Source organism: Croceitalea vernalis (assembly GCF_031846405.1).
Lineage (GTDB): Bacteria > Bacteroidota > Bacteroidia > Flavobacteriales > Flavobacteriaceae > Croceitalea > Croceitalea vernalis.
On sequence record NZ_JAVRHU010000003.1, the window covers coordinates 30,001 to 87,671 of the forward strand.

Here is a 57,671-nt window from a genome sequence, read left to right on the forward strand (position 1 = left end):
GAATATCGTGGTCCTACAACCCCAAAATTGCCGAAACAACTTTGGTTTGGGCTAATCCGCGTTCGCTCGCCACTACTAACGGAATCACTTTTGTTTTCTCTTCCTCCGCCTACTTAGATGTTTCAGTTCAGCGGGTTTGCCTCCTTGCGGATACTATGCCTTCAACATAGTGGGTTGCCCCATTCGGATATCTACGGATCAACACTCGTGTGCAGTTCCCCGTAGCTTTTCGCAGCTTATCACGTCCTTCTTCGCCTCTGAGAGCCTAGGCATTCCCCATACGCCCTTAATTTGCTTGTCGCACTATATATCACTTGATATATGCGCCCTCTCGTAATCCTTATAATTACTTCTAACTTATTGTATTCTATTCTACTACTTAAGTTTCTTCTTTTGACTTATTATAAATGACTCGTGTCTTTATAATACGTCCCAATATGTCAATGAACGTTGTGCAAGATTATCAGAATATCAAAGTAGCTACGCTGCTCCTCAAACTTTAATCTTGAGAATGCATTAAAAAAATCTTATCTCAGAAACAACTAAAAGCAAGCTTCTTTTGTTTCCTTCAATCTCGATTCTACTTTTTAAAGCATCCATCGTGGAGAATATCGGAGTCGAACCGATGACCTCCTGCGTGCAAGGCAGGCGCTCTAGCCAGCTGAGCTAATCCCCCAATTACTAGTCGTTAGTAATTAGTATTTAGCAGTTAGTACTTAACTACTACCCAACTTCTAGAATTTCCTATTCAGTATTTCAATTATATGAACGTTGTAGTCTCAGGCAGACTCGAACTGCCGACCTCTACATTATCAGTGTAGCGCTCTAACCAGCTGAGCTATGAGACTGTCTTGGCCTGTTTACAACAGTACACAATATTTTAAATAACATATTGATAGACAACATAAAAGAGTAAGAACCACTCCTTAGTCAAAAAACGGGGCCAATTAGGCGCATCGTCTCTAGAAAGGAGGTGTTCCAGCCGCACCTTCCGGTACGGCTACCTTGTTACGACTTAGCCCTAGTTACCGATTTTGCCCTAGGCCGCTCCTTACGGTGACGGACTTCAGGCACTCCCAGCTTCCATGGCTTGACGGGCGGTGTGTACAAGGCCCGGGAACGTATTCACCGGATCATGGCTGATATCCGATTACTAGCGATTCCAGCTTCACGGGGTCGAGTTGCAGACCCCGATCCGAACTGTGACCGGTTTTATAGATCCGCGCCCACTTACGTGGTGGCTTCCCTCTGTACCGGCCATTGTAGCACGTGTGTGGCCCAGGACGTAAGGGCCGTGATGATTTGACGTCGTCCCCACCTTCCTCACGGTTTGCACCGGCAGTCCCGTTAGAGTCCCCATCATTACATGCTGGCAACTAACGGTAGGGGTTGCGCTCGTTATAGGACTTAACCTGACACCTCACGGCACGAGCTGACGACAACCATGCAGCACCTTGTACATAGTCCGAAGAAAAGCATATCTCTACGCTATGCAATGTACATTTAAGCCCTGGTAAGGTTCCTCGCGTATCATCGAATTAAACCACATGCTCCACCGCTTGTGCGGGCCCCCGTCAATTCCTTTGAGTTTCATTCTTGCGAACGTACTCCCCAGGTGGGATACTTATCACTTTCGCTTGGCCGCCGAGACCGAAGTCCCGACAGCTAGTATCCATCGTTTACGGCGTGGACTACCGGGGTATCTAATCCCGTTCGCTCCCCACGCTTTCGTCCATCAGCGTCAGTATATAGTTAGTCACCTGCCTTCGCAATTGGTGTTCTATGTGATATCTATGCATTTCACCGCTACACCACATGTTCCGGCAACTTCACTATAACTCAAGACCTACAGTATCAAGGGCAATTTTATGGTTGAGCCACAAACTTTCACCCCTGACTTATAGGCCCGCCTACGGACCCTTTAAACCCAATGATTCCGGATAACGCTCGGACCCTCCGTATTACCGCGGCTGCTGGCACGGAGTTAGCCGGTCCTTATTCTTACAGTACCGTCAGCTTTCCACACGTGGAAAGGTTTCTTCCTGTATAAAAGCAGTTTACAACCCATAGGGCCGTCATCCTGCACGCGGCATGGCTGGATCAGAGTCTCCTCCATTGTCCAATATTCCTCACTGCTGCCTCCCGTAGGAGTCTGGTCCGTGTCTCAGTACCAGTGTGGGGGATCCCCCTCTCAGGGCCCCTAACCATCGCTGCCTTGGTAAGCCGTTACCTTACCAACTAACTAATGGTACGCATGGCCATCTTTATCCGATAAATCTTTAACTATTTAATCATGCAATCAAACAGTACTATGGGGCATTAATCCAAATTTCTCTGGGCTATTCCCCTGATAAAGGTAGGTTCCATACGCGTTCCGCACCCGTGCGCCGGTCGTCAGCAAGTGCAAGCACCTCTGTTACCCCTCGACTTGCATGTGTTAGGCCTGCCGCTAGCGTTCATCCTGAGCCAGGATCAAACTCTTCATTGTTGATCGTTAAATATCTCGCGATACCTACATCAACCCCTCTAAGTTCTTTGACTTCAAAATGGTTTTATTTATTCTCTTCTACGCTGTCTATTCCAATATGTATATGAACTTCTTTATTCCTTCTCAAAAAAAATAAAAACCCCTACGGTTTTTATCTCATTTAACACTCACCTCATCGGCAAAGCGGGTGCAAATATAAAAACCTTTTTTTAACCAGACAAAACCTTTTTCAATAAAAATTCAAAAAACTTTCAACTGTCTTACTATCAGTAGATTACAATGAAAATAAATTGTAATTACCTAAAAGACTTTATTATTGCTTTTGCCTCGTTCACCATACAACCCTAAGTATGTGTTCTTTATCCAAAATTTAATGTAAACGAAACAGGTTAATATAATTGCCACATCGGCACAAGATATTATCTTTGCTGCTACTTTAATTTGAAAATAGGATGATAAAGATTACGCTACCTGACGGAGCAGTGAAAGAGGTTGAAAAAGGTTATTCACCTTTTGATGTAGCCAAAAGCATAAGTGAAGGTTTAGCAAGAAATGTGATTTCGGCTAAATTTAATGATACAGTCGTTGAAGCAACTACACCTTTAATGACTGATGGCAGTCTTACTCTTTATACCTGGAAAAATGATGAAGGAAAAAAAGCATTTTGGCATTCTTCAGCACACATTCTAGCACAAGCCTTAGAAGAGTTATATCCAAATATTAAACTTTGGGTAGGTCCGGCGATTGAAAATGGGTTTTACTATGATGTAGATTTAGGTGAAGCAACTCTTTCTGAAAAAGATTTTAAATCAATAGAAGATAAAATGCTTGAAATCGCTCGTGGAAAACATGATTTCAATATGCGTGCTGTAAGTAAAGCTGATGCATTATCTTATTATCAAGACAAGAATGAATATAAGGTTGACTTAATAAGTAATCTCGAAGATGGTGAAATTACCTTTTGTGATCACGCCACATTTACAGATTTATGTAGAGGAGGTCACATACCAAATACAGGCATAGTTAAGGCGGTTAAAATTTTAAGCGTCGCAGGAGCTTATTATAAAGGGGATGAGAACAACAAACAACTAACACGAGTGTATGGCATTTCATTTCCTAAACAAAAAGAACTGACCCAATATTTAGAATTACTCGAAGAAGCTAAAAAAAGAGATCACAGAAAACTTGGTAAGGAATTAGAATTATTCACTTTTTCACAAAAAGTAGGACAAGGACTTCCGTTATGGTTACCAAAAGGTGCCGCCCTACGAGAGCGTTTAGAAGATTTTCTAAAAAAAGCTCAGAAAAAGGCCGGATATGAAATGGTAGTAACACCGCATATAGGGCAAAAAGAACTGTATGTCACCTCCGGGCATTACGCTAAGTACGGTGAAGATAGTTTTCAACCTATACGAACACCAAAAGATGACGAGGAATTTTTGCTAAAACCAATGAATTGCCCTCACCACTGTGAAATTTATAATACAAGTCCTTTCAGCTATAAAGATTTACCTAAACGCTATGCCGAGTTTGGAACAGTATATAGGTATGAACAAAGTGGTGAACTACATGGTTTGACTAGAGTTAGAGGATTTACCCAAGATGACGCTCACATTTTCTGTACACCTGATCAATTAAGTGATGAGTTCAAGAATGTTATTGATTTAACTTTATATGTTCTAGGGTCTTTAGGTTTCGAAAACTTTACCGCTCAAGTCTCGGTAAGGGACATAGAAAAACCTGAAAAATATATTGGAGAGGCTGAAAATTGGGAAAAGGCGGAAAAAGCAATTATCGAAGCTGCCGAAGAAAAAGGCCTGGATTATGTAATTGAAAGTGGTGAAGCAGCATTTTATGGTCCGAAACTTGATTTTATGGTTAAGGACGCCCTTGGTCGCAATTGGCAATTAGGAACTATTCAAGTGGACTACAACCTACCTGAACGCTTTGACCTCACTTATAAAGGTAGTGATAACGAGTCACATAGACCTGTTATGATTCATCGTGCGCCATTCGGTAGCATGGAAAGATTTGTGGCATTATTATTGGAACATACTGGTGGAAACTTCCCGTTGTGGTTAATTCCAAAGCAAGCTATAGTTTTGCCTGTTAGCGAGAAACATGAAAAATATGCTGAAAAAGTTTTGAATTCGTTGGAAAATCACGAAATTCGCGCGCTCATTGATAATAGGAACGAAACTGTAGGGAAAAAAATCAGAGAGGCAGAGCTAAAGAAAATACCTTTTATGCTGATAGTAGGTGAGAGCGAAGAAAACGCCGACACTATTGCCGTTAGAAAGCATGGAGGAGAAGATTTAGGTAGCATAAGCATTATCGAATTTTCAGACTTGGTTTCAAAAGAAATAAATAGTACCTTAAAGTCGTTCTAAAAAATAAGTTTAATTAAAAATAATAAGTCATAGCAATACGAAGAAGATTTAGGCCTCAGCCAAGAAGGGAAAATAAAAACCCTCATAATATCAATGAAAAAATACTCTCACCCGAGGTGAGGTTGGTTGGAGACAATATTGAAGTTGGTGTATACCCCATAAGAAAGGCTTTAGATAAAGCCGAGGAATTAGAACTTGATTTGGTGGAGATATCTCCAAAAGCTAATCCTCCTGTTTGTAAGATTATTGATTACAAAAAGTTTTTGTACGAACAGAAAAAACGCGAAAAGGTCATGAAGGCCAAAGCGACCAAAGTTATTGTAAAAGAAATTAGATTTGGCCCACAGACGGACGACCATGATTATGAGTTTAAAAAGCGACATGCTGAAAAATTCTTGAAAGAAGGGGCTAAATTAAAGGCATATGTATTTTTCAAAGGGCGCTCTATAGTGTATAAGGACCAAGGAGAAATATTGTTATTAAGACTAGCTTCTGAATTAGAAGAAGTTGGTAAGGTAGAACAGATGCCAAAATTAGAAGGTAAGCGAATGACAATGTTCATCGCTCCTAAAGCAAGTAAGAAATAAGCGGAGATAAATCATAAAAAGGAAAAATGCCTAAAATGAAAACAAAATCCAGTGCTAAAAAGCGGTTCAAGCTTACAGGCTCTGGTAAAATCAAAAGAAAGCACGCTTTCAAGAGTCATATTTTGACTAAGAAATCAAAAAAGCGGAAGCTTAAATTGACACATTCTACATTAGTACATGAGTCTGATGTCAATAGTATTAAAGAGCAATTACGATTGAAGTAATTGTAAATCGGTAAAATTATTAACCCTGGAGTTGGGCAATTTATTAAAATTCAAATTGAGTTAAAATAAATTAAAAAGTGGCCAAATCGCCCGCCTACTACAAAAAAATTAAAAAGAAATGCCAAGATCAGTAAATGCAGTAGCTTCAAGAGCCCGAAGAAAAAAGGTGATGAAGCAAGCCAAAGGTTACTTTGGAAGACGTAAAAACGTTTGGACAGTAGCAAAAAATGCGGTAGAAAAAGCAATGCTTTATGCTTACCGTGATAGAAGAAATAAGAAAAGAACTTTCCGTGCACTATGGATTACTCGAATAAATGCAGGTGCCCGATTACATGGAATGTCTTACTCACAATTTATGGGAAAAGTTAAGTCTAATGGAATTGATTTAAACAGAAAGGTTCTTGCAGATTTAGCAATGAATCACCCAGATGCTTTTAAGGCTATCGTTGAGAAAGTAAAATAAAAATTTAATTAAACTTACCCCGCTTATTAAAATCCTGTTCTGTAAAGAGCAGGATTTTTTTATTTAATAACTTTCTGATTGAAATTGATTTGATATTTGTTACGCCCCTAAAATAGTTAAAACTATTTTTCTACCAGTAGCATGGTTACGATGCTCACAAAGATAAATTCCTTGCCATGTACCAAGATTAAGTTTACCATTCGTTATAGGAACTTGAATTGATGACCCCATTAGAGACGCTTTAATATGAGCAGGCATATCATCAGACCCCTCGTAATCGTGTTTGTAATAGCTCATGTTTTCAGGAACCATTTCATTTATATGACTCTCAAAATCCATGCGCACAGTAGGATCAGCATTTTCATTAATAGTCAAACCAGCCGAAGTATGTTTAATAAATACATGTAACAAACCAGACGCTACATTCCCTAATTCAGGTATAGCATTACAAATAGTATCTGTTATTAAGTGAAAACCTCGATGAAAAGGTTTTAAAGTAATCTCTTTTTGAAAAGACTTCATTAGACTAAAATAATACAAACTTAACCACTTTAGCATATCATACTCTTACCTTTATACCCTAAAAATGTTAGATGGATTTATCTAGAATTAAAATGGTTGTAACAGACATGGATGGCACCTTACTAAATGCTAACCACGAAGTCAGCTCTCGATTTTTTAAGCTATTCAAGCAAATGCAAGAGAAAGACATCCATTTTGTAGCCGCTAGCGGTCGCCAATATCATAGTATGGTAGAGAAGTTACATTCCATTAAGAACGATATGATATTTATAGCTGAGAATGGTGCTATGATAAAAAACAAAGAGGAAGTGCTGTTAACTACTCCTCTGAAGCATGAAAATTTAAATACCATACTAAAAGTAGTTTCAAAAATCGAGAATGCGCATCCAGTCTTATGTAGCCCAAATAATGCTTACGTAAATGGTTCTTCGGAAAAATTTATAGAGCTACTTAAAGAATATTACACTCAATTTGAAGTTGTAGAAAGTCAAGAAGAGGTAAAAGATGAAATTTTAAAAATAGCAATTTATCATTTCGAGAATTCTGAAAAATTTATTTATCCAGCAACAAAGCATTTAGAAGAAATACTTAAGGTAAAAGTATCGGGCTCTAATTGGGTAGACATCTCTCATAAAAACGCCCATAAAGGTTTTGCACTTGATAAAGTAATGAAGAAATATAATATTTCGTCTGATGAACTGCTGGTATTTGGAGATTACAATAACGATATTGAAATGCTTCAATTAGCCAATTATAGTTTTGCAATGGCCAACGCCCATCCTAACGTGAAAAGAGTTGCTAATTTTGAGACCACAAACAATAATGACTTTGGAGTTGAAAGAGTTTTAGAGCAAATGTTTCTTTAGGTCTTTTGTTTTTTCTTTCGAGCTGCTGGGAATAACACATTGTTTAAAATTAAACGATATCCAGGTGAAGTTGGATGCAATTCTAATTCTGTTTTAGGGTCCCCCACCCTATGCTGGTAATCTTCTGGGTCATGCCCGCCATAAAAAGTAAAGAATCCTTTGCCTTTTATACCATGAATATATCTTGCCTCATCGTTGATTTTATTTTCTCCTAATACGATGACAGTTGGTTTTACTTCTCCCCTAGTAAATGAAGTAGTTTGTCCCATAAACCCTTTTACCAAAGTTGTATGATTCTGTGTTAACATAGTAGGTACTGGGTCCCATTTAGCCGAAAACTCCATCAAGGAAAAATAATCAGACTCTTTCGGAATTTTGCGTTTAGCTGTCATGTCTATGGACGAAAATTCATATCGCAATGGATTCCTTTCTAAATTGAAATTTTGAAATGCAAAAGTTCTACTATAGTTTAATTTTTCTTGGTAATTTGCATCTGAAGGATCTCCATCAAACATAGGCTCACAAATATCAATCCCATCCGCAGCAAGGGCAATATCAAAACTATCTGTTGCAGAACACATTGCAAACATGAACCCACCTCCTATAACATATCTTCTTATTTTTTCAGCAACCGCCCCTTTTTCTTGCGATACTTTTGAAAACCCTAATTTTGTTGCGCGTTCTTCGGCTAATCTTTTGCCTTCTATGTACCAAGGAGTCGCTCTGTAGTTTCTATAAAATTTACCATACTGTCCAGTAAAATCTTCATGGTGCAAATGCAACCAATCGTATAAAGCTAATTTGTCATCTAAAACCTCTTCATCATAAATAGTTACATAAGGAATTTCAGCATAAGTCAAAACCATAGTAACTGCGTCATCCCATGGCTGATTGTCTTTAGGAGAATAAACTGCAATTTTTGGAGCTTTTTCTAATATTACAGCTTCTTGATTTTGAGACGGACTGCCGATATCACTTAAAATACTATTAGCCTGACCATCAGACAAAACTTCGAACGAAACACCTCTAATTTGACATTCTTTACGAACAGCATCACCATCAGGTAGCAAAAAGGCCCCTCCACGGTAATTTAGTAACCACTGTACCTTCTGTTGTTTTGCCAACACCCAATATGTAAGACCATAAGCTTTTAAGTGGTTCTTTTGGCTTTCAGCATCCATAGGTATAAGTATTACTGAAGCAAAGGAATAAAAGGAGGTGAAAAGAAAAACAATTGGTAGAATGGTCTTCCTAAATATTTGGTTTTCAGCCGTAAGAGAAAATTCTTTTTTAGAATGATTTGTTCTAGAAAGGGACGTCGTCTTCATCGGCACTAGAATCATCATTGAAGGAACTGCCGAAAGCTTCATCAGTACTTGGTAAATTTGGAGTAGCAAACGGGTTTTCTTCATTTTCATTCATCTTTGATTGAAACTCAAACGGAGAATCAAAGTCATCTAAGTTATCAAACTTACCTAGATTACCGATAAACTTTAACCTAATATTATCGAGTCCGCCATTACGGTGCTTAGCAACAATAAATTCTGCTTGACCTTGTGTTGGTGTGCGTTCTTCATCATCCCATTCATCAATTTTATAGTATTCTGGTCGATAAATGAATGAAACAATATCTGCATCTTGTTCTATTGCCCCTGATTCACGCAAGTCAGAGAGAATTGGTCTTTTACTACCACCACGAGTTTCAACTGCTCTAGAAAGCTGAGACAATGCAATAACCGGAACGTTTAATTCTTTCGCTAATGCTTTTAGATTTCTTGATATTGTAGAAATCTCTTGTTCACGATTTCCACCCTTTTGACTACCACCAGCTGTCATTAATTGCAGGTAGTCAATAACAATCAATTTAATTCCATGCTGAGAAGCTAATCGTCTTGCCTTTGCTCTTAAATCAAAAATGGAAAGCGAAGGAGTATCATCAATAAATAAGGGTGCTTTTTCTAAAGTTTTTACTTTTACATTAAGCTGTTCCCATTCATGTTTTTCTAAACGTCCTGTTCTTAATTTTTCTGAAGAAAGCCCTGTTTCCGAGGAAATTAATCTGGTGATTAATTGAACAGATGACATCTCCAAAGAAAAGAATGCCACAGGTATTTCAGCATTGACAGCAATATTTCTTGCCATTGATAACGTAAGAGCAGTTTTACCCATACCAGGTCTTGCGGCAACAATTACTAAATCACTAGGTTGCCAACCCGATGTTAATTTATCAAGTTTATCAAAGCCAGACGGAATTCCACTGAGACCTTCTTTATTTGCAATTTCTTCAATCCTCTTTTTAGCTTGAATGACTAAATTCTGAGCTGTTTCAGCAGAACGCTTTAAATTACCCTGCGTTACCTCATATAATTTAGATTCTGCATTATCCAATAAATCAAAAACATCAGTGCCTTCGCTATATGCATCTTCGATTATTTCATTTGATATTTTTATCAAACTACGCTGAATATATTTTTGAAGTATGATACGTGCATGAAACTCAATATGAGCAGAAGAAGCTACTTTCTGAGTTAGTTTAATTAAATAAAAATCACCTCCAACTGCTTCTAAATGACCATCTTTCTTTAATTGAGAAGAAACAGTTAATAAGTCTACAGGTTCGGAGGTTTCAAATAATTTGAAAATAGCCTCATACACAAACCTATGCGCATCTTTATAAAAAACTTCAGGATGTAAAATGTCTATTACCTCATCAACCCCTTTCTTATCAATCATCATTGCACCCAATACAACCTCCTCTAAATCAACAGCTTGAGGGGGTATTTTTCCACGTTCTAAATTGATAATAGTCGATTTATCAATTTTACGTCCAACAATAGGGTTTGGTTTGTCCATGAGCGCTAAAATATGGAATTAACCTTTAGTTAACTTTGAAATTATACTTATGGATGTTCACAGGTATTCAACAAAATTAGTGTTGATAACTTAAAAATCGTGTTAACAACTCCAAAAAAGAAATAAAAACGATTAATATAAAATATTGAAAAACCTAAATTCAGGGCTTAGCCGTTAAATACGCCCATATTGGCATATTTATCCATTCGCTGATTCACCAAATCTTTTGGTGATAACTTTTTAAGTTCTGCAAAATGGTTTGAAATTTTGTTTTTTACGGTATCAAATGTTTTATCACGATTACTATGCGCACCACCCAAAGGTTCACGCACGATTTCGTCAATAAGTTTTAATTTTTTCATGTCAGGTGCGGTAAGCTTTAAAGCTTCTGCAGCTTGCTCCTTATATTCCCAACTACGCCATAATATAGAAGAACACGATTCTGGTGAAATTACTGAATACCATGTATTCTCAAGCATTAGTACTTTATCACCAACACCTATTCCTAAAGCACCACCTGAGGCACCTTCACCAATAATAACAACAATTATTGGAACTTTTAAACGAGTCATTTCCAAAATATTTCTAGCAATTGCCTCACCTTGACCTCGCTCTTCAGCCTCAATACCTGGGTAAGCACCTGGAGTATCAATAAAACATACAACTGGAACATTGAACTTTTCTGCTGATCGCATTAAACGTAGAGCTTTCCGATATCCTTCTGGGTTAGCCATACCAAAATTACGGTACTGACGTGTTTTCGTGTTGTACCCTTTTTGCTGACCAATAAACATATAACTCTGGTCACCAATTTTACCTAAACCACCGATCATGGCCTTATCATCACTAACCGTTCTATCACCATGTAATTCTAAAAAAGTATCTCCGCAAATAGCATTGATATAGTCCATCGTATATGGTCTATTTGGGTGTCTTGAAAGCTGAACACGTTGCCACGCGGTCAAGTTTTTATAAATATCTTTCTTAGTATCTGCAAGCTTTTTTTCTATTTGCTGGCAAGTTTCAGTTACGTCAACATCACTTTCTTCCCCGATAATCATACATTTTTGAAGTTGGTCTTCAAGTTCTTTGATAGGAAGTTCAAATTCTAAATATTCCATAAAATTTTATGTTGTAGTCAATTTGGTTTGGTGCGACAAATATATAACATGTATCAAATACTGCAATACTATTATTCTAAGTCGTATTTATGTTATCGCTTCGCTTTTTGGAGCAATACAATTCCTAATATTCCAAAGATTAGATTGGGTATTATAACTGCCAGTATTGGTGAAAAGCCTGACTGCTCAGCCATAGTCCCAAAAATTCTATCAAAAAATATGTAGACTAATCCTAAAGCAATACCCAGAAGTAAACTATAACCCATACCACCTCTTCGCTTAACAGATGACACTGCAACAGCTATTATAGTTAAAATAAAAGCAGCTATTGGTAATGCCCAACGTTTATACTTTACCAAAACGTAGCTATTAATATTTGAAGCTCCTTTTTGTTTTTGATCATCAATAAACTTATTCAACTCAAAGAGATTCTTTGTATCAGCTATGTAAGAAACCGGTGTCAAATCATCTATCTTAAAGTTGAATACGGTGTCCAATCTTCTTTTAGTTTCTACTAACTCGTAACCATCTTTAATTTTTCTTTTGGTGTATGAAGTAAGTCTGTAAGTACTGTCCTTCTCAACCCATCGAATATTTGCGGCAGATAGCTTATAATCAAGCTGATTTTCATCATTAAAATGCTCATAAGTAAAATTATACCCTATTTGTCTATTTGGGTCAAAGCTGCTAACATAAAGAAAATCGCGTTCATTAAGTTGATTAAATATATTCTTCGTTTGTCTGTCTTGTCGACCCTTTTTAAAATATTTGTATTCAAACTCATTAAAGCCAATACTAGCATGTGGTACAATAAATTGACCCATTATAAAAATCAGTACTGCAACCAGACTTGCACCTATAAGATATGGTCTTAAAAAACGCCAATAAGATATACCAGAACTTAAAATGGCCACAATTTCAGTATTTCCAGCAAGTTTGGCAGTAAAAAAAATAATTGAAAGAAATAATAATATTGGCATTAGGATGTTACCCAAAACCAAACTGAAGTTTCCATAAAAAACGATTACTTCGGCTAACGGCGCTTCATTATCTATAATCTTGCCGATTTTCTCAGCTAGGCTTATCATTATCCCGATAGGAATAAAAAGAAGTAGTATACCAATGAAGGTAATTAAATAACGCTTTAAAATGTACTTATCTAGAATCGTTAGCATTACAACCTTTTATCCATTTGTTTTACCATTGTTTCTTTCCATTTTGCGAAGTCACCCGCAATGATATGCTCCCTTGCTTGTCTTGTTAACCAAAGATAAAACCCTAAATTATGTATTGTCGCTATTTGTTTTCCTAAATACTCATTGGCCGCAAAAAGATGTCTTAAATAAGCTTTAGAATATTCGGTATCTACCCAAGTTATTCCCATTTCATCTATTGCTGAAAAGTCATCTTCCCATTTTTTATTTTTGATATTTATGGTTCCATGAGCTGTAAAAAGCATACCATTTCTAGCGTTTCGTGTTGGCATTACACAGTCAAACATATCAACTCCGAGTGCTATATTTTCTAATATATTAAGGGGAGTTCCTACACCCATAAGATACCGAGGTTTATCTTCCGGTAAAATATCGCAAACAATCTCACTCATTTCATACATTTCTTCCGCAGGTTCTCCTACTGATAAGCCACCAATAGCATTACCTACAGCATCCGCTTCGGCTATATATTCTGCAGATTGCTTTCTTAAGTCTTTATAGGTTGAGCCTTGAACAATAGGAAAAAAAGCCTGACTATAACCATACTTCGTTGGGGTTTTATTTAAATGAGAGATACATCTATCTAACCAACGGTGCGTCATATGCATAGAACGTTTTGCATAACCATAATCACAGGGGTACGGAGTACATTCATCAAAAGCCATGATAATATCTGCCCCAATAACTCTTTGCACTTCCATAACACTCTCAGGCGAAAAAAAGTGGCTCGATCCGTCAATATGTGATTTAAAATTTACGCCTTCTTCTTTAATCTTTCTATTTCCAGAAAGAGAATACACTTGATAACCTCCACTATCCGTTAGAATATTTCTATCCCAACCCATGAATTTATGTAAACCACCTGCTCTTTCTAAAATATCTATACCTGGTCTTAAATAAAGATGATAGGTATTACCAAGAATAATATCGGGATTGATATCATCACGTAATTCACGTTGATGAATACCTTTGACGGTACCTACGGTACCAACAGGCATAAAAATTGGCGTTTGTATAGTGCCGTGATCCGTTATAATCTCTCCTGCCCTTGCTTTACTAGCTTTATCTTTATGTAATAGGGAATATTTCAAAGCTGTTTTTTGAAAGGCAAATATAGGAAACTGGCCTGCAAGAACTCCTTAACAAAAAAATAAAGTTTAATCCGCAAAGGGTTTGGTAAAATAATGGATTTGAGCTTGTTTACCAGACTGAATGCAATTACTTTTGAAGAGAAATAAATTTAATCTGATGGCAGAAATTAAAGAATTACAAGACTTAGTAGTTCAAGTAAGAAGAGATATTTTAAGAATGGTTCACAAAGTCAATTCTGGGCATCCTGGAGGTTCTCTTGGTTGTACGGAGTTTTTTGTTGCATTATATAATGAGATAATGGAACTTAAAGATGGTTTTGACATGGATGGAAATGGAGAAGATTTATTCTTTTTATCTAACGGACATATTTCTCCTGTTTTTTATAGTGTACTTGCACGTAGAGGATATTTTCCGGTAGAAGAATTAAACACTTTTAGATTAATTAATTCACGACTCCAAGGTCATCCAACAACTCATGAGGGTTTACCTGGAGTAAGAATAGCTTCAGGTTCCTTAGGTCAAGGAATGTCTGTTGCTATAGGCGCAGCCTTATCAAAAAAGTTAAATGGCGATAACAAGCTTGTATACAGTTTGCATGGTGACGGAGAATTACAAGAGGGACAAAATTGGGAAGCAATTATGTACGCCGCTGGTAATAAAGTCGATAATTATATTGCTACTATAGACCTGAATGGCCAACAAATTGATGGATCAACAGACGATGTTTTACCTTTAGGAGATGTAGCTGAAAAATTTAGAGTTTTTGGTTGGGATGTTTTGGAGATTGAAAATGGTAATGAATTACAACAAGTTATTGATGGCCTGAAAGAAGCAAAAACCAGAACTGGGAAAGGAAAACCAGTTTGTGTCGTAATGACCACCATGATGGGTAATGGTATTGATTTTATGATGCATACACACGCATGGCACGGAAAGGCGCCCAGTGATGAGCAGTTAGAAAATGCACTTTCACAAAATCCAGAAACTTTAGGGGATTATTAAATCCTTAACCCTAAGAGGGTCGATTAAATTGAATAAAACAAATAATTTTCTCCCTATGAGGGAGACCAAGCGGGAATTATGACAAAATATATAGATCAAGGAAAGCAAGATACAAGAAGTGGTTATGGAGCTGGTATGACTGAATTAGGAAGAACTAACCCAAATGTTGTAGCACTTTGTGCTGATTTAGTAGGTTCTTTAAAGATTCAAACCTTTATTGATGAGAATCCTGAACGTTTTTTTCAAATTGGAATTGCAGAAGCGAATATGATGGGTATTGCAGCTGGTTTAACTATTGGAGGAAAAATTCCGTTTACCGGTACTTTTGCAAATTTTTCTACCGGTCGTGTATATGATCAAATCAGACAATCTATTGCTTATTCAGATAAAAATGTAAAGATTTGTGCTTCACATGCTGGTATAACATTAGGTGAAGATGGGGCTACACATCAAATCTTAGAAGACATTGGTCTAATGAAAATGCTGCCTGGAATGACGGTTATTAACCCTTGCGATTTTAATCAAACAAAAGCCGCGACTTTAGCAATAGCCGAACACCATGGTCCTGTATATCTTCGTTTTGGAAGACCTAAAGTTGCAAATTTTACACCGGTTGACCAAGACTTCAAAATTGGAAAAGCTCTAATGCTGAGTGAAGGAACTGATGTAACTATTGTTGCTACTGGTCATCTAGTATGGCAATCTTTAATAGCTGCTGAAACCTTAGAAAACCAAGGCATTTCTTGCGAAGTTATTAATATACATACCATTAAACCTCTTGATGAAAAGGCTATTATAGCTTCTGCTAAAAAAACCGGTTGCATTGTAACGGCAGAAGAGCATAACTATTTAGGAGGGTTAGGCGAAAGTGTTTCTAGAACATTAGCCCAACATCATCCAACACCGCAAGAGTTTATAGCAACACAAGACATCTTTGGTGAAAGTGGTACTCCTGACCAATTAATGGATAAGTATGGTCTCAACAATAAAGCTATAGAGGAAGCCGTTTTAAAAGTATTGAAAAGAAAATAGGTTTTGGTATTGTCTTTGATACCTCTTTACAACGTAACTATTAAAACGAAACACATTATGAAAAAAACACTTCTAGTTTTGGTTGTGGCACTTATTAGTACTACAGCTTTTTCACAAGCAAGTTCAAGCTTTGGTATCAAAGCAGGTTTAAATTACAATGGCAACGGCGATTATTTTAATTCTGCTGAACAGGCTTTTGAAAACCCTGATAAGAACGCAGGATTTCATGTTGGCTTTTTTGGTAAAATTGGAAATAGAATTTACCTACGCCCTGAAGTCGTTTATACAAGTACTAGCTCTGGTTACGATGAAGGTGACCTAAAGATTAAGAAATTAGATGTACCCATTTTAGTAGGTACTAAAGTTATTGGACCTTTACATGTTTTTGCTGGACCGGCTTTTCAATATCTTTTAGATACAGAATTTGATGGAATCACTTTTGACGATGTTGAAAACAATTTTTCCGTAGGTCTTAACATTGGTGCGGGAGTAAATCTTGGCAAGTTCGGAATTGACTTACGTTATGAAAGAGGTTTTAGTGAGAACGAGGTCAATTTTATTAATTCTAACATCACTACCCTAAACGGTGATAGAGTTGATACTAGACCAGATCAATTAATTTTGAGTTTTTCTTTGAAAATATAAAATTAAAAAGCCCCAATATTGGGGCTTTTTTTTAGCTGTTATCTGGATCTAAATAATCCGGAATACCATCACCGTCAGTATCATCATTGGTTGGATCACCATCTCCATCAACATCTTCATCCTCAGTAAAAGTACCATCACCGTCATCGTCAAAATCTATGTAATCTGGTATCCCATCTTCATCAGTATCATCATTAAATAAATCAGTGTCATTATCTCTATCTTCTAGTATACTAGGCACACCATCTCTATCATGATCTGCAGTTTCAACTGCTAAAAGATTGATATTAAAAATTATAGGCTCATAAGATGAGCCTGGTTGAGTACCATTAAAATAGGCAAGTCCGGATGGCATAATTACTAATCCGGATCCAAAATTATCAATTTCAAATGTACCATCAGGAAAATCTGTCACATCTGTACCCGATTTAAAATTTACTATTCCTTCCTGTAAACCGGCAACAACTCCAGGGTTTGCAGCTGTTCCATTACCTTGTAAGTCTAACCAAATACCGCTCCCTATTTGACTCTGAAAAACATTACCGTCTATAGCAACACCTTCAAATACAACAAAAGTAGAATCAGCAACGGTTGGCGCACTACCTCCACCTCCATTAGCAACTAGCCAATAATAAGTGTGTGGAATATCAACCTCATCTTCCTCTAGTCCAAAATCTGTAGAAGAAATTAAAACAACTTCAGATTCAACTTGCTGCGACAATGGTATTTTTGAAGCATTATCTCCAGCTATAGTATCTATTACAACTTTAAAATCAAAATCTGAAGCTGCGGTCTGAAACTCTTCATAATTATAAAAATGCGTTTGAAGAAACTCTTGTATTTCAGCCTCATTCTCAGCGGCAACCTCTGCTAAAAGTCTTGGCGGGTCTGCTTCTAAAATACCATCATCTCCATTACACGAACATAAAACAGTTAATACAATTGATAATAATAAAAACCTTTTCATTAAGCATTAAATTATTGGAACGCGCAAGATACAATTTTCCCTTATTTTTGATTCTAATCTTAACAAACATTTGCATTCGATATGCGTATTGACAAATACTTATGGAGCGTTCGCTACTATAAAACAAGAAATATCGCCACCACTGCCTGTAAAAAGGGGCAAATTAAAGTCAATGGTCTAGTCGTCAAACCGTCAAGAGATGTATATCCTACGGACAAACTAGTTGTTCGAAAAAATCAAATTGATTATCAACTAACAATTTTAGATTTGCCAGAAAGCAGAGTTGGTGCTAAACTTGTCAATGTTTACAGAAAAGACACTACTCCAAAAGAAGCCTTTCACCATGACGAATTGTTAAAACATGCAAAAGACTATTACAGAAAAAAAGGCATGGGTAGACCAACAAAAAAAGATAGACGTGATATTGACGGTTATCTAGATGAATCAGAATAATCTGTTTTATCTTTGCTAAAATCATAATACTATGATCAATCAAATTCTGACACATCAACAAATACAGCACAAAACCAAGCGTATTGCTTATCAAATTTATGAAGGTAATGTTGAAGAGAAGGAGATAATTATTGCTGGAATAGAAGGTGGAGGCCTCAATTTTGCAAAAAAAATAAGTCAAATCCTTAGAAAAATCACACAAGCCGAAATAACGCTTTGCAAAGTACAAATGAATAAGTCAAATCCTTTAGATAGCGGTGTCTCAACTTCGCTGTCAATTGAAGATTACACCAACAAATCAGTTGTGTTAGTTGATGATGTTTTAAATTCGGGCACCACACTTATTTATGGCGTTCATCATTTTTTAAAAACACCATTAAAGCAATTAAAGACTGCTGTTTTAGTGAATAGAAATCATAAAAAGTATCCTGTTAAGGCTGATTATAAAGGCATTTCACTATCAACATCACTGAATGAACATATTGAGGTGGTATTTGAAACAAAAAATGATGCAGTTTTTTTAAAGTAGTTTATTTGCGATTTCGTCCACAATCCATTGAACTGATTTTCCGTCACATTCAATAATACGTTTAGCTGAAGCATAAAACTGATTTCTTTCAAATAAATGTTTTCCTATAAATTCAGGCAAATCATCATCCGCAATATTGGCCACCAAAGGCCTTTTACTTTTTTCATTTGTTAGGCGCTCTAGTAATGACGAAATATTAAGTTTTAAATAAAAAGTATTTTCAGTCTTCGCATGGATGATTTCGAGGTTTTTTCCGTAACAAGGTGTTCCACCACCCAGGGAAAGAATAAAACTAGATTCTTCATTTAGTTGTCTACTAAGTATTTCAGTTTCTTTTTTTCGAAAGAATAATTCTCCTTTTCTACTAAATATCTCAGAAACCGGCATTCCTTCGGCATCGGCAATCTTATCATCTAAATCAACAAAGGCTATTTTTAATTGCTCACCTAATACTTTTCCAATGGTAGATTTTCCACTAGTCATATATCCTAATAAGACTACTTTTAAGTTCTTAGACATTTTATGATTTTAAAAACACAAATTTATTACTAAATGGGCTTGATAAATTAATAATTGATATTATATTTGCAGCCGCTTAGGGCAATTTCTTCTAAAGCGTTTGACCTGATAGCTCAGTTGGTAGAGCATCTCCCTTTTAAGGAGAGGGTCCTGGGTTCGAGCCCCAGTCAGGTCACTTTATAAAAACCAATCTAAATTTAGGTTGGTTTTTTTTATGCCATAAAAGCAGTTAAACTCTTTTTTAATGAAATCAAGTTAGTTATTAGAACAAGTATTTTGATTATTTTTGCGCACTCTTTAGCGCACGTGGCGGAATTGGTAGACGCGCCAGCTTGAGGGGCTGGTGGCCACTAGGCCGTGGAAGTTCGAGTCTTCTCGTGCGCACAAACCTCTTATGATAATTAAGAGGTTTTTTATTTGGTATCCTTTTCTTATTAGACTTTCATGAAAATTTAACTCTTGCTTATAACAATAGTATTATTAAAATTGTAACTTTGTTTAACGATTTTTCTAAAAAAATGAACAACGTAAAGAAATTATTCAGCATCCGTGATATGGAGAACCTATCCGGAATTAAAGCGCATACTATTAGAATATGGGAGAAGCGTTATAATCTCTTTTCACCCGAAAGAACGTCTACTAATATTAGAACATACAGTTTAAAAAGTTTGCAAAAGCTTTTGAACATCACCCTTCTATATCACAACGGATATAAAATATCAAAAATTGCGAAACTTCCTGAAAGCGAAATTCCGGTTATAGTCCGGGAAATTGTAGCCAAGAATAGTGAAAAGAGTCATGCTATCAATGCGTTCAAATTGTCAATGATAAATTTTGATCAGACCCTATTTTTCAACACTTACAATATCTTACTCGCAGAGCGTTCTTTTAGAGACATTTTTAACGAAGTTTTTATTCCACTCTTGAATGAGTTAGGGCTTTTATGGCAAACTGATACCATAAGTCCTTCTCACGAACATTTTATAACTAATTTGATTAAACAAAAGGTTTACATTAATACTGAGAAGTTACAACTCATTGAGCCTACTAGAAAAGACAAGGTTTTTGCATTATTCTTACCTGAAAATGAAATTCATGAATTAGGGCTTTTATATCTTAACTATGAAATTATTTTAAAAGGCTATAAATCTATTTACCTTGGGCAAACAATGCCAATTGAAAACTTGGTAGATTTATTAAAGTACTATGACAACCTTCATTTTGTTTCTTATTTCACAGTATCTCCAAACAAAGATGAAATTGGAAAATATATACAACAATTCAATACCACATTAAATCAGTCTGGCAATTCTAAGCTTTGGATTCTTGGACATCAAGTGCAACATATTTCGCAACAAACACTACCGGATTCTATTAAAACATTTAATTCTATTGAAAAATTAACCAATAGTTTAGCGTAAGCGTATTACATTATATGAAGAAAGTAGTAGTTATTGGATCTGGTTTCTCGTCGTTATCTGCAGCGTGTCACCTTGCCAAAGCAGGTTTTGATGTGTCAGTTTTTGAAAAGAATGAAACTGTTGGTGGTAGAGCTAGACAATTAAAAAAAGAAGGATTCACTTTTGATATTGGACCAAGTTGGTACTGGATGCCTGATATTTTCGAAAAATTCTTTAATGATTTTGGTAAATCTACCTCTGATTTCTATAAACTCAACAAGTTAAGCCCTGCCTATAAAATATTTTTTTCTGATGAAGTCATTACAATCGGTGACTGTATGGATAAGATATGTGATGAATTTGAACGCATTGAAAAAGGAAGTTCAGAACATCTTAGAAGTTTTATAAATAAAGCCCAAGAGAATTATGATATCGCCATTAATAAAATAGTGCTTAGACCTGGATTATCCCCATTTGAGCTTGTAACTAAAGACACTGTTTTAAGAGTAGATCAATTTTTTAAAACTATAAGTCAAGAGGTAAGAAAGCGTTTTAAAAATCCAAAATTAATTTCAACTTTAGAATTCCCAGTTTTGTTTTTAGGTGCCAAACCTAGTAACACGCCTTCATTTTATAGTTTTATGAATTTTGCTGATTTCGGTTTAGGCACTTGGCATCCTGAAGGTGGTATGTATGAAATTATCAAAGCCATGAAAAAATTGGCCGAGGACTTGGGTGTACATATTCATGTTAATTCTGCAGTTCAAAAAATAGAAGTCAAGGACGGAAAAACAACCGGTATCCAAGTGGATGGAAAGAAAATATATGCTGATGTTGTCATAAGCGGAGCAGATTATCATCACAGTGAAACTCTGCTAAATAAAAACTATAGACAATATTCTGAGGCCTACTGGCATAAGAAAACTTACGCTCCATCTTCTTTATTATTTTATGTTGGTTTTGATAAAAAACTAGATAATGTAGAGCATCACAATCTATTTTTCGATACTGACTTTGAAAAACATGCTGAAGAAATTTATGACAATCCGAAATGGCCTAGCGAACCTTTATTCTATGCAAATTTTCCTTCAGTGACGGATGATAGTATGGCGCCTCAAGGTTGTGAAACGGGCTTTTTTCTAATTCCTATTGCGCCAGGGCTTGAGGATACAGAACAATTACGAAATCAATATTTTGACCTTATTCTTAATCGATTCGCGTTAAGAACAAAGCAGGATGTAAAAAATAACATTATATTTAAAGAAAGCTTCTGTGTCAACGACTTTATAGAAGAGTATAATTCTTTTAAAGGCAACGCGTACGGAATGGCAAACACATTAACCCAGACTGCTTTTTTAAGACCTGGATTAAAAAGTAAAAAAGTAAAAGACTTATACTTTACCGGACAATTAACTGTGCCAGGGCCAGGAGTGCCTCCGTCTTTAATATCAGGTAAATTGGTCTCCGAATTGATTATTAAAAAACACATTTAAAATGAAATCTCTTTTTGATAACGTGTCTTACGACTGTAGTAAAATAGTGACTGAATCATACAGTACGTCATTTGCCTTAGCAACTAAAATGTTAGGCACTTCAATAAGAAGCGATATTTATAATATTTATGGATTTGTGCGTTTTGCAGATGAAATTGTCGACACCTTTCATGACTATAATAAAGAAGAGCTTTTCAATAATTTCGAAAAAGATTTGCAAAATGCAATTGAGCATAAAATTAGTTTAAACCCAATTTTAAATTCTTTTCAATATACCTATCATAAATATGATATCCCATTTGATCTTGTGGCTTCTTTTATGAAAAGTATGCGAATGGATTTGGTTAAAAAACAATATAAAACAAATGCTGAATATAAAGAATACATTTACGGTTCTGCAGATGTTGTAGGTCTTATGTGCTTATGTGTATTTGTAGATGGTAATAAAGAGCAATACGAAGAATTAAAAGAGTCTGCAATGGCATTAGGCTCTGCTTTTCAAAAAGTCAATTTCTTACGAGATTTGAAAGCTGATTTTGAGCTTCTAGAACGTTCGTATTTTCCAAACACAAATTTGTTGGAGCTAGACGAAGTTTCTAAAAAGAGAATCGTGGACGAAATTAAAACAGACTTTGCATTGGGCTATTCTGGTATTGAAAGACTACCAGCTGATGCTAAGTTTGGTGTTTATACAGCGTATAAATATTATAACAAACTATTACAAAAACTTCAAAATACGCCTCCTCTTGAAATAAAGAATACTAGAATTCGTGTTCCTAATTACCAAAAATTTGGTCTTTTAGCGAAATCTTACGTTAATTACAAACTTCAATTGGTTTAGTACAATGAAAATTTTTCTTTGGATTGTCATTTTCTTAGGAACATTCTCTACAATGGAATTCATGGCATGGTTCACTCATAAATATGTGATGCATGGTTTTCTTTGGAAGCTGCATCAAGATCATCACAAAAAAGATCATGATTCATGGTTTGAGCGCAATGACTTCTTTTTTATTTTTTATGCTGTTGTGAGTATGAGTTGTTTTTATTTAGGGTCCGAAACTAGTTTCTGGTATGGATACCCTTTAGGTTTCGGTATTCTCGCGTACGGTATTGCCTATTTTGTTGTTCATGACATATTTATTCATCAAAGATTTAAGCTATTAAGAAACGCCAATAATTGGTACGCAAAAGGTGTTCGAAGAGCACATAAAATGCATCATAAACATTTAGGTAAGGACCATGGAGAATGTTTCGGAATGCTTGTAGTTCCTTTTAAGTATTTTAAAAAGTAATGCCAAAAACTGCCATTATTATTGGCGCTGGAATAGCAGGATTAGCCTCTGCAATCCGATTAATCAAAAAAGGATACTATGTAACTGTTTTTGAATCGAATTCGTATCCTGGGGGAAAATTACATTCCAAGACTGTTGATGGTTATCGATTTGATTTAGGACCGTCATTATTTACCATGCCCTGGTTAGTCACTGAACTGTTTGAACTACATAGTAAAAAACCAGAAGACTATTTTCAATATTCACGAAAAGAAACTATCTGCAATTATTTTTGGGAAGATGGTACAAGATTTCAGGCTTCAGCAGATTCAGATACTTTTGCCATTCAAGGAGCCGAAGTCTTTTCCGAGTCGTCAGAAAACATCAAAAAATATTTAGTTAATAATAAAAAAAAATATGAGCATACTAGTTCTATTTTTCTTGAAAAATCACTCCATAAATCAAGTACGTATTTCTCTAAAAAAACATTAAAAGCACTTCTTCGTATCGGTGGAATGGGTATCTATAAATCACTAGACACTGAAAACAAATCGTATTTTAAAAACCCTAAACTCATTCAACTATTTAATAGGTATGCCACTTATAATGGGTCTTCACCTTTTAAAACACCAGGCATTATGTCTATGATTCCTCATTTAGAGATGGACCTCGGAACCTATTTTCCTAAAGGAGGAATGCATAGTATAACCAAATCTATATATAAACTAGCGAAAGATATTGGGGTACAATTTCATTTTAATCGACAGGTTGATGAAATTATAGTTGAAAACAATATCGCCAAAGGCATCAGATGTAATGGTGAAGCTTTAAAAGCAGATATAGTTGTAAGTAACATGGATGTATATCCAACTTATAAGAAACTACTAACTCAACAAAAACAGCCGAAAAGAGTATTACAACAAGAACGTTCAAGTTCAGCGCTTATTTTTTATTGGGGAATAAACAAAGAGTTTCCAGAACTCGATTTACACAATATCCTTTTTAGCGCTAATTACAAGAAAGAGTTTCAAAAGCTTTTTGATGAGAAAACTTTGCATGATGACCCAACCGTTTATATCAATATTACAAGCAAGGAAAATACCCAGGACGCTCCAAAAGATTCAGAGAATTGGTTTGTTATGATTAATGCTCCAGGCAATTATGGTCAAGACTGGCCCGAACTAATTAAAAAAGCCCGTACCACTATTGTAGAGAAAATTAATCGTGTTTTTAAAACTGATGTAGAAAGTTACATTACCACTGAATTTATTTTAGACCCCGTAGGTATTGAAACAAGCACAAGCTCTCATAGAGGAGCTTTATATGGTGCTGCCAGTAATTCTAAATTCGCTGCTTTTTTAAGACATCCAAATTTTAGTACAAAAATTGAAAACCTATTTTTCTGCGGTGGATCTGTGCACCCGGGTGGCGGTATTCCACTTTGCTTATTTTCTGCCAAAATCTTAATTGACGTAATACCTAATGATTGAAAATATCATAAATAAAATATCGCGAGTTACCTTCGGAGTTGGAATCATTTGGCTTTTTCATATTTCAGGGGCCATAGGTATTTATTGGGGTGACACTAATTGGTTTATTTCAAAATCACCATTAAACTTACTGATTAGTTTAGTGCTTTTCGTTTGGCTTTTTTCCATGAACACTAAAAAGAAATGGGTATTCTTCGTTTTGTTTTTTTTGATTGGAATGTTAGCGGAATGGTTAGGAGTTAATTACGGCTTACTATTTGGTCAATATAGTTATGGTAAAAATTTAGGTCTCAAATTTGATGGTGTGCCATATTTAATAGGCACGTATTGGGCTTTACTAACATTTATTACTGCTGAAATAGCTAAAATTTTAAAGCTGAAAAAGTGGTCTAAAATTGTCTTCGGAGCTGTCTTAATGGTAGGTCTTGATTTTTTAATGGAAAAAAGTGCTCCGGTGTTTGATTTTTGGGAATTCAAAGGACAAGTTCCACTAGATAATTATGTTGCGTGGCTGGCCATTGGTATAATCTTACAAACAATACTGCATTATTCAAATATTAAAGGAAATAGTACTATATCAATACATCTATTCTTTGCGCAGGTATTATTTTTTGGATTATTCTATTACTTTCCTATTTAATAGAATTTAGAGGGTTTTCACCAAACCACGTTCCGTAGGACTTATAAGGTTGAAAACGGGCGAAGAGCTCTTCAGAATACCACTTCAATTCTCGTGTTTTTCCAATTGCTTTTAGATGTCCTTTAGTTTGATATGCAAATTTGTTTAAATCATCTAGACTTCTCCACAAACTAAAAGTGGCCATATTTTTAAAAGGTAACTCCCCTATTCCTTTAGTCAAAAGCAATCCTTCATTTTTCATTAGCCCTTTTCTGGATTTAGGTACGAACTTCCAAAATTTCACTAATAACCTGGTTTTAATAGTAGCACGTGTAATAACTGCATAAGCTTGGATATCTGATAAATCACTACTCTTTTTGAAAGGATTTAGTCCTGCCCATTCACCACGAGCTATGATGTTTTTAAGATAGACCTGAAAATGCTCAATCGACTTTTCTTTATAGCGTTTGACTAATGGGTTAGAAAGATGATAATCCATTGCAAAAGTTTCATTCTCCCAAACCTGAATTATGGCGTAAGTTGAAAAATCTGGCTTAGGGCTGAAACCCTCTTGACCGGTACCTAAAAGTTTATAAAACTGTTGGCCTTTTATATTGGAAAGATGTTTATGAGCAAATTGCATCATTGTAAAAGCCCAAAGTTTTTCTTTAAAACTTGAAAATCTAAAAAAAGTAAGGGTAGTAACTTGACTCATTCTAACGAGCAATCAAATCATCAATTAAATCTCGAACAGTAGAAGTATTCCAATCAGCTATACCATCTTGCTCTATAACAATGGTTCCAGTTTGGTCAATTAGGTAAGAATAAGGGGGTTTTTCAGGCACTTCGACCGCTGACTTATCACCAATTATCAAATAAGTAACAGGAAAAGTGAAATCATGCTTCTGCATAAATTCCTCAACCGGCGGTCGATTCTCGTTTGTAATAATATAAAAATCAACCTGGTCTTTATATTGATTATATAAATCTTGAATACTTTTTAACTCAGCCTCGCTGGGTAAGCGCCATGATGCCCAAAAGTTAATGAGAGTAATTTTTCCCTTCGATTTTTCAAAATTTACTAAATTCCATTCAGCATCTTTCAAACGCCAATCAAAATCTGTTATTTGTCTTCGATTAGCTTCATCCACTATGTACGGTGAGAATGAAAAAATCCTATTTAAAAATAGCTTTCCATAGTGTCCAAGAGGTGTCACAAAAAATGAAAGAATGAATAATATAACAGTTATATTTAAAACTGTCTTTTTCTTTATGGCCATATACAATGGTTCTTTAAAACCAAAAAGCTCTTGACATCTCAAGAGCTTTTTAGTTTTGCTTATATCAATTTATGCGTTTTCTTTCTTAATAACGTTTAAAGCAGATCCTTCATTAAACCAATCTATTTGAGATTGATTGTATGTGTGATTCGCCATTATAGTATCTTTAGTTTCATCTGTATGAATTACTTCAAGCGTAAGGGGAGTACCTGGTGCAAATGATGCTATGTCAACAAAGTTGAAGGTGTCATCTTCTTGAATTAAATCATAGTCGCTTTCATTTACAAAAGTCAACCCAAGCATACCTTGTTTTTTAAGGTTTGTTTCGTGTATTCTTGCAAATGATTTTACTAAGACAGCCGCAACGCCTAAATGACGTGGCTGCATTGCTGCATGTTCTCTTGATGAACCTTCACCGTAGTTATGATCACCTACTACAATTGATTTAATTCCCTCTGCTTTATATGCTCTTTGAGTATCCGGAACACCGCCATACTCTCCAGTTAATTGGTTTTTAACAAAATTGGTTTTCTTATTATATGCATTGACAGCACCAATTAAGGTGTTATTAGCAATATTGTCTAAATGACCTCGGTAACGCAACCATGGTCCGGCCATGGAAATATGGTCGGTAGTACATTTTCCAAAAGCTTTAATCAAAAGTTTAACACCTTGTAAATCTTCTGTTTGTATTGGAACAAAAGGTTCTAACAACTGTAAACGTTCAGAAGTTGGTGCAACAACCACTTCAACGCCACTTCCATTTTCCATCGGAGCTATAAATCCAGCATCCTCCACTTCAAAACCTTTTGGAGGTAATTCCCACCCAGTTGGTTCGTCAAACTTTACCTCTTCACCATTCTCATTGATTAAGGTATCAGTTAAAGGATTAAAATCCAATCGACCAGCAATAGCAATTGCTGCCGTAATTTCTGGCGAAGCAACAAAAGCGTGCGTATTAGGGTTTCCGTCAGCACGTTTTGCGAAGTTCCTATTAAAAGAATGAACTATACTATTTTTAGGTGCATTTTTTGGATCGCTATAACGAGCCCATTGACCAATGCACGGTCCACAAGCATTAGTAAATATTTTAGCGTCTAATTCTTCGAAAATACCGAGGATTCCATCGCGTTCCGCTGTATATCTAACCTGTTCAGAACCAGGATTAATTCCCAATTCAGCCTTCATTTTTAATCCTTTATCTAAAGCTTGCTGTGCTATAGATGAAGCTCTTGATAAATCTTCGTAAGATGAATTGGTACAAGAACCTATTAATCCCCATTCTACTTGAATTGGCCATTCATTTTGCGTGGCTTTTTCAGTCATACTATTACCAATTTGAGTTGATAAATCTGGAGTAAATGGTCCATTTAATAAAGGTCCTAATTCAGATAAATTGATTTCAATAACCTGATCAAAGTATTGTTCTGGGTTTGCATAAACCTCATCATCAGCAGTTAAATGCTCTTTAACGGCATTAGCAGCATCAGCAATATCAGCTCTTTCAGTAGCTCGTAAATAGCGTTCCATTGATTCGTCGTAGCCAAAAGTTGAAGTTGTTGCCCCTATTTCAGCTCCCATATTACAAATAGTACCTTTACCGGTACATGATAATGCTTTAGCTCCAGGTCCAAAATATTCAACAATTGCTCCTGTACCACCTTTAACAGTAAGTATTTCGGCAACTTTTAATATAACATCTTTAGGCGCTGTCCAACCTGAAATAGTACCCGTCAATTTAACTCCAATTAGTTTTGGAAACTTAAGTTCCCAAGCCATACCTGCCATAACATCTACAGCATCAGCGCCACCAACTCCAATAGCAACCATTCCTAATCCACCTGCATTCACAGTATGCGAATCAGTACCAATCATCATTCCACCCGGAAATGCATAATTCTCTAAAACCACTTGATGAATAATACCAGCGCCAGGTTTCCAGAAGCCTATTCCATATTTATTAGAAACTGATTCTAAAAAATTAAAAACTTCGGCACTACTACTGTTCGCAGATTTCAAATCCACAGCAGCTCCGCTTTTTGCTTGAATAAGATGGTCACAATGAACCGTAGTTGGTACCGCAACTTTTGGCTTTCCAGCCTGCATAAACTGTAACAAAGCCATTTGTGCTGTCGCATCTTGACAAGCTATGCGGTCAGGAGCAAAATCGACATAGTCTTTTCCTCTTTGAAATACTTTAGAAGGATTTCCGTCCCAAAGGTGGGAATACAATATTTTCTCAGCCAGTGTAAGAGGCTTTCCAACTAATTTCCTTGCTATGTCTACCCTTTCTCCCATGGTAGCATAGACTTCTTTAATCATGTCAATGTCAAACGCCATTCTGCAAAAATATTTTAGTATTACAATTTGCTAAAATTACAAAAATGAAGTCGGGTATAAAATAATACATTAGGGTATGAGACCACTTTTATTAAAAAGCAAGTAAACCTATGGCCATAATTGTCATTTTATCAACTAAAAATAACCAATACAGTTTTTATTATTTACAACAATTCTTGAATAATATTATCTTCAGAAATACCTTCAGCCTCTGCTTTATAATTTTTAAGAATACGATGTCTTAAAATACCAGGGGCGACAGCTTTAACATCTTCAATGTCTGGAGAGAATTTACCATTGACCGCAGCATGTGCTTTAGCAGCCAATACTAGGTTTTGAGAAGCTCGAGGTCCAGCACCCCATTCAATATAGTTCTTTACAAAATCAGAAACACCTTCAACATTAGGTCTCGTTTTGTTTACTAAACGTACTGTATAATCAACTACGTTATCAGCTATGGGAATGCGACGAATCAAACTCTGAACCTCATTAATCGCATCAGCGCTAAACAAGGTGTTGAGCACAACTGAATTATCAGCAGTTGTAGACTTTACAATATTTATTTCTTCTTCAATTGAAGGATAAGACAAGTTGATAGCAAACATAAATCTATCTAACTGCGCCTCTGGAAGAGGATAAGTACCTTCTTGTTCGATAGGGTTTTGTGTGGCTAAAACAAAATATGGACGTTCAAGTTTATGTTGCTGACCAGCAATTGTTACTGCCCTTTCTTGCATGGCCTCTAAAAGCGCGGCCTGAGTTTTAGGGGGCGTACGATTAATTTCATCTGCCAAAATAATATTAGCAAAAATTGGTCCTTTTATGAATTTAAAATTTCTGTTTTGATCTAAAACCTCGCTTCCTAAAATATCACTTGGCATTAAATCTGGGGTAAACTGAATACGTTTAAAATCTAAACCTAAGGTTTGAGCTATGGTATTTACCATTAAAGTTTTTGCCAAACCTGGCACTCCAATTAAAAGAGAATGACCGCCAGTATAAATAGATAAAAGAATTTGGTCAACAACTTCATTCTGACCAACAATTACCTTTGCAATTTCAGACTTTAGGGCCTTGTGTTTTTGAACAAGATTTTCAATAGCGGTTACATCTGACATACTAGTTTTTTACCCAATTATTAGCAAAATCACAATCTCTATTTTCGCTATCAACATGAATGTAAACGTCATCTATTTTTTCTTTTAACCATTTCTGTACAGCTTTAAACTGCTTATCCCTTAAGGCTAATTCTTGAATTTTTATGTAATCCCTTGCAAAATCCGCTTTATGTTCATCATAACGATTTGAAATCTGCATGATTTTATATTTTGACGGGCCACCTCGAGGATCATCTTCACGTGTTGGTCTTGAAATTTCACCGTCTTTAAGATTACGTACTTGATTATATAAGGTAGGGTCCATTTTAGTTAACTCAAACTTGGAATCAAAATTTACAGGATTACGTAAAAGACCACCATCAAATTTGGTTTCTTTTTCATCAGAAAAATTTTGAGCAGCTTCGGCAAAAGTATATTTACCATCTAAAACCTGCTGCCTGATTGAATCTAATTCTTGAGAAGCTTTTAACATTTCTTCATCGGACACTTCAGGCCTTAACAGAATATGCCTTAAATCGACCTCTTGACCTCTAATTTTTTCGACAATAATAATATGATATCCGAATTGTGTCTCAAAAGGATCCGAAATTTCACCTTCTTGTAAACTAAAAGCAACATCTTTAAATTCCTTAACAAAAGGTGTTTGTCTAGTCATACTATAAAAACCACCTTTAGACTTTGAACCAGGATCTTGAGAATAAAGTATTGCTTTTACATTAAAACTTGCATCATTCTCTTCTACGTCTTGTTTAATATTATTAAGTCTATCAATAATTTTTTGCTTTTCCTCCTCTGATGGTTCAGGCTGTTTAACAATTTGAGAGATTTCTAATTCAGCACCAAAAACAGGGCGTTCATCTTCTGGTATTTTATAAAAAAACTGTCGTACTTCTTCAGGCGTTACTTCGATTTCTTCAACAATCTTACCTTGCATTTTTTGAGACAACATTTGCAATTTGTTTATTTCAAAAAGTTCGGCTCTGAAGCTGGCTAAATCAGGCTTTTTATAAAATTTCAATACTTTTTCAATTGATCCAACCTGCGAAGTCAATTGTTGAATTTGGCGATCACTAGTGGCATTTACTTGGTCATCAGAGACCAATAAACTATCCTGGACTGCTTGGTGGGCATATAGACGATCTTCCATTAGTTTTCCTAGTAATTGACATTGAGTAATATCATCAGTAGTAGCCCCTTGACTTTTTAAGTCAATTAATGTTTTTTCAACATCAGAATCTAAAATTACATAATCGCCAATTACTGCAGCAATACCATCTAATTTTACTCTTTTACCTATTACTACAGTGTCTTTAGCTTCATCACTATTCTCAGTAGTCAACTCACTACTTTTAGTTTCTTGAGCTGATACTCCAATTACAATTACAAAAAATAAAGCTGTAAAAATTCTAATTTTCTTGCACATATATTTCAAATTCGTTTTTCTGAATACCTTCGTCTATAATTTCCGTTTCTAACTTTCTTACATACTCTAATCGTCGCCGATTTAACAGTACTCTTTTGATATCTGTTTTTATATAAGAAAGCGGTGCGATGTCATTAACATTCAAAACACCAGTAACTTTACCCAAATATACCCCCAATGAATCTTGTAATTCAAAAAATTGTGATTTCTTTAAGTACCTATCTTCATTGGTGCTATTGAGCGGGGCTATTTCATTTAGCACTCTAGATGCACTGACCCATATTGAATCATTAAAGTGGATCTTCTTAAATTGAACCCCAATCGAGTCAAGATAGTTTTTATCGTCTTCGGTAAATGATTTAATCTTATCAACCACTACATTTTTATCTAAAAATTGATTTGGCAACTCAACAAATCTAAGCTGAACTATTTTTTCATTCAGTTTAAAGTTCTCTTTTTGACCTTCATAAAAAGTCTTTAATTGAGAACTACTAATAGCAGTATCATTTGCCTGTTGCACCAGAGCCTCAGTATACGCACGAGTGTACAAATCAGTTTTATAATCATTAACCAACCGGTTGAACTCGTTCAACTGTTCTTCTGATAGGTTAATTTTAGATTTAGAAAGTAATAGTTGTTTAGAAGCCCATTTGTTTATAAAATTAACGGCAAAGGCTGTACTATCCTGTTTAGACATCCCCTTTGTGATAAAGGGCTCAAGATCCTCAGCAAAAAGATAAGACTCGCCTACTCTAGCTATTGGCAAAGTATCTTCACCGTCTTTAAAGAAAGAACCACAAGACACTAAAAAAAGTACCCCAATAAGAAAGAAGTACTTATTATTATGATGTTTTAAAAAAAGCATTGCGCAAAAATAACAATTACTTAAAGCCACACAAGCTGTTTGGAATTGATTAACACATTTTTAGTGTAGCTGTAAATCAATATTTTAGTATTTTCAACCGTATTAAAGGCTTAAATAAAAACCATCTATAAATTAGAACCGTTAATGGAAAAAATTCTTGACAGAAAAATTAAGTTCATTTGGGATTTTAAAGGCCCAGCTGCGGCTAAAACCGCCGAGCATTATGAAAAACATTTGCAAGAATATGTTTTAAATGAAGAATTAAAATTTGATACTACAGGATTTGGCCATTTAAGTGATATGCATAGTATTGCTTTTTTGGTTGTTGCCGAGTTTGAAATGATACAAGCCCGAGACGACTTAAAACCGCATAGAGGAGAATTATATTTAGATTAAGAACTAAAGGTTATGCAATCTCAAAAAATATACTTTTTAGTATTCGTATGTCTAATTTTTTCGTGCAAAAAAGAGGAACCTAAAAATCCTTTACTTGAGGCACTTAAATCAGAAAACAGAAAAATCAGTGTTGTAGCAGATAGTATTGAACAACATGAAGTTCAAATACGTTATACCAAAATAGATAGACTAAACGACAGCATTATCTTTACAGATTATGACTTTCAAGTTGAAAAAAACAATTACTTCTATCCTGCGAGTACAGTTAAATTTCCTGCAGCAGTAGCAACACTAGAAAAACTTAATGAATTAGATTCATTAAATAGATATTCAAACTTTTATGTAGAAGGTGATTCTATAAAAAGCAACTTTGCGCGATCGATAGAAGAAATTTTTGCTGTTAGTGATAACGACGCAAATAACAGACTGATTGAGTTCTTAGGGTTTGATGATTTAAATAATAGAATTAGATTAAAAGGACTTCAACCCTTCAGAATAGCACATAGGCTATCAACAATTAATGCTGATGAAGTAACCACAAAACCCTTAGTGATTTATCTAAATGATAGTACAACTACAACTTCAGAATCAATTACCTCAAAGATACCGGAGCAACTAAAATTCAACGGAGTAAAAAAAGGTGATGGGTTTTATGCTGGTGATTCTCTTTATGAAGAACCTTTTGATTTTGGTTTAAAAAATTACTATCCAATTAACTCGCAGCACGAGCTGCTTAAAAGGATTATTTTTCCAAATCAATTTCCTGAAGAAGAACGTTTTAAACTCAATAAAAATCAGCATGAGTTTTTACTCCATGCTATGCATACCTTGCCAAAAAACACTGGTTATAACCAAGCAGAATATTATGATAGCTATGGTAAGTTCTTTATGTACGGTGATACTAAGGAGCCTATACCAGATTACATAAAAATTTATAATAAGGTTGGCTATGCTTATGGAACTTTAACCGATTGCGCCTACATAAAAGACACCAAAAACAATATAGATTTTCTAGTTACTGCTACAATTTTAGTCAATAGCGATGGTGTCTTTAATGATGACAATTATGAATATGACGATATAGGCATACCTTTTTTGGCTCAATTAGGAAGAGAGTTATATGATTATGAATTAGGCCGAAAATAAAAAACTATCAATTTTTTAATATTTATTTATTGGGTCCTTTTTTTTAGAATACGTCAATCATTTTAGTTTAAATTTCCACATTCTCTTTAATTCTCAATATCACTGGCTACTTCTTTCAATTTTCATAGTTTCAATACTTATGAACGCCAAACTGACAACCGTTGAAAGAAGAGATTGAGATTTCTTTACTTAAAAATTTATTTCCTGAAGGTAAAACCAGAAATTATGCGAAAGACACTATTATTTCTGATATTCATAGAGAAGTAACCACCTTCCGATGGTTAATTCAAGGAGCTTTTGACTATTTTATTGCACTGCAAGAAACTAATCAAGAAATTTTAGTATGTCAAATTTCCGAACCATTTAGTACTATAGGTTTAAGTGGTCTTTTACCCGCAAAAAGATACCACTACAAAACTGTAGTTTCTTCTCATGATTCCATTTTCTTCGAAGTAACCATTGCTGAACTTGAGAATCATTTTAAAAAAGATATTCAGAACAAACTATTACAAAATATATGTTCAAAATTATATCATCAACTTAGAGTTGCTTTACTAAAACAAGTAGAACTTTTGCAACCTGTTCAACCCTATCCCCTAACAAGAGATAAAGAGTTTTTTATGAAGCCTGAAATTCATAATTCAGAAATCATAGCCCTAATGCGTTGTTCTCCTTTTCTTGACCAATTTAACGAGGGTAGGCTTTCAAAATTAGCAGCTATTGCCGAACGTCGTGAATACGAACCCTATGAAGTTTTATACATACAAGACCGTATTGCAGCCGGTGTATACATTCTCATTGAAGGCGAAGTAAGCATCAAAAGAAAAGTGGATAATATTGAAATAAAACAACGCTCAATAAGTAATGCAGGATTTATTTTTGGATGGTCCTCGCTGATTGATGAAAAAGATATTTGCTCAGCTATTACTACAAAGAAAACAGCAGTTTATTTTATTGACTACAAAGATTTCTCAATACTTATCAAAGACGAGCCTTCTTTTGAAGAACAATTCTATAAACGACTTTTATGGCTAATTGGAAATCAAATTAATGCCGCCTTTTTAAGATATATTGGTCTTTTCGGTAAATACAATCTTCAGGCAGTGTTTCAATTGATTGAAAACAACAAGTCAAGACTTCCATTAACTTCTAAGTTTCATCAAATCAATCATCTTTTAAAAAACAGTACAACTAAAAAAATAGCTTATAATATTCTAGAAAATCTATTAAGCGAAGGAACTTCTTTAGAAAGACATTTGGCCTCATTAAGTCTTGAGCTTTTAAAAGATGACAAAGAAGAACTAGACTTTATTGATGGTTTACATCATATTTATGAAACCGTAGCAAACAACAAATTAAATAACTCTAAACAAGTTAGAAAGGCCTGCGCAAAAGCAACTACAGACTTATTTGAACCATTGGCATATCACATCGAAGGTTGGGAAAACATGCCCGAAGAAAGCGGAAATATATTCATTTATAATCATCTTATTAATGATGAGCTTTATACTTTAAACAACAATTTTCAAATAACATTAGATTCCCACTTTGTGAGCGCTATGCTTTTAGATAAAAAATATGGCGAACCTGGTATTAGAACTGTTCGTATTGGTCAGGGTCAAGAATATGGACATCAAAATTACTACAACAAACTAGGACATATTAATGTATTTACAAAAGAATCAGAACATAAGTCTTCCACCACCAAAAAAGAAGTGAGAAGTATTTTTTATAAAGACGGAGAACGCTATTTAAAAAATGGCTATAATTTGATTATTAGCCCGGAAGGCACTTCATATAAAACTGAAAATTCCCCTGGTCCTTTTAAGTTAGGAAGCTTTAAACTTGCTCTCAACTCAAAACCAGAACCAAAAATCATCCCTATTGTAATTGTTAATTTTGATAAAAAAATAAAAGACAATCTCTACTATTGTAAAATTTTGGCTCCTTTTAAAGTCAGCGAATATGTAAAATCGAATTCAACTAAAGACTTAATTAAGTTTGTAGAAGCTTATCAAAAGACCTATGCTAATTATGTTCAAGAAACTATTGAAGAAGCGGACAATTTTAAGATTAAGCAAATAAACTCTGAAGAATTGTCTAATCCGCCAGAGATATGGAGTAACGAGATTAAAAGACTTAAGAATAGGGTAAACAAGCTAAATCATCAAAATGACCTTATTACTTTTTATGGTAGCTCTTCCATTCGTTTATGGGTAAACATGAAAAAAGACTTACATCCATTACATGTTTTAAATTTAGGATTTGGAGGGTCTTCTTTTTCATGGTGTACCCACTATTTTTCAGAAATATTTCAGAACGTAAACCCAAGTAAAATTGTTTTATATGCAGGAGAGAATGATTTAGCTGAGGGCAAAACACCTCATGAGGTACTCGCAGATTGCAAGGAATTGGTAGACCTAATTCATCAGAAATATGATGCCGTAGAATTAGCTTTTATTAGCTTAAAACCAAGTGTTGAAAGAACATATTTAATTCCTCAAATAATTGAAACCAATCTTTTATTATCAAAATATATTATTGGTGAGCTCAACGCACAATTCATCAATGTTTTTGCTAGAATGATTACTACTGAAAATCGACCAAGGCCTGAATTATATTTGAGCGACGGTTTACATCTTAACAAAAAAGGATATGCTATTTGGAGTCAAACCATTCAAACCGCATTAACTCTTAATGAGCAAGAACCTATATTGAACGAACCTTTTGTGAATGTATAGTAAAATAAAAAACCATCGCTAAAAGCGATGGTTCTTATATAAATACATTTGGGAAATTATTGAGGCATTACAACATCTTCGATAATGTGTATTACACCATTTGAAGCCATAACATCTGTTTTAGCTATTTTACTATAATTACCATTAGCATCCATTAAGAAGATACCTCCATCTTTGCTAACCGCGGTTACTTTACCACCGTTTAAAGTCGTTAATTCTGCTTTTCCATTTCCTTTTTCTAATGCCGCAACAACATCAGCAGCTACAATTTTACCAGCTACTACATGATAAGTTAATATTGCAGCCAGTTTTTCTTTATTTGCCGGTTCAAGTAAAGAATTCAATGTATTTGCATCAATTTTTGCAAATCCTGAATTCACCGGGGCGAAAACTGTAAAAGGACCATCACCTTGAAGTGCCCCAACCAAATCTGCTGCTTTTAAAGCAGTAACTAAAGTTGAGAAATCGTCTACAGATACTGCAATATCCACAATGTTTTGAGATTTTTGAGCATTTGTTGATTGTGTAAATAAAACTAATGCTACCGTTGAAAGAATAAAAATTACTTTTTTCATTTTTGTGTTTTTAATTGTTTAATAGAATTATTAATTTTTCAATGTTTAATGTTCTTATTTACACCCTAAAAATACCGTTGGATGAGTTCAACCTTATTTTATCATATCTTTAACATCGCTTATGCCCCATAACTTAGAGGACATTGAAATAATCAGTCGATTATCCAAAAAGGATAAAGACGCGCTGTACTTGTTATACGATAAGTATTCAGGTGCTCTATTTGGTGTTATTATAAGAATGTGCCGTAATCAGGTAATGGCTGAAGATTTATTACAAGAGACTTTTATCAAGATTTGGCAAAAAATTGACTCTTATGATGCTTCAAAGGGTAAATTTTATACTTGGGCTTATCGCATTGCAAAAAATGTTACTTTAAATTCTTTGCGAAAACCTGACTTGCTCATCCAAAGTGAAGAATTAAGTGTAAATACTAGAAAAGCAACATTAGAACCTGAATCAGATTTTAATGGACTCAACGGAGCAATTAGCAAATTAGAACCTCATCACCAAGAAGCTATTTCTTTAGTGTATTTTAGGGGTTACACCCACCGTGAGGCCAATCAAGAGATGGGAGTTCCCTTGGGTACTTTCAAATCTTATATTCGTCAAGCATTAGTTTTGCTTCGCGAAAGTTATAGTCATGAGTTGATAATCATTGGGTTACTAATAGAAACTTTTTGATGATGGATAGAAAGAAAATATTAGAAAACGGATTATTAGAAAAATACCTTTTAGACGAGCTTTCATCACTTGAAAGCCAAGAGGTCATTGCTGCCATTGCTAGTGATGAACAATTAAGAACTCAATTTGAACTTTTAGAAGAAGATTTCGAAAGAATGGCTATAGAAAATGCCATAAGCCCGCCAGATTATGTAAAAGTTCAATTACAAACAAAGCTTCATAAATCAACAAAAAAGTCTAAAGAAAGAATTTGGCTTTATGCAGCAGCAAGTGTCGCTGTTCTATTTTTTATGACCTCATTCTTAATGTTTAATCGTTGGCAAAATACCAAGACAAACTATAATTCTTTGCAAAATCAAACAATGGTCTTACAAGAACGATTAAATGCTTTGGAAGAAAATTATATTTTAACCAATCAACGCTTAAAAACCATTAACGGACCGAAAACAATACCGCTCATATTACATGGAAATGATTTAGTACCAAATTCAAGAGCGGTGGCTTATGTGAACCATGAAAATAAAATGGTCGTTGTTAATGCACAGGGTTTGCCTGAACTCCCAAATAACAGCACGTACCAAATGTGGAGTGATGTTGATGGCGAAATGATTGATATGGGTTTATTACCTACAAATGAAGAGCTTATTACCCTAAAGTATATAGATAAAGCAGAATCACTAAACATTACTATTGAGCCAGCTGGAGGAAATGATCACCCAACGGTTGAAAAGTTAATAGCATATGTGACTTTATAAGTCTAATGGTTTCTAAACTAGAACACTAACTAAATTTAGAAATCATGAAAAAATTAATCGCAGAATTTATTGGAACATTATGGCTCGTATTAGGCGGGTGTGGTAGTGCTGTTATTGCCGCTGCCTATCCAGAACTTGGTATTGGATTTGTAGGGGTGGCATTGGCCTTTGGTTTAACCGTTTTAACTATGGCTTATGCAATAGGTCATATTTCTGGTTGTCATTTAAACCCGGCCGTATCTATTGGTCTTGCTGTTGCTGGTCGTTTTGACAAAAAAGATTTGTTTCCTTACATTATTGCTCAGCTTTTAGGCGCAATTGCTGGCGCTGCCGTTTTGTATGTTATTGCCACTGGAAAACCAGGTTTCGAACTTGGAGGATTTGCCGCCAACGGATTTGGTGAACATTCACCGGCTGGTTACAATATGGTTGCTGCCTTTTTTGCTGAATTGGTATTAACTTTTATGTTCTTGATGATTATTTTAGGCGCTACTCATTCTAAAGCTCCAAAAGGTATGGCCGGTATTGCTATTGGCTTAGGTTTAACTTTAATACATTTAATCAGTATCCCTGTAACAAATACTTCTGTAAACCCTGCTCGTAGTACTAGTCAAGCATTATTTGCAGACGGTTCCTGGGCTATACCACAACTTTGGTTGTTTTGGGTTGCTCCAATTTTAGGTGCAATACTTGCTGGTTTTGTTTACAGCCTTTTGTCTCCAGAACAAGAATAAAATTAAGTAAAAAAAAGATAAAGCGCAATTAGATATGATTGCGCTTTTTTTATGAAATAGGTTCACCGTATAAATCAAAATCAGATGCTTCTGTAATTTTTATTTTGGTAAAATCACCAATCTTCACATAATATTTCTTAGCATCAATGAGAACTTCATTATCAACATCAGGAGAATCGTACTCCGTACGGCCTACAAAATGATTACCTTCTTTACGGTCAATAATGCAGCGATAAATTGCTCCTATGCGTTCTTGATTCAATTCCCAAGAAATTTGAGATTGTACCTCCATAATTTCATTAGCGCGTTGTTGTTTCAGTTCTTCAGGAACATCGTCTACTAAACCATAAGCATGTGTATTTTCTTCATGACTATAAGTAAAACAACCTAAACGTTCAAAACGCATGTCCACAACCCATTGTTTTAAAGTCTGAAAATCTTCTTCAGTTTCACCAGGATAACCTACAATCAAGGTAGTTCTAATTGTCATTTCAGGTACTGCTGCCCTGAAATCTTGTAAAAGCTTAGTAGTCTTGGCTTTTGTAGTTCCGCGACGCATACTTTTTAAAATAGGATCAGCAATATGCTGCAACGGAATATCAATATAATTGCAAATTTTTGGTTCATTTCTCATTACATCTAACACATCCATAGGAAAACCAGTCGGAAAAGCGTAATGTAAACGTATCCATTCAACTCCATCAACAGCAACCAATTTTTGAAGTAATTCAGCTAGGTTTCTTTTCTTATATAAGTCAAGACCATAATAGGTTAAATCTTGAGCTATTAATATCAGTTCTTTTACCCCTTTTGTAGCTAATTTTTCTGCCTCTTGAACCAATTCTTCAATCGGTTTACTTTTATGTTTCCCGCGCATTAGAGGAATTGCACAAAAAGAGCAAGGCCTATCACAACCTTCAGCAATTTTTAAATACGCATAATTTTTAGGTGTTGTGGTTAAGCGCTCACCAATTAATTCATGTTTATAATCTGCACCTAAAGCTTTTAATAAATTTGGCAAATCACTTGTGCCAAAATATTCATCCACATTAGGAATCTCTACTTGTAAATCTGGCTTATATCGCTCACTTAAACATCCAGTAACAAATACCTTATCCACTTCTCCGGCTTCCTTTTTTTGAACATATTCCAAAATAGTATTAACACTCTCCTCTTTTGCATTCGCTATAAATCCGCAAGTATTAATTACAACCACATTGCCTTCTTCTTCATGAACCACCTCTTTGTTATTCGCTCGAAGTTGTCCCATTAGAACTTCGGAATCATAAACATTCTTGCTACAGCCTAAGGTTACTACGTTGATTTTGTTCTTTTTAAGTGATTTTGTCCGCATATTCTTTGAATGGAGGGCAAAAATACAACAAGCACTGCAATTGGTCGATTTTAATGCATATTTCTTTAGCTAGTACGTTAAACTTTTAAAGCCTTTAAGAGTCCAAATCTAAAACCTTGAACTGATGAAAAATTCAATCATATATATCTTAATAAGTTTTTTTATAATATCATGTTCTACAGATAGCATTGAACCAAGTAATACCAATACTGAAAATCAAGAAGAGTCTGAAGTTAGAAATTTGTATTTTCCACCCTTACAATCGGCAACTTGGGAAACCATGTCCGTAGTCGAAGCTGGTTGGGATAGTAGTGCTGAAGAACCTTTAAGAGATTTTTTAGATCAGAATGACACTAAAGCCTTTATTATTTTAAAAGATGGACAATTACTAGTAGAATGGTACTTTGATGACCACACACAAAATACAAGTTGGTATTGGGCTTCAGCAGGTAAAACCTTGACCGCTTTTACAGTAGGATTGGCACAAGAAGATGGCTTTTTGAGTATTAACGATAAATCTTCAAATTATCTAGGACAAAACTGGACTTCATTAGAAGAAGAGAAGGAAGATTTAATTACAGTTTGGCATCAACTTACAATGACCACTGGTTTGAATGATTTGCAGTTTGATTGTGTTACAGCCAATTGTTTGACATATGTTTCTGATGCAGGTAATCGTTGGGCTTACCATAACGGACCTTACACTTTATTACAAAGCGTAGTTCAGAGTGCAACTCAGGAAGATTGGTCCGATTATTTTAATACAAACTTAAGGGATAGAATAGGCATGGATGGTTTCTGGTTTTCTACCAATGACTTGAACAACGTATATTTTAGTACTGCTCGTAGCATGGCTAGATTTGGTTTATTAAATCTAAACAATGGTATTTGGGACGGAGAAACTATTTTGGCCGACACCAATTATATAAGTGATATGAAATCTACTTCACAAAATATAAATGACGCTTATGGTTATTTGTGGTGGTTAAATGGCAAATCTGCATACAGAGCCCCAGGTTCTCAATTAGAATTTAATGGTGAATTGATACCCAACGCACCAACAGACACCTATTCTGGCCTAGGTAAAAACGACCAAAAACTATATATCGTTCCAAGTCAAGGTTTGGTAATTGTAAGAATGGGAGAAGATACAGGAGAAAACCTATTAGGACCTTCAAGTTTTGACAATGAACTTTGGGAGAGACTAACTCTTCTGATAAATTAAGGTTTACAGAAATTTAATATCCCGTTCAACCTTTGTAGTTATAACAATATTTGGTGAGTATTCTTGAATCATGGTTTGTTGATAACTAGAGTTGAGGTATATGACTTCTGAGTAATGTAAAGAGATAAACTGAACTAATGCTCTAGAAAAAGAATCTCCAAAGATAAGAACCCTTAATTCATTTCCGCAGTTTGGGTTTTTTGTAATCTTTGTTTCAATATCGAAATTAAAATTGTTTGTTTCATTAAAATAATTCAATCCTTTTTTAAATTCAAACACCGGAAAATCATCAGTATACGACATTTTTTCAACACCCATAATGTTTGCTAAATCTCCAAAATCATGTTTTATATTTGAAATTTTAAAGTCTTCATAGTCAAACGGCTTAACACCTAAAAGAGCATAATTTATATTGAAAAAACTTTTATATCCCACGAAAGCACCGTGCGAATTCCAATGGGTGTCAAACTTTCTGTATAAATTATATTGTAGTTTACTTTTCATAAGATCTTGGGTGACATCAAAAAAGTGAAAGTTTTTCTGTTTTAAATAAGAAGTTATCTGAGTCCTTAAATTCAACTCATTTCTTATTTGCATTTTCATAGAAAATGGCAATTTTTCTGAATAAATAGAGTGTTTGTTAGGCCAAAAACCACATACATAAATTATACCTTGATCATTCAGAAAAACTTTTCGTTTTAATAATTCTTGATACTTCTCTTCTATTTCTTTTTTGGTGTAAAGATTCTTATTTGCATAGCTTGAATACATGGAACCTTTAAGAGAATTGTAAAACAGATATCCATCTTTACCAAATAAGGCTTCTTCAGGTTTTGGAGAAGATTTGAAAATTTTGACTTTTATCAAAGCAGATAATTCAATTAAATTGTTCCTAAACCCAAAATTGTCATTGAAATAGTCTTCAAATAAAGCTGGATAATTCTGATTAAAAGTAAATTCTGGCTTTGACGCCATTTTTCTCTTTTCTATTTCATTTTTATCAGATTTCAAATTTAATAGTAAGGTTGGCAAGAATATAGAAGTAAAAAAGAATATCAAGAAAACATTCTCAATCGTTTGTTTAAAATAAAATATTGTATTTAAAGAAAATAAAAAAGTAGTAATTGAAATAAAAAAAATGCATCCGATTAAATAAATAAATTTTTTCTCAATTATAGGCTGTGGAACTCTTAGATTTATTAATTGTTTGGACACTTCGTTATTAGAAGTTAAAAATGGATCATAAAGATTATTAAGAGGTTTTAAATAAACTCTATCACCTTGAATATCAATAAACTCATTAGAGTTAAAATAGCTGTCCGTTAGATTCAATTTAGCTCTAGTACCCAAAGAAATAAGATCAATTGACCTAATATTTATCTCTTTCTGATTCTTATTTTGACCCAAATCAAGTCTTAACTCTTGTAATGATTTAATTACAGGTAATTTCAATCTAAATTTACGAATCCCTTGTTTTCCTTCAAAAGTGATTCTTGTACTTTGTTTTTCTGTAAACTTTTCTTGTCCAAGATATTTATAAAAAACTTGAAGGTGATCATCTTGCAAAAACTCTGCTTTAATCTCTAATTCTATAAAAGCTGGTTTATCTTTTATGTTGAATAAAAGATAAACCAGCAAAGCCGAAATTAAAAAACCCTTACCTATTATGATTAATCGATTGACCATGAAATTGATTTAAAATCTATAATAAATAAATGGGTTATAAGTGGCTTGTGCCAATTCTAAAATACTAAAGAAAAACAGTATTCCATATATAACATACCTAACAAAAAAAATAGGTTTTCCCAAAGCTACCCGTTCTATTAAAACATTCTTTATTTTTTTTCTTATTGGTGTCGCCAATAAAAAACCAAATAAAATTACTGAACAGGTATAAGTATTTACATATAGCAGACTAGTGAAGTTAACACCCTCTTGAAAAGCAAACATTTGATAAATATAGTCAATCGCATAAGGTAAGTTTTCTGCTCTAAAAAATACCCATCCGACCAATACCACCACAATCAAATATACATGACTTAAAAATCTCATTCTCCGTGGCAATTGAAAAGGATTAACTCTTTCAACTAACAAGAAAAAACCATGATAAAGGCCCCAAACTATAAAATTCCAACTAGCCCCGTGCCATAAACCAGTGATAAAAAAAACAATCACTAAATTAATATATGTTCTGTTCTTTCCCTTTCTATTTCCTCCAAGCGGTATGTAAAGGTAGTCCCTAAACCAAGTTGATAAGGAAATGTGCCATCTTCTCCAAAAATCTTGAATTGATTTTGAAATATAAGGATAATTAAAATTTTCTTTAAAATTAAAACCTAACATTCTACCAAGCCCAATGGCCATGTCAGAATAACCAGAAAAATCAAAATAAATCTGTAAAGCATAACATATAATTCCTAACCACGCAATTCCACTAGAAATGGTATCAGGTCGAAAAGAAAATATATTATCAGCAATTAGCCCAGCTGTATTGGCAATTAGAACCTTCTTTCCTAACCCTCTAATAAAGCGCGTTAAACCAGAAAGAAATAACTCTTTGGTAATTATTCTTTTTTGAATTTCTTTCTGAATATCAACGTATCTCACTATTGGACCAGCAATTAGTTGCGGAAACAAAGAAACATAGAGGCCTAAATGAAACAAATTTTTCTGGCTCTCCACTTCTTTTCGATAAACATCAATCAAATAAGAAATATTTTGAAAAGTAAAAAATGATACTCCTATCGGAAGTACTATAAGGTCTATTTCAAATTCAAAGGAGGAGCCTAATAATTCAAGATTTTCTATTATAAAATAGGTATATTTAAAATAAAATAAAATCGAAAGATTAATAAGTATCCCTAGAGCTAAGATATAAACTGCTCCCCTTTTATTATCTTTTTGATGATAATATGATATTGTTATACCAACAAGATAATTAATACATATTGACGAGACCATAAGGAGCACCAACATATGCTCGCCCCAGGCGTAAAAAAAAAGACTTGCTATTAAAACAAAAGGATTTCTATACCTTTCTTTTAAAATTATATTTATAAATAAAACTAATGGAAGAAATATGAATAAAAATACGGCAGAACTAAAAACCATCTCGAATGCTCTAATTTTAACATAATTTGGAGAATTAATATTTTAATTCTAATCCAATTATTGGGTAAAAATAGCATTTCAAGATTAGTTTAATGAGTTTAAGTCCAAAATTTATTGCTTCTTTTTTAAGGCTATCTTTTTCTTTCGACTAATTGATTTTATTGATTAAGCTTTAATATCAACTAGATAAGCTTTCACAACAAAAACTATCGAAATTCTTGTATTTAGATGAAAATTAAATACCTATACTGGTTAAAACCTATTAGGACCTTCAAGTTTTGACAATGAACTATGGGGTTTATTGAATAATTTTATCAACTAATCTTTATAAGAATCAGGTATTATTCTGACTCTACTCAATGCTTCAAAAGCAGCTCCAAGTTCATATAGTTTGGCTTCCTCATATTGCTTAGCAATAAAAGTTAAATTGACTGGTTCACCAGATTTCTTATAGCCCATAGGAACTGTTAAAGCAGGGTATTCTGCAATCGCTGCAGCACCCGCGTCATAGTTGTTTATGGACAAAACGGCATCTAAACCGTATTCGTCAATTGCTTTATCAAAAAAATGGCGCCCATTATTTTTTAATCTTTTCTTTATTATATGTAGTTCTTCTAATGTAGTTGAATCATTTAGAATACCTTCAAACCGAATTTGACCATATGGAATCCTTACCAAAGAATCATTTAAATTAAAATCCACTATATCCTGAATATCTTTTAGACTAGTATCTTCAAGGTTCTTGACTTCTTCGAAGATATAATTTGGTAAATCATATTTCATATCGATATTCAATATTGATAAAAAACCATCAAAACTAACATCTGGTGGGTCAAAAGCAATGATGGAAACCCCAGCTGATTCTAGTTTTTTTACCGTTGCATTATAAATAGAATCATTTTCAAGATATTTCTTAATAACACCTAACTTTTTATTTTCAAAAGTCAATGAAAATGAATGATACCAATTAGTTGGCCATTCAGAGTGTATAGATTTTGAGTCCTTCATATCACGACCCCGCATAGCATCAAATAAAATAGCGTTGTCAATAACATTTTTGGTCATTGGACCTGGTGTGTCTAATGTGCTAGAAATTGGGACAATCCCTGTTCTACTCAATACACCTATAGTAGGCTTTAAACCTACTACAGAACTTTGACCAGATGGAGATAAAATTGAACCCGAGGTTTCAGTTCCAATTGCAGCTACTGCATAGTTGGCAGCAGTAGTGGCACCACTTCCAGCACTTGAACCACCAGTATCAAAAACGCGACGACCATACGGATTTAAGGTTTGCCCACCTACAGCACTTTGACCGTTTGGGCAACTACATAAATAATTAGCCCATTCACTTAAATTAGCTTTGCCCAAAATCAGGGCTCCCTTTTCTTTTAACTTCTTTACAATAAAAGCGTCATCAGTTTTATTTTCCATTAGAGCAATGGCCCCAGCAGTTGTATTCATATTCAAAGCACCAATATTATCTTTTAATAAAATTGGCATTCCATAGATGGCGTGTTGACCATCAGAGTTTTTGTCTAGTTGTCTAGCTTCTTCAATTACGTGTGGATTCAGAGCTATGATGGAGTTTAATGTAGTTTCATTTGGTAATTCGTATTTGTAAATGCGATATAAATAGAACTGGGTTAACTCTACATAACTAAATTTACCTTTAGAAACATGACTTTGCAAGGTCGGAATGTCTTGCTCCAACACTAAAGGTTTCATCATTTCATATTTTACTTCCGAAAATTGAGAAACCTCTTCATACAAAGGTTGAAATACCTCATTCTTGTCTAAAACCTTGCTTTGAATAAATTTATAACGCATTTTAACCTTTTCATGTTCTGAGTTTTCTGACACTTCAGAAGAATCATTGTAAGGTTTCCAAAGTACATGTAGTGGGACGTCTTTAGATTTCTTTTCCTGATTGCAAGAAAATGAAAAAATAGTAATGAGAACTATTAAAAGTCTTTTAATATTTAAGGATAGAATTGGTGTCATTTCGATTGATTTTATTGAAAGAAATCTAAATATAAGACTTCTCAACATCGGTGAGAAATAAAGAAATTATTTTTCAAGAAGGCTCTGCCACCTTTTGATATTGATTTCGTTCATACGAACAAACTCATCTTTTTCTAATTCTGAAGCAATCTTAAGTGATTTTTTTGCAGATGAGATAGCAGCATTAAAATCCCTAAGTTCAGCCTGTACTAAACTTTTTACTCGATGAAAATAATAAGTATCACCACCAATCTCCAAGGCCTTATTTAAATACCCTAAAGCCTTTTCAAAGTCTTTTTCTTGTTCCTGTAAATAGCGAGCCGCTTCGTAATACGTTTGTGCAGTTGGGTTTTCATTGAGTTGTCTTTGTATCTCTAACTCCATTTGACTGTCAGTGTCTACATACATCGGAATAGTCAATTTGGTGTTTTCCCAAAGTAAATTGAGATTTGCTGAGTTATGAGTGATGGAATCAAAAGCTATTAAAAAATTTTCTTGATGAAATGGAATTTTTTCAGGTTTTACTTTAATGCGAAAAGCATCTTCTTCTGGATTATAATTTTTACGGCCATCACCCCAATGACTCACATTGGTATGAAAGACAATCTGCCACTCTTTTTCTTCAGGAAAAGCATAAACAGCATATACCCCTTTTGATAGCGCATGACCATGAATCATAAAGTCGGTATCAAGACTAATTTTAGTACTTTCATTTGCACCTACACGCCAAATTCGACCATATGGCACTAAACCGCCTATTACTTTTCTTCCTCTTGCTGATGGCCGAGAATATGTAATAGATACCTTTGATAAACCTATTTCTTGCGCTACTTGTGCAAACGGACTTGCTTTAGGGTGATTTATTTGAGAAATCAATGAAAAGCTACAAAATAAGGCTAGGATATAAATATTTTGAAGTATCGCTTTCATATATTCTATTAAGATTCTATTACCACAGATTTAGCTAAAAAGTCATGAATTGCCTTACGTTTATCATTGGCTGTTACAGAGATTAAAGAAACCCAGCCTAAACTTGTTTTAATTAAATACCTCAAGATTGCTAAGGGAAATGATATATTTTCAGATAAATCACTTTCCTTTTTAACTGAAATATTGCAAAATGAATGGCCTATTGTGCCACCATACAAACTTGTAAAAATAGGATCATATAATAGAATTAGGGCGAAGCAAAACATCTTGATTAATACCGCAACATTTTCAAATGAATCTAGTACTTCAGATATTAAATACATTGCTGCGACAATAATTAGGCTATCAATAATTACGGCTTTAACTCTAGTAGGTAAGATTGCGTATTCAACTATCATAAGTTAAAAAAAGAATCCACAAACTCATATTTATTAAATACCTGTAAATCATCAATTCCCTCTCCTACTCCAATATATTTTACCGGTATTTGAAACTGATCTGAAATTCCAATAACTACTCCACCTTTTGCTGTTCCATCTAATTTTGTAACAGCCAACGAAGTTACCTCGGTGGCTTTGGTAAATTGCTTGGCTTGTTCAAAAGCATTCTGACCCGTTGAACCATCCAATACCAGCATCACTTCATGAGGTGCATTAGGCACTACCTTTTGCATTACACGCTTAACTTTTGAAAGCTCATTCATTAAGTTGACTTTATTATGTAAACGACCTGCGGTATCAATTAAAACTACATCTGCTTCATCTGCTACAGCTGAATTTAAAGTATCAAAAGCTACTGAAGCCGGATCACTACCCATTTTTTGCTTAATAATCGGTACGTTCACTCTATTAGCCCAAACTTCTAACTGATCTATTGCTGCAGCACGAAAGGTATCGCCAGCGCCCAAAACCACTTTTAAACCTTTATTCTTAAACTGTTTAGCTAATTTACCAATAGTTGTTGTTTTACCCACTCCATTAACACCGACCACCATTATTACATGAGGTTTATGCGTAATTGGTAAAGAAAAATCAATATCCTCGCCTACATGTGTTTCAGAAAGTAAACCAGCAATTTCTTCCCTAAGAATTTGATTCAACTCATCAGTACCTAAGTATTTATCTTTTGAAACTCTAGCTTCAATACGGTCGATAATTTTTAATGTAGTGTTTACACCAACATCAGAAGTTACTAATACCTCTTCTAAATTATCCAAAACTTCGTCATCTACCTTAGCCTTTCCAGCTACAGCCTTGCTTAACTTGCCAAAAAAACTGCTTTTAGATTTTTCTAAGCCCTTGTCAAGTGTCTCTTTCTTTTCTTTAGAGAATATATTTTTAAACAGACTCATTATAATGTATTGTTGAAAATCAAAGATAGGAAAGTAAGTGCATTTTTATTAAACAAAAAGAGCCGCTAAAAAGCGGCTCTCTAAATATATGTTCTCGTAAAAGATTATTTTTTAGATAACCAATCATTTACTAATTCTGGTGACATAACGGACTCAACAAATGTGTAAGCACCTGTTTTAGGTGACTTTACCATTTTGATGGCCTTTGTCAATCTTTTTGAACTTCCTTGTAAGGTTGCTACTGTCTTCTTTGCCATGTCCTAAATATTATTTGATTTCTTTATGAACAGTCATACGCTTAAGAATAGGATTAAATTTTTTAATCTCCATTCTGTCTGGTGTGTTCTTTTTATTTTTTGTGGTAATATAACGTGAAGTACCAGGCATACCTGATTCTTTATGCTCTGTACATTCTAGTATAACTTGGATTCTGTTGCCTTTCTTTGCCATTTTCTAATCTTTTACTTCACAAAACCTTTAGCTCTAGCGTCTTTCAAAGCAGCTGAGATACCCTTCTTGTTGATAATTTTAATTCCTTTAGAAGAAACATTAAGCGTTACCCACTTATCTTCTTCTGGGATGTAGAATTTCTTTTTAGAAATATTAACGTCAAATCTTCTCTTCGTTTTATTGATAGAGAAAGAAACGTTGTTTCCAAACATCACCTTTTTACCTGTAACTTCACAAACTTTAGACATCTCTCTTACTTTTGAGTGATTTTATTGAGGGTGCAAATTTAGTTATTTCTGTTAGACAGACAAAAATTAAGTCTCAAAATTTTAGAATTTCTTTTTGAAGCATTTCAAAAGCCTTATTAACCGACTTTTGAACAATACGTTCTCGGTGATTTCCCATAGTAAATTTCTGAGCAAATGTAAGTTCTGGAGTACTTATTGCAATAAAGACCGTGCCGACTGGTTCTTCGGAATCTCCTTTTGTTGGACCCGCATTTCCGGTAGTTGCTACAGCAAAATCTGAATTTAAAATCTGTTTCACATTTTTAGCCATTGCCACGGCTACTTCTTCACTGACTACAGAATGTTCTTTTACTAAATTTTCATCAACGCCAAGTACATTTATTTTGGATTCAGTGCTATAACTAACAACAGTACCTTTAAAATACTTAGAAGCACCTGAAATTGCCGTTAGTTGTTCCGCAATTTTACCGCCAGTAAAACTCTCAGCGCTTGCTAATGTCATTTGCTTTTGAGTTAACATCTTACCAATAACTGCCTCTAAATTATCATCTTCTTCTTCGCCATAAATGATATCACCAATAAGTGGGTATAATTTTTTAGCTTCATTATTAACTCTAGTTTGAAGCTGTTCCTTATTTTTTCCTTTTGCCGTTAAACGCAATCGAACTCGACCTAAACTAGGTAAGTAAGCTAGCTTTATTTCCTCAGGAAGATTGTTTTCCCAGTTCTCGATTTTCATGGCTATAGCACTCTCACCCAAACCGTAAGTCATTATAGTTTTATGAATGATATGTGGTCGTTCGTATTTTTCTATAATTCGCGGAAGAACTTCATTAGTTATTAAACCTTTCATTTCAAAAGGTACACCCGGTAAAGAAATAAAGGATGTTCCATCCTTTTCCATCCATAAACCTGGCGCTGTACCAAAGCTATTATGAAGTACCTCAGCCTTTGTTGGTACTAAAGCCTGTAATCTATTCAAATCAGAAATTGGGGTAGAAACAAACTTTTTAAACAACATCTCTATATGTGATAAAACTGTTTTATTCTGCTTCAAAGTATCTTCAAAATAATGACAAAGAGTATGTTTAGTAATATCATCTTTTGTTGGACCAAGTCCACCAGTAATAATTACGACTTGACTCCTCCTATTTGATTCTTGCAAAGCATTTAAAATATGTTGCTTATCATCTTGAATGGAAGTGATTTGATACACTGATACTCCGATTTTATTAAGCTCTTTCGCTATAAAAGCTGAATTAGAATCTACAATTTGACCTATCAATATCTCATCACCTATTGTAATGATTTCTGCCTGCATAAAACCCATTTAAATGAAAAAAAGATTATCAGGGATTAAAAGTAATAAAAGGAATTTTTAGCTCGAAAGTCAAGCAATTAGATATCAAAGTCTTTTTGCAATTCTGCAACAACCTGCTCAACATCTTTTTTCAGTAGTGCAAACTTTTCCTGAATAGTTTCAAGATTACCTGCGCTTTTGCCTAAGGTTTCAATCTCTAAAGCATTAGCACGTGTTTGTTCCATACCCAATAAATCAACATTAGGTTTTATTTTATGAGCCATTTTATAAATCTGCTCAAAATCTTCAGAGGCAATTGCACTTTCTAAAGCCTCAATATCTTCGGGAACTTCTTCTAGAAAAACGGAAACTACTGATACGATGAAATCTTCATCACCTTCAGCCATTTCGTTAATCTTATCTAAATTGTAAATCATTATCTCACATTAATAGCAAAAAATTGCTCACCTTCAATTCTTCCCTCAAGGTAATCATTTGCATTTACTTTACCAACACCTGAAGGGGTACCACTAAAGAGAATATCCCCTTTTTTGAGGGTAAAATAGGTCGAAACGTAAGAAATTAACTCATCTATCTTCCACAGCATCAGCGATGTATCTCCATTTTGTACAAATTCCCCATTTTTTAACAATGAAAACCCTAAATTGTCAATATTTTCGTACTTTTCTTTAGCTATCCACTTACCTATCACCGCAGCACCGTCAAACCCTTTCGCCTTTTCCCATGGCAATCCTTTTGCTTTTAACTTAGATTGAAGGTCTCGAGCTGTAAAATCAATTCCTAAACCAATTTCATCGTAATACTTATGCGCAAACTGTCTGGCTATATGTTTACCCACCTTTTTTATCTTAATAAGCACCTCTACCTCATAATGAACATCATGGGAAAACTCGGGTATATAAAAATCTTGTTCTCTAGGCAGGATCGAAGAATCGGGCTTTATAAAAACAACAGGTTCTGAAGGTCTTTCATTATTCAATTCGTCAATATGACCGGCATAATTTCTGCCTATACAAATCAATTTCATAGATAATTTTTTAAATATTAGTTATCTCTTAACTACTTTAAGACTTACTGCCGGAATAAAGTTCTTATTATTACCTTTTGACTTTACGTTAAACTCCTGCCACTCTCCCATTCCGTAAATCATCACTTTATAATTTTGGTTTTCAGAATAAACACCACCAAAAGTTGGTGCGAACCTATCTTCAATCATTGATTCATTCGTCAAGTTGTTTTTATCTTCTTTCTTATACCAGTTGTATGGAATAAACAACCACTCCAGACCCACATAAATTCCGTCTCTTGGCATCTCAACACTTAAAGCATCTAAATCAATAGAGGTAAAATCATTTCCTTTAATCGATTCTAAAATCAAGCTTTTTCGAACTAAATCAGTTGATGGTTTTTTGGTTTCTGGGTCTACTGCATAAAAGCGTAATCTAAATTTAGACTGACCACTCTTAAATTCATTTTGATCCCTAAAAAAAATAGTAGCATTCTTCAAATATTTTTTACTCGCGCCAATATTGGGAAAATATAAGGCCAATACCCAAGGTGTTGAAGAAGAGTCAAAACCACTAGTAATATCGTAACTAGCTATGGAATTTAAAACTATTGCATCGCCAAGTTTTTCTGAAACTACTACCTCATCTAATTCGTAAGTTTCTTCAACTAAACTTAATTTTTTCATCTTATAGATTTCTTCGGCTGGCATTATAGTGTCTTTATATCCTAAGGATGAAATATGAACCCTATTGTTAAGTAAATTTTCAGAAATCTCAATAATAAAATGACCATTATCATCAGTAGATGTACCTACCAATGTGTTGAGAAAACTTATATTCACATATGGTATAGGGGTCCCTGATTTGGTATCAAACACAACACCTTCAAAATCTATATTCTGGGAAAATGAACTGAATGAAACAAAAATCGAAAAAAGAAACAAACGCATTACGATAGTTTGTTGTTAAACTTGCTCAATTTTAATTGTGTCAAAACTTTCTTAGTATATAAAGGAAAATCGGCGTTCAGAATCCATCCAAAGTACCCTGGTTCTTTCTCCATAACATCATCAACAGTTTTTCCTTTATGTTTTCCAAAAGCAAAAATTGGTTCTTTATCTTTATTTACTCCTATAAAACCAGCAAAGTCCAAAGATTGTTTTCGAGTTGTGAATTCAGATAATTTTTTAACATTATTATCTAATTCAGGATATCTTTCTAATTGCGACAATAATACTTCATAAGTCGCTAATGTATCTGCTTCTGCGCTATGAGCACCATCTAGATCTTTATCGCAATAAAATTTATAAGCAGCACCAAGGGTTCTTTTTTCCATTTTATGAAAAATTGTTTGAACATCGACTGAAACCATATGCTTCATATCAAAATCAACCTCTGCACGCAACATTTCTTCAGCTAGCAAGGGTATATCAAATCGGTCTGAATTAAAGCCAGCTAAATCGCTATCTTTTATCATTTTATAAACTTCTTTTGATAACTGCTTAAAAGTTGGTTCATTAGCTACCTTTTCATTAGAGATACCATGCACGGCAATTACTTCGGCAGGAATCTCCATTTCAGGATTCACTAACCATGTTTTGCTTTCTTTATTTCCATTAGGAAATACTTTCAAAATAGAGATTTCAACAATACGGTCTTTAGCAACATTGATACCTGTAGTCTCTAAGTCAAAAAAGCAAATTGGTTTTGTAAGTTTCAGCTGCATAAGATATTATTTAGATATGGAAAATAGCCAAGGTAGTAATTCTGCTTCGGCAAAAGCATTATCCCAGCTGTTATGGCCGACATTCGGATATAAAGAATAAGTTACATCTGAATCTACATTTTGCAGTGCATTCACCATAGAAGTAGAGTATTTTGATGGTACAACTTTATCTGCATCGCCATGAAAAACCCACCAATGAGTTTTCTTAATTCTATTAGCTATAGCTGGATTTGCACCGCCACAAATTGGAAACGCAGCGATGAACATTTTTGGATTTCGACGAACCAATTCAAAAGTACCCATTCCACCCATAGATAAACCACCAACATACATTTGATCTTTATTAATTTTATATTTCTTTTTTAAAGATTTTATGAGCCCCTCCAACAACAGCATATCATTAGTTGGTTGACCTTTTTTGTAATAAGTAAATTGTCCGTTACCTCCATATCCAATACTTGCCCATGTGCTATTAGTTGCACATTGCGGAAATACAACAATGGCAGGATATTTTTCCCGAACCTCATTTTTTAAAAACAAATTCGAACCATGAACTAATTGAGATTCGTTATCATTACCTCGTTCCCCAGCACCGTGTAAAACCAATATAAAAGGATATTGTTTATTTTCATCGAAATCTTTTGGCAACAATAGCCTGTAGGGCATTGCCCTATTATCTAACTCAAATATCTCTTTTTGATAAGACGATGTATCTTGAGCATTTATGTTACTAAAGAAAAGAACGATAGCAATTACAACAATGAAAAAAGACCTCATTTTTTTTAGTTTTTAACTACCCTAAAATTAGAAAAGTAAAAGCAGAAAGAAAGAAGAATAATTAGATTTCTCTATTAATATCCCAGGCCTCTAAATAATCGGCTACGGTTTTTACAAACATGCCTCCTAAAGCACCATTAACAACTCTATGGTCATAACTATGTGATAAATACATTTTACTACGAACACCTATAAAATCTCCTTCTGCAGTTTCAATGACAGATGGCATTTTCCGAATTGCACCTAGGGCTAAAATACCTACCTGTGGCTGATTAATAATTGGTGTTCCAAAGATACTCCCAAAACTACCCACGTTAGTGACGGTATAAGTACCATCTTTAATATCGTCTGGTTTTAATTGATTATTTCTAGCACGATTAGCCAAATCATTAACCGTTTTAGCCATACCAACCAAATTTAATTGGTCTGCGTTCTTAATAACTGGAACAATTAAATTTCCATCTGGCAAGGCAGCGGCCATACCAATATTGATATGCTTCTTTTTGATGACGTTATCCCCTTCTAAAGAGATATTTATCATAGGGTACTTTTTTAGCGCGACGGCTACAGCTTCCATAAATATCGGGGTAAAAGTCAACTTTTCACCCTCACGTTGTTCAAAAATTTTCTTTGTTTTATTTCTCCAGTTTACAACATTGGTAACATCAACCTCAACAAAACTTTGAACGTGCGCTGATGTAGTAATACTTTCTACCATATGATGAGCAATTAATTTACCCATTCTTGTCATTGGTATTAATTCGTCACCTAAATTTTTGGTCATTGAATTAGCAATAGTTTTTTCTGCTTCGCTATTAACGCTAGTATTGCCTAGGCTAACTGAATCTTTAGGTTTAACTACATTTTTATCGGCAGATGGACTGGTAGATTGTCCTCTTTGACCAACATAATCAAGAATATCATTTTTAGTAACTCGACCTTCTTTTCCCGTTCCCGCTATTTTATCTAACTCATTAATAGAAATACCTTCTTGTTTGGCAATATTTTTTACTAGAGGGGAATAAAAACGATCCGAACTTGAAAAATCTTGAGCAGGTTGTGCAATTGTTTCTTTTGCTTCAATTACTTGCTGCTCAATTTCAGCTATAGGTTTTTGTATTGTTTCTTCAACTAAAATAGCCTCTTCTGTGTCATCAATATTAATTGAACCTTCTGAAGAAGTCTCTATTACAGCTACAACCTCACCAACTTTAATAACATCATCAACGTTGAAATTTCTTGCTATTAAAACCCCTTCTACCTCACTTGGCACTTCTGAATCTACTTTATCAGTAGCTATTTCAAAAATGGCTTCATCAAGTTCGACAGTATCGCCCACTTCTTTGAGCCAAGTAGTCAATGTTGCCTCTGCAACACTTTCTCCCATCTGAGGTAATTTCAATTCAAACTTTGACATATTCCTAATTAAAGTATCGTTTATGGCTTATATTTTGCAAAAATACTACAAAAAAGCCCTTATCATTGATTTTAACGTACAAAAATCTACTTTTCGTACTTCTTGCTTTTAACTAAAATTAATTAGCTTTCATAGAATTCTCAAAAGGGACTCGATTTAAAATACTTCTACCTAAAGTAACTTCATCGGCATACTCCAATTCATCACCTACAGCAATTCCTCTTGCTATGGTCGAAGTAGTCACCTGCATTCCTTCTAATTGCTTGTAGATATAGAAATTAGTAGTATCACCCTCCATAGTTGAACTTAATGCAAAAATTAATTCTTTAACCTCACCTTCTTTGACCTTATTAATTAGAGGGCTAATGTTAAGATCGTGTGGGCCAATACCTTCCATTGGAGATATTTTACCCCCTAAAACATGATAAAGACCTTGGTATTGTGACGTGTTTTCAATTGCCATTACGTCGCGTATATCTTCAACAACACAAACCACTGAAGTATCACGTTTTGAATTCGAACATATTTCACACAAATCTGTATCTGAAATATTGTAACAAGATTTGCAAAAATTAATTTCTGTTCTCAGCTTAATTAAAGCTTCGGCCAACGACACTGTCTGTTGCTCAGGCTGTTTTAAAATATGCAACACTAGTCTTAAAGCTGTTCTTTTACCAATACCTGGTAATTGCGACACCTCGTAAACTGCATTTTCTAAAAGCTTTGATGCGTATTCCATTCTTTCTCTTGAAGTCGTAAAATTACGATTTTACATTTATGATTAGAGTTATTTGTACTTTGCAAAATAAAATCATTTTATGACAGCTAGTCAAATAGTCTTGCTTATAGCAGCGTACTTCATTGTACTACTTCTAATTTCATATTTCACTGGTAAAAATGATTCTAATGCCGATTTTTTTAAAGCGGGAAAAAAGTCTCCTTGGTACCTGGTAGCGTTCGGCATGGTAGGTGCGTCTTTATCAGGAGTTACATTCATCTCAGTTCCGGGCTGGGTAGAAACATCACAATTCGGATATTTTCAAGTAGTATTGGGTTACCTATTTGGCTATTTCGTTGTGGCCTTTTTATTACTTCCCATTTACTATAGACTAAACCTAACCTCAATTTATGAGTATTTACTAGATCGCTTTGGTGTAGTAAGTCATAAAACTGGTGCTTTTTTCTTTTTTGTTTCTCGAGTTTTAGGAGCTGCTTTTAGACTATACTTGGTTGCCATTGTATTACAACAATTTGTATTTGATGACTTTGGAATACCTTTCGAAATCACGGTTGTTATATCCATTTTATTAATCTGGATATACACGAATCGTGGAGGTATTAAAACTATTGTTTGGACCGATACTTTACAAACGGCCTTTATGATTGCAGCAGTGATTTTGTCTATCATTTTAATTAATAAAGAATTAGACTGGAGTTTTGGTGAATTCTTAA

57 protein-coding genes, 4 tRNA genes and 2 rRNA genes (2 of these 63 only partly in view) are annotated in these 57,671 nt (G+C 34.5%); 26 read left to right on the top strand and 37 right to left on the bottom strand.

The window, feature by feature from the left end; translation table 11 throughout:
- From RM520_RS10525 to RM520_RS10540, 4 genes are all read right to left on the bottom strand, one after another.
- A 23S ribosomal RNA gene (locus RM520_RS10525) occupies positions 1-302 on the bottom strand; it reaches 2,517 nt to the left of the window's first position.
- 300 nt (positions 303-602) lie between these two features.
- Positions 603-676: transfer RNA gene (locus RM520_RS10530), tRNA-Ala, on the bottom strand.
- Between the two features lie 98 nt (positions 677-774).
- Positions 775-848: transfer RNA gene (locus tag RM520_RS10535), tRNA-Ile, on the bottom strand.
- A gap of 118 nt (positions 849-966) precedes the next feature.
- Positions 967-2,488, bottom strand: a 16S ribosomal RNA gene (locus RM520_RS10540).
- Together the 16S and 23S rRNA genes with 2 tRNA genes alongside form the textbook arrangement of a ribosomal RNA operon.
- A 452-nt stretch (positions 2,489-2,940) precedes the next feature.
- Here RM520_RS10540 and thrS point away from each other — a divergent pair.
- From thrS to rplT, 4 genes are all read left to right on the top strand, one after another.
- Positions 2,941-4,878 carry a threonine--tRNA ligase gene (thrS, locus tag RM520_RS10545; protein WP_311385669.1) on the top strand — a complete coding sequence of 646 codons (1,938 nt, stop codon included), beginning with the start codon at positions 2,941-2,943 and terminating at the stop codon, positions 4,876-4,878.
- Between the two features lie 29 nt (positions 4,879-4,907).
- Positions 4,908-5,465, top strand: coding sequence for a translation initiation factor IF-3 (gene infC / locus RM520_RS10550; RefSeq protein ID WP_409220542.1), 558 nt, complete (start codon positions 4,908-4,910; stop codon positions 5,463-5,465).
- Between the two features lie 26 nt (positions 5,466-5,491).
- Positions 5,492-5,689 (top strand): 50S ribosomal protein L35, encoded by a 198-nt coding sequence (gene rpmI / locus RM520_RS10555; RefSeq protein WP_073181711.1) that lies wholly within the window; start codon positions 5,492-5,494, stop codon positions 5,687-5,689.
- Positions 5,690-5,807: 118 nt separating this feature from the next.
- Positions 5,808-6,152: a 50S ribosomal protein L20 gene (gene rplT, locus RM520_RS10560; protein WP_311385670.1), complete on the top strand. Its 345-nt coding sequence runs from the start codon at positions 5,808-5,810 to the stop codon at positions 6,150-6,152.
- Positions 6,153-6,251: 99 nt separating this feature from the next.
- Here the strand turns inward: rplT and RM520_RS10565 are convergent, their stop codons facing one another.
- Positions 6,252-6,674 (bottom strand): secondary thiamine-phosphate synthase enzyme YjbQ, encoded by a 423-nt coding sequence (locus RM520_RS10565; RefSeq protein ID WP_311386099.1) that lies wholly within the window; start codon positions 6,672-6,674, stop codon positions 6,252-6,254.
- A gap of 71 nt (positions 6,675-6,745) precedes the next feature.
- Here RM520_RS10565 and RM520_RS10570 point away from each other — a divergent pair, with 71 nt between their 5' ends.
- A complete protein-coding gene (locus RM520_RS10570; protein ID WP_311385671.1) occupies positions 6,746-7,540 on the top strand; it encodes an HAD family hydrolase in 795 nt (264 codons plus the stop codon).
- On the opposite strand, the gene RM520_RS10575 is transcribed toward RM520_RS10570, so the two are convergent.
- From RM520_RS10575 to tgt, 5 genes are all read right to left on the bottom strand, one after another.
- Entirely contained in the window at positions 7,537-8,886 is a 1,350-nt protein-coding gene (locus RM520_RS10575; protein WP_409220543.1) for an asparagine synthetase B, read from the bottom strand. The two genes, RM520_RS10570 and RM520_RS10575, sit on opposite strands and share 4 nt — an antisense overlap.
- Positions 8,846-10,393 carry a replicative DNA helicase gene (dnaB, locus tag RM520_RS10580; protein WP_311385673.1) on the bottom strand — a complete coding sequence of 516 codons (1,548 nt, stop codon included), beginning with the start codon at positions 10,391-10,393 and terminating at the stop codon, positions 8,846-8,848. The genes RM520_RS10575 and dnaB overlap by 41 nt, the downstream gene beginning before the upstream one ends.
- A gap of 167 nt (positions 10,394-10,560) precedes the next feature.
- Positions 10,561-11,514 carry an acetyl-CoA carboxylase carboxyltransferase subunit alpha gene (locus RM520_RS10585; RefSeq protein ID WP_311385674.1) on the bottom strand — a complete coding sequence of 318 codons (954 nt, stop codon included), beginning with the start codon at positions 11,512-11,514 and terminating at the stop codon, positions 10,561-10,563.
- A gap of 92 nt (positions 11,515-11,606) precedes the next feature.
- Entirely contained in the window at positions 11,607-12,689 is a 1,083-nt protein-coding gene (locus RM520_RS10590) for an LptF/LptG family permease (RefSeq protein ID WP_311385675.1), read from the bottom strand.
- Complete coding sequence (gene tgt / locus RM520_RS10595) at positions 12,689-13,819, bottom strand: tRNA guanosine(34) transglycosylase Tgt (RefSeq protein WP_311385676.1); 1,131 nt, start codon at positions 13,817-13,819, stop codon at positions 12,689-12,691. Before tgt ends, RM520_RS10590 begins: the two co-directional genes overlap by 1 nt.
- A gap of 157 nt (positions 13,820-13,976) precedes the next feature.
- On the opposite strand from tgt, the gene RM520_RS10600 reads away from it, so the two are divergent.
- The 3 genes from RM520_RS10600 to RM520_RS10610 all read left to right on the top strand — a co-directional run bounded on the left by RM520_RS10600 (position 13,977) and on the right by RM520_RS10610 (position 16,499).
- Complete coding sequence (locus RM520_RS10600; protein WP_311385677.1) at positions 13,977-14,822, top strand: transketolase; 846 nt, start codon at positions 13,977-13,979, stop codon at positions 14,820-14,822.
- 78 nt (positions 14,823-14,900) lie between these two features.
- Positions 14,901-15,854 carry a transketolase family protein gene (locus RM520_RS10605; protein WP_311385678.1) on the top strand — a complete coding sequence of 318 codons (954 nt, stop codon included), beginning with the start codon at positions 14,901-14,903 and terminating at the stop codon, positions 15,852-15,854.
- A 57-nt stretch (positions 15,855-15,911) separates the two neighbouring features.
- Positions 15,912-16,499 carry an outer membrane beta-barrel protein gene (locus RM520_RS10610; RefSeq protein WP_311388014.1) on the top strand — a complete coding sequence of 196 codons (588 nt, stop codon included), beginning with the start codon at positions 15,912-15,914 and terminating at the stop codon, positions 16,497-16,499.
- 31 nt (positions 16,500-16,530) lie between these two features.
- On the opposite strand, the gene RM520_RS10615 is transcribed toward RM520_RS10610, so the two are convergent.
- Positions 16,531-17,466, bottom strand: coding sequence for an FKBP-type peptidyl-prolyl cis-trans isomerase (locus RM520_RS10615; protein WP_311385680.1), 936 nt, complete (start codon positions 17,464-17,466; stop codon positions 16,531-16,533).
- 81 nt (positions 17,467-17,547) lie between these two features.
- Between RM520_RS10615 and RM520_RS10620 the strand changes: the two genes are divergently transcribed.
- Positions 17,548-17,919 carry an RNA-binding S4 domain-containing protein gene (locus tag RM520_RS10620; RefSeq protein ID WP_311385681.1) on the top strand — a complete coding sequence of 124 codons (372 nt, stop codon included), beginning with the start codon at positions 17,548-17,550 and terminating at the stop codon, positions 17,917-17,919.
- Between the two features lie 31 nt (positions 17,920-17,950).
- Positions 17,951-18,448, top strand: a complete 498-nt coding sequence (locus RM520_RS10625) for a phosphoribosyltransferase family protein (RefSeq protein ID WP_311385682.1) — start codon at positions 17,951-17,953, stop codon at positions 18,446-18,448.
- Here RM520_RS10625 and RM520_RS10630 read toward each other — a convergent pair.
- Positions 18,440-18,967 carry a shikimate kinase gene (locus RM520_RS10630; RefSeq protein ID WP_311385683.1) on the bottom strand — a complete coding sequence of 176 codons (528 nt, stop codon included), beginning with the start codon at positions 18,965-18,967 and terminating at the stop codon, positions 18,440-18,442. The two genes, RM520_RS10625 and RM520_RS10630, sit on opposite strands and share 9 nt — an antisense overlap.
- A gap of 102 nt (positions 18,968-19,069) precedes the next feature.
- On the opposite strand from RM520_RS10630, the gene RM520_RS10635 reads away from it, so the two are divergent.
- From RM520_RS10635 to RM520_RS10670, 8 genes are all read left to right on the top strand, one after another.
- A tRNA-Lys gene (locus RM520_RS10635) sits at positions 19,070-19,142 on the top strand.
- A 125-nt stretch (positions 19,143-19,267) separates the two neighbouring features.
- Positions 19,268-19,351 (top strand) — tRNA-Leu (locus tag RM520_RS10640).
- A gap of 134 nt (positions 19,352-19,485) precedes the next feature.
- Entirely contained in the window at positions 19,486-20,388 is a 903-nt protein-coding gene (locus RM520_RS10645; RefSeq protein ID WP_311388015.1) for a MerR family transcriptional regulator, read from the top strand.
- 14 nt (positions 20,389-20,402) lie between these two features.
- Positions 20,403-21,860 carry a phytoene desaturase family protein gene (locus RM520_RS10650; protein WP_311385685.1) on the top strand — a complete coding sequence of 486 codons (1,458 nt, stop codon included), beginning with the start codon at positions 20,403-20,405 and terminating at the stop codon, positions 21,858-21,860.
- 1 nt (position 21,861) lies between these two features.
- The gene (locus tag RM520_RS10655; protein WP_311385686.1) at positions 21,862-22,701 is read left to right on the top strand and encodes a phytoene/squalene synthase family protein; all 840 of its coding nucleotides are present in this window, start codon (positions 21,862-21,864) and stop codon (positions 22,699-22,701) included.
- A gap of 4 nt (positions 22,702-22,705) precedes the next feature.
- A complete protein-coding gene (locus RM520_RS10660) occupies positions 22,706-23,155 on the top strand; it encodes a sterol desaturase family protein (RefSeq protein ID WP_311385687.1) in 450 nt (149 codons plus the stop codon).
- Complete coding sequence (gene crtD, locus RM520_RS10665; RefSeq protein WP_311385688.1) at positions 23,155-24,624, top strand: 1-hydroxycarotenoid 3,4-desaturase CrtD; 1,470 nt, start codon at positions 23,155-23,157, stop codon at positions 24,622-24,624. The genes RM520_RS10660 and crtD overlap by 1 nt, the downstream gene beginning before the upstream one ends.
- The gene (locus RM520_RS10670; protein ID WP_311385689.1) at positions 24,617-25,264 is read left to right on the top strand and encodes a carotenoid biosynthesis protein; all 648 of its coding nucleotides are present in this window, start codon (positions 24,617-24,619) and stop codon (positions 25,262-25,264) included. Before crtD ends, RM520_RS10670 begins: the two co-directional genes overlap by 8 nt.
- On the opposite strand, the gene RM520_RS10675 is transcribed toward RM520_RS10670, so the two are convergent.
- From RM520_RS10675 to RM520_RS10700, 6 genes are all read right to left on the bottom strand, one after another.
- Positions 25,257-25,958 (bottom strand): DUF3291 domain-containing protein, encoded by a 702-nt coding sequence (locus RM520_RS10675; protein WP_311385690.1) that lies wholly within the window; start codon positions 25,956-25,958, stop codon positions 25,257-25,259. The two genes, RM520_RS10670 and RM520_RS10675, sit on opposite strands and share 8 nt — an antisense overlap.
- Before the next feature lies 1 nt (position 25,959).
- A complete protein-coding gene (locus RM520_RS10680) occupies positions 25,960-26,565 on the bottom strand; it encodes a TlpA family protein disulfide reductase (protein WP_311385691.1) in 606 nt (201 codons plus the stop codon).
- Positions 26,566-26,592: 27 nt separating this feature from the next.
- Positions 26,593-28,863 (bottom strand): aconitate hydratase, encoded by a 2,271-nt coding sequence (locus RM520_RS10685; protein ID WP_311388016.1) that lies wholly within the window; start codon positions 28,861-28,863, stop codon positions 26,593-26,595.
- 164 nt (positions 28,864-29,027) lie between these two features.
- Positions 29,028-29,981: an AAA family ATPase gene (locus RM520_RS10690; RefSeq protein ID WP_311385693.1), complete on the bottom strand. Its 954-nt coding sequence runs from the start codon at positions 29,979-29,981 to the stop codon at positions 29,028-29,030.
- Position 29,982: 1 nt separating this feature from the next.
- Positions 29,983-31,404 (bottom strand): peptidylprolyl isomerase, encoded by a 1,422-nt coding sequence (locus tag RM520_RS10695; protein ID WP_311385694.1) that lies wholly within the window; start codon positions 31,402-31,404, stop codon positions 29,983-29,985.
- A complete protein-coding gene (locus RM520_RS10700; RefSeq protein WP_311388017.1) occupies positions 31,388-32,269 on the bottom strand; it encodes a peptidyl-prolyl cis-trans isomerase in 882 nt (293 codons plus the stop codon). Before RM520_RS10700 ends, RM520_RS10695 begins: the two co-directional genes overlap by 17 nt.
- Before the next feature lie 144 nt (positions 32,270-32,413).
- On the opposite strand from RM520_RS10700, the gene RM520_RS10705 reads away from it, so the two are divergent.
- The 3 genes from RM520_RS10705 to RM520_RS10715 all read left to right on the top strand — a co-directional run bounded on the left by RM520_RS10705 (position 32,414) and on the right by RM520_RS10715 (position 36,552).
- Entirely contained in the window at positions 32,414-32,665 is a 252-nt protein-coding gene (locus RM520_RS10705) for a hypothetical protein (protein WP_311385696.1), read from the top strand.
- A 12-nt stretch (positions 32,666-32,677) separates the two neighbouring features.
- Entirely contained in the window at positions 32,678-33,811 is a 1,134-nt protein-coding gene (locus RM520_RS10710) for a serine hydrolase (RefSeq protein WP_311388018.1), read from the top strand.
- Positions 33,812-33,972: 161 nt separating this feature from the next.
- On the top strand, positions 33,973-36,552 hold the full coding sequence (locus tag RM520_RS10715) for a cyclic nucleotide-binding domain-containing protein (protein WP_311388019.1): 2,580 nt from the start codon (positions 33,973-33,975) through the stop codon (positions 36,550-36,552).
- Between the two features lie 56 nt (positions 36,553-36,608).
- Here RM520_RS10715 and RM520_RS10720 read toward each other — a convergent pair whose 3' ends face one another.
- Complete coding sequence (locus tag RM520_RS10720; protein ID WP_311388020.1) at positions 36,609-37,127, bottom strand: fasciclin domain-containing protein; 519 nt, start codon at positions 37,125-37,127, stop codon at positions 36,609-36,611.
- Between the two features lie 121 nt (positions 37,128-37,248).
- Between RM520_RS10720 and RM520_RS10725 the strand changes: the two genes are divergently transcribed.
- Genes RM520_RS10725 through aqpZ form a run of 3 tightly spaced genes read left to right on the top strand, consistent with a single transcriptional unit; the run spans position 37,249 to position 39,298 of the window.
- Positions 37,249-37,809 carry an RNA polymerase sigma factor gene (locus RM520_RS10725; RefSeq protein WP_311385700.1) on the top strand — a complete coding sequence of 187 codons (561 nt, stop codon included), beginning with the start codon at positions 37,249-37,251 and terminating at the stop codon, positions 37,807-37,809.
- A gap of 2 nt (positions 37,810-37,811) precedes the next feature.
- Positions 37,812-38,564 carry an anti-sigma factor gene (locus RM520_RS10730; protein ID WP_311385701.1) on the top strand — a complete coding sequence of 251 codons (753 nt, stop codon included), beginning with the start codon at positions 37,812-37,814 and terminating at the stop codon, positions 38,562-38,564.
- A gap of 44 nt (positions 38,565-38,608) precedes the next feature.
- The gene (gene aqpZ, locus RM520_RS10735) at positions 38,609-39,298 is read left to right on the top strand and encodes an aquaporin Z (RefSeq protein WP_311388021.1); all 690 of its coding nucleotides are present in this window, start codon (positions 38,609-38,611) and stop codon (positions 39,296-39,298) included.
- Positions 39,299-39,347: 49 nt separating this feature from the next.
- Here aqpZ and rimO read toward each other — a convergent pair whose 3' ends face one another.
- Positions 39,348-40,652, bottom strand: coding sequence for a 30S ribosomal protein S12 methylthiotransferase RimO (rimO, locus tag RM520_RS10740; protein WP_311385703.1), 1,305 nt, complete (start codon positions 40,650-40,652; stop codon positions 39,348-39,350).
- Positions 40,653-40,776: 124 nt separating this feature from the next.
- Here rimO and RM520_RS10745 point away from each other — a divergent pair, with 124 nt between their 5' ends.
- Positions 40,777-41,877 carry a serine hydrolase domain-containing protein gene (locus RM520_RS10745; RefSeq protein ID WP_311385704.1) on the top strand — a complete coding sequence of 367 codons (1,101 nt, stop codon included), beginning with the start codon at positions 40,777-40,779 and terminating at the stop codon, positions 41,875-41,877.
- A gap of 3 nt (positions 41,878-41,880) precedes the next feature.
- Here the strand turns inward: RM520_RS10745 and RM520_RS10750 are convergent, their stop codons facing one another.
- The 17 genes from RM520_RS10750 to recR form a co-directional block, all read right to left on the bottom strand.
- Entirely contained in the window at positions 41,881-43,563 is a 1,683-nt protein-coding gene (locus RM520_RS10750) for an alginate O-acetyltransferase AlgX-related protein (protein WP_311388022.1), read from the bottom strand.
- Between the two features lie 9 nt (positions 43,564-43,572).
- The gene (locus tag RM520_RS10755) at positions 43,573-44,988 is read right to left on the bottom strand and encodes an MBOAT family O-acyltransferase (protein ID WP_311385706.1); all 1,416 of its coding nucleotides are present in this window, start codon (positions 44,986-44,988) and stop codon (positions 43,573-43,575) included.
- A 318-nt stretch (positions 44,989-45,306) separates the two neighbouring features.
- Positions 45,307-46,992: an amidase family protein gene (locus RM520_RS10760; protein ID WP_311388023.1), complete on the bottom strand. Its 1,686-nt coding sequence runs from the start codon at positions 46,990-46,992 to the stop codon at positions 45,307-45,309.
- Positions 46,993-47,058: 66 nt separating this feature from the next.
- Positions 47,059-47,922 (bottom strand): DUF2911 domain-containing protein, encoded by an 864-nt coding sequence (locus RM520_RS10765; protein WP_311385708.1) that lies wholly within the window; start codon positions 47,920-47,922, stop codon positions 47,059-47,061.
- Between the two features lie 8 nt (positions 47,923-47,930).
- The gene (locus RM520_RS10770) at positions 47,931-48,320 is read right to left on the bottom strand and encodes an RDD family protein (protein WP_311385709.1); all 390 of its coding nucleotides are present in this window, start codon (positions 48,318-48,320) and stop codon (positions 47,931-47,933) included.
- The gene (gene ftsY, locus RM520_RS10775) at positions 48,317-49,273 is read right to left on the bottom strand and encodes a signal recognition particle-docking protein FtsY (protein WP_311388024.1); all 957 of its coding nucleotides are present in this window, start codon (positions 49,271-49,273) and stop codon (positions 48,317-48,319) included. Before ftsY ends, RM520_RS10770 begins: the two co-directional genes overlap by 4 nt.
- Before the next feature lie 104 nt (positions 49,274-49,377).
- Entirely contained in the window at positions 49,378-49,530 is a 153-nt protein-coding gene (locus tag RM520_RS10780) for a DUF4295 domain-containing protein (RefSeq protein WP_311352885.1), read from the bottom strand.
- Positions 49,531-49,540: 10 nt separating this feature from the next.
- On the bottom strand, positions 49,541-49,723 hold the full coding sequence (gene rpmG, locus RM520_RS10785; protein ID WP_031444791.1) for a 50S ribosomal protein L33: 183 nt from the start codon (positions 49,721-49,723) through the stop codon (positions 49,541-49,543).
- Between the two features lie 11 nt (positions 49,724-49,734).
- Positions 49,735-49,971: a 50S ribosomal protein L28 gene (gene rpmB / locus RM520_RS10790; RefSeq protein ID WP_311352880.1), complete on the bottom strand. Its 237-nt coding sequence runs from the start codon at positions 49,969-49,971 to the stop codon at positions 49,735-49,737.
- 73 nt (positions 49,972-50,044) lie between these two features.
- Positions 50,045-51,292 carry a competence/damage-inducible protein A gene (locus tag RM520_RS10795; protein WP_311385711.1) on the bottom strand — a complete coding sequence of 416 codons (1,248 nt, stop codon included), beginning with the start codon at positions 51,290-51,292 and terminating at the stop codon, positions 50,045-50,047.
- Between the two features lie 77 nt (positions 51,293-51,369).
- Positions 51,370-51,708 (bottom strand): Hpt domain-containing protein, encoded by a 339-nt coding sequence (locus RM520_RS10800; RefSeq protein WP_311385712.1) that lies wholly within the window; start codon positions 51,706-51,708, stop codon positions 51,370-51,372.
- The gene (locus RM520_RS10805) at positions 51,708-52,319 is read right to left on the bottom strand and encodes a fumarylacetoacetate hydrolase family protein (protein ID WP_311385713.1); all 612 of its coding nucleotides are present in this window, start codon (positions 52,317-52,319) and stop codon (positions 51,708-51,710) included. Before RM520_RS10805 ends, RM520_RS10800 begins: the two co-directional genes overlap by 1 nt.
- A gap of 21 nt (positions 52,320-52,340) precedes the next feature.
- Entirely contained in the window at positions 52,341-53,249 is a 909-nt protein-coding gene (locus RM520_RS10810) for a carboxypeptidase-like regulatory domain-containing protein (RefSeq protein ID WP_311388025.1), read from the bottom strand.
- Positions 53,249-54,025 (bottom strand): 3'-5' exonuclease, encoded by a 777-nt coding sequence (locus tag RM520_RS10815; RefSeq protein WP_311388026.1) that lies wholly within the window; start codon positions 54,023-54,025, stop codon positions 53,249-53,251. Before RM520_RS10815 ends, RM520_RS10810 begins: the two co-directional genes overlap by 1 nt.
- Before the next feature lie 6 nt (positions 54,026-54,031).
- Positions 54,032-54,802, bottom strand: coding sequence for a carboxylesterase family protein (locus RM520_RS10820; protein WP_311388027.1), 771 nt, complete (start codon positions 54,800-54,802; stop codon positions 54,032-54,034).
- 61 nt (positions 54,803-54,863) lie between these two features.
- On the bottom strand, positions 54,864-56,219 hold the full coding sequence (locus RM520_RS10825) for a dihydrolipoamide acetyltransferase family protein (RefSeq protein WP_311388028.1): 1,356 nt from the start codon (positions 56,217-56,219) through the stop codon (positions 54,864-54,866).
- Between the two features lie 118 nt (positions 56,220-56,337).
- Positions 56,338-56,958: a recombination mediator RecR gene (recR, locus tag RM520_RS10830; RefSeq protein WP_311388029.1), complete on the bottom strand. Its 621-nt coding sequence runs from the start codon at positions 56,956-56,958 to the stop codon at positions 56,338-56,340.
- 79 nt (positions 56,959-57,037) lie between these two features.
- Between recR and RM520_RS10835 the strand changes: the two genes are divergently transcribed.
- Positions 57,038-57,671: the 5' portion of a sodium:solute symporter gene (locus RM520_RS10835; RefSeq protein WP_311388030.1), read on the top strand. It continues 836 nt past the right edge of the window; only the first 634 of its 1,470 coding nucleotides appear in the window; its start codon is at positions 57,038-57,040; its stop codon lies beyond the right edge, outside the window.

Excerpts from the sequence above, each read along its gene's own strand:
- RM520_RS10585 (WP_311385674.1), bottom strand. The coding sequence starts at position 11,514 with ATGGAATATTTAGAATTTGAACTTCCTATCAAAGAACTTGAAGACCAA.
- RM520_RS10815 (WP_311388026.1), bottom strand. The coding sequence starts at position 54,025 with ATGCAGCTGAAACTTACAAAACCAATTTGCTTTTTTGACTTAGAGACT.
- RM520_RS10700 (WP_311388017.1), bottom strand. The coding sequence starts at position 32,269 with ATGCTTTTTTTAAAACATCATAATAATAAGTACTTCTTTCTTATTGGG.
- ftsY (WP_311388024.1), bottom strand. The coding sequence starts at position 49,273 with ATGAGTCTGTTTAAAAATATATTCTCTAAAGAAAAGAAAGAGACACTT.
- thrS (WP_311385669.1), top strand. The coding sequence starts at position 2,941 with ATGATAAAGATTACGCTACCTGACGGAGCAGTGAAAGAGGTTGAAAAA.
- RM520_RS10630 (WP_311385683.1), bottom strand. The coding sequence starts at position 18,967 with ATGTCTAAGAACTTAAAAGTAGTCTTATTAGGATATATGACTAGTGGA.
- RM520_RS10795 (WP_311385711.1), bottom strand. The coding sequence starts at position 51,292 with ATGCAGGCAGAAATCATTACAATAGGTGATGAGATATTGATAGGTCAA.
- crtD (WP_311385688.1), top strand. The coding sequence starts at position 23,155 with ATGCCAAAAACTGCCATTATTATTGGCGCTGGAATAGCAGGATTAGCC.
- rpmB (WP_311352880.1), bottom strand. The coding sequence starts at position 49,971 with ATGTCTAAAGTTTGTGAAGTTACAGGTAAAAAGGTGATGTTTGGAAAC.
- RM520_RS10810 (WP_311388025.1), bottom strand. The coding sequence starts at position 53,249 with ATGCGTTTGTTTCTTTTTTCGATTTTTGTTTCATTCAGTTCATTTTCC.
- RM520_RS10720 (WP_311388020.1), bottom strand. The coding sequence starts at position 37,127 with ATGAAAAAAGTAATTTTTATTCTTTCAACGGTAGCATTAGTTTTATTT.
- RM520_RS10730 (WP_311385701.1), top strand. The coding sequence starts at position 37,812 with ATGGATAGAAAGAAAATATTAGAAAACGGATTATTAGAAAAATACCTT.
- RM520_RS10600 (WP_311385677.1), top strand. The coding sequence starts at position 13,977 with ATGGCAGAAATTAAAGAATTACAAGACTTAGTAGTTCAAGTAAGAAGA.
- RM520_RS10615 (WP_311385680.1), bottom strand. The coding sequence starts at position 17,466 with ATGAAAAGGTTTTTATTATTATCAATTGTATTAACTGTTTTATGTTCG.
- RM520_RS10655 (WP_311385686.1), top strand. The coding sequence starts at position 21,862 with ATGAAATCTCTTTTTGATAACGTGTCTTACGACTGTAGTAAAATAGTG.
- RM520_RS10605 (WP_311385678.1), top strand. The coding sequence starts at position 14,901 with ATGACAAAATATATAGATCAAGGAAAGCAAGATACAAGAAGTGGTTAT.
- RM520_RS10695 (WP_311385694.1), bottom strand. The coding sequence starts at position 31,404 with ATGTGCAAGAAAATTAGAATTTTTACAGCTTTATTTTTTGTAATTGTA.
- RM520_RS10590 (WP_311385675.1), bottom strand. The coding sequence starts at position 12,689 with ATGCTAACGATTCTAGATAAGTACATTTTAAAGCGTTATTTAATTACC.
- RM520_RS10685 (WP_311388016.1), bottom strand. The coding sequence starts at position 28,863 with ATGGCGTTTGACATTGACATGATTAAAGAAGTCTATGCTACCATGGGA.
- RM520_RS10765 (WP_311385708.1), bottom strand. The coding sequence starts at position 47,922 with ATGAAAGCGATACTTCAAAATATTTATATCCTAGCCTTATTTTGTAGC.
- RM520_RS10825 (WP_311388028.1), bottom strand. The coding sequence starts at position 56,219 with ATGTCAAAGTTTGAATTGAAATTACCTCAGATGGGAGAAAGTGTTGCA.
- RM520_RS10625 (WP_311385682.1), top strand. The coding sequence starts at position 17,951 with ATGATCAATCAAATTCTGACACATCAACAAATACAGCACAAAACCAAG.
- rpmG (WP_031444791.1), bottom strand. The coding sequence starts at position 49,723 with ATGGCAAAGAAAGGCAACAGAATCCAAGTTATACTAGAATGTACAGAG.
- RM520_RS10750 (WP_311388022.1), bottom strand. The coding sequence starts at position 43,563 with ATGGTCAATCGATTAATCATAATAGGTAAGGGTTTTTTAATTTCGGCT.
- RM520_RS10755 (WP_311385706.1), bottom strand. The coding sequence starts at position 44,988 with ATGGTTTTTAGTTCTGCCGTATTTTTATTCATATTTCTTCCATTAGTT.
- RM520_RS10645 (WP_311388015.1), top strand. The coding sequence starts at position 19,486 with ATGAACAACGTAAAGAAATTATTCAGCATCCGTGATATGGAGAACCTA.
- RM520_RS10725 (WP_311385700.1), top strand. The coding sequence starts at position 37,249 with ATGCCCCATAACTTAGAGGACATTGAAATAATCAGTCGATTATCCAAA.
- RM520_RS10675 (WP_311385690.1), bottom strand. The coding sequence starts at position 25,958 with ATGAGTCAAGTTACTACCCTTACTTTTTTTAGATTTTCAAGTTTTAAA.
- RM520_RS10705 (WP_311385696.1), top strand. The coding sequence starts at position 32,414 with ATGGAAAAAATTCTTGACAGAAAAATTAAGTTCATTTGGGATTTTAAA.
- RM520_RS10820 (WP_311388027.1), bottom strand. The coding sequence starts at position 54,802 with ATGAGGTCTTTTTTCATTGTTGTAATTGCTATCGTTCTTTTCTTTAGT.
- RM520_RS10800 (WP_311385712.1), bottom strand. The coding sequence starts at position 51,708 with ATGATTTACAATTTAGATAAGATTAACGAAATGGCTGAAGGTGATGAA.
- RM520_RS10610 (WP_311388014.1), top strand. The coding sequence starts at position 15,912 with ATGAAAAAAACACTTCTAGTTTTGGTTGTGGCACTTATTAGTACTACA.
- RM520_RS10770 (WP_311385709.1), bottom strand. The coding sequence starts at position 48,320 with ATGATAGTTGAATACGCAATCTTACCTACTAGAGTTAAAGCCGTAATT.
- RM520_RS10670 (WP_311385689.1), top strand. The coding sequence starts at position 24,617 with ATGATTGAAAATATCATAAATAAAATATCGCGAGTTACCTTCGGAGTT.
- RM520_RS10780 (WP_311352885.1), bottom strand. The coding sequence starts at position 49,530 with ATGGCAAAGAAGACAGTAGCAACCTTACAAGGAAGTTCAAAAAGATTG.
- RM520_RS10710 (WP_311388018.1), top strand. The coding sequence starts at position 32,678 with ATGCAATCTCAAAAAATATACTTTTTAGTATTCGTATGTCTAATTTTT.
- RM520_RS10760 (WP_311388023.1), bottom strand. The coding sequence starts at position 46,992 with ATGACACCAATTCTATCCTTAAATATTAAAAGACTTTTAATAGTTCTC.
- RM520_RS10805 (WP_311385713.1), bottom strand. The coding sequence starts at position 52,319 with ATGAAATTGATTTGTATAGGCAGAAATTATGCCGGTCATATTGACGAA.
- RM520_RS10565 (WP_311386099.1), bottom strand. The coding sequence starts at position 6,674 with ATGAAGTCTTTTCAAAAAGAGATTACTTTAAAACCTTTTCATCGAGGT.
- rplT (WP_311385670.1), top strand. The coding sequence starts at position 5,808 with ATGCCAAGATCAGTAAATGCAGTAGCTTCAAGAGCCCGAAGAAAAAAG.
- RM520_RS10745 (WP_311385704.1), top strand. The coding sequence starts at position 40,777 with ATGAAAAATTCAATCATATATATCTTAATAAGTTTTTTTATAATATCA.
- RM520_RS10575 (WP_409220543.1), bottom strand. The coding sequence starts at position 8,886 with ATGATGATTCTAGTGCCGATGAAGACGACGTCCCTTTCTAGAACAAAT.
- RM520_RS10570 (WP_311385671.1), top strand. The coding sequence starts at position 6,746 with ATGGATTTATCTAGAATTAAAATGGTTGTAACAGACATGGATGGCACC.
- rimO (WP_311385703.1), bottom strand. The coding sequence starts at position 40,652 with ATGCGGACAAAATCACTTAAAAAGAACAAAATCAACGTAGTAACCTTA.
- aqpZ (WP_311388021.1), top strand. The coding sequence starts at position 38,609 with ATGAAAAAATTAATCGCAGAATTTATTGGAACATTATGGCTCGTATTA.
- RM520_RS10620 (WP_311385681.1), top strand. The coding sequence starts at position 17,548 with ATGCGTATTGACAAATACTTATGGAGCGTTCGCTACTATAAAACAAGA.
- recR (WP_311388029.1), bottom strand. The coding sequence starts at position 56,958 with ATGGAATACGCATCAAAGCTTTTAGAAAATGCAGTTTACGAGGTGTCG.
- RM520_RS10690 (WP_311385693.1), bottom strand. The coding sequence starts at position 29,981 with ATGTCAGATGTAACCGCTATTGAAAATCTTGTTCAAAAACACAAGGCC.
- RM520_RS10660 (WP_311385687.1), top strand. The coding sequence starts at position 22,706 with ATGAAAATTTTTCTTTGGATTGTCATTTTCTTAGGAACATTCTCTACA.
- dnaB (WP_311385673.1), bottom strand. The coding sequence starts at position 10,393 with ATGGACAAACCAAACCCTATTGTTGGACGTAAAATTGATAAATCGACT.
- RM520_RS10650 (WP_311385685.1), top strand. The coding sequence starts at position 20,403 with ATGAAGAAAGTAGTAGTTATTGGATCTGGTTTCTCGTCGTTATCTGCA.
- rpmI (WP_073181711.1), top strand. The coding sequence starts at position 5,492 with ATGCCTAAAATGAAAACAAAATCCAGTGCTAAAAAGCGGTTCAAGCTT.